48 protein-coding genes and 1 pseudogene (2 of these 49 running past the window's edge) are annotated in these 57,008 nt (G+C 72.8%); 18 read left to right on the top strand and 31 right to left on the bottom strand.

Annotated features, from left to right (window positions below; genetic code table 11):
* Positions 1–503, bottom strand: partial view of a sensor histidine kinase gene (locus FHX82_RS33050; RefSeq protein ID WP_145935196.1) — the start only. 829 nt of this gene lie to the left of the window's left edge; only the first 503 of its 1,332 coding nucleotides appear in the window; it begins with the start codon at positions 501–503; its stop codon lies beyond the left edge, outside the window.
* The gene (locus FHX82_RS33055; RefSeq protein WP_145935197.1) at positions 500–1,174 is read right to left on the bottom strand and encodes a response regulator transcription factor; all 675 of its coding nucleotides are present in this window, start codon (positions 1,172–1,174) and stop codon (positions 500–502) included. The genes FHX82_RS33050 and FHX82_RS33055 overlap by 4 nt, the downstream gene beginning before the upstream one ends.
* 20 nt (positions 1,175–1,194) lie before the next feature.
* Between FHX82_RS33055 and FHX82_RS33060 the strand changes: the two genes are divergently transcribed.
* Positions 1,195–1,689, top strand: a complete 495-nt coding sequence (locus tag FHX82_RS33060; protein WP_221216855.1) for a hypothetical protein — start codon at positions 1,195–1,197, stop codon at positions 1,687–1,689.
* 45 nt (positions 1,690–1,734) lie between these two features.
* Here FHX82_RS33060 and FHX82_RS33065 read toward each other — a convergent pair whose 3' ends face one another.
* The gene (locus tag FHX82_RS33065) at positions 1,735–2,952 is read right to left on the bottom strand and encodes a chitinase (protein ID WP_145935198.1); all 1,218 of its coding nucleotides are present in this window, start codon (positions 2,950–2,952) and stop codon (positions 1,735–1,737) included.
* Between the two features lie 241 nt (positions 2,953–3,193).
* Here FHX82_RS33065 and FHX82_RS33070 point away from each other — a divergent pair, with 241 nt between their 5' ends.
* Both FHX82_RS33070 and FHX82_RS33075 read left to right on the top strand, forming a co-directional pair.
* Positions 3,194–3,388, top strand: coding sequence for a PspC domain-containing protein (locus FHX82_RS33070; protein ID WP_145935199.1), 195 nt, complete (start codon positions 3,194–3,196; stop codon positions 3,386–3,388).
* A 19-nt stretch (positions 3,389–3,407) separates the two neighbouring features.
* On the top strand, positions 3,408–3,959 hold the full coding sequence (locus tag FHX82_RS33075) for a DNA-3-methyladenine glycosylase I (protein ID WP_145935200.1): 552 nt from the start codon (positions 3,408–3,410) through the stop codon (positions 3,957–3,959).
* A 4-nt stretch (positions 3,960–3,963) separates the two neighbouring features.
* On the opposite strand, the gene FHX82_RS33080 is transcribed toward FHX82_RS33075, so the two are convergent.
* Positions 3,964–4,734 (bottom strand): GNAT family N-acetyltransferase, encoded by a 771-nt coding sequence (locus FHX82_RS33080; RefSeq protein WP_145935201.1) that lies wholly within the window; start codon positions 4,732–4,734, stop codon positions 3,964–3,966.
* 25 nt (positions 4,735–4,759) lie between these two features.
* Positions 4,760–5,965, bottom strand: a complete 1,206-nt coding sequence (locus FHX82_RS33085) for a Glu/Leu/Phe/Val dehydrogenase dimerization domain-containing protein (RefSeq protein WP_145935202.1) — start codon at positions 5,963–5,965, stop codon at positions 4,760–4,762.
* Positions 5,966–6,187: 222 nt separating this feature from the next.
* Here FHX82_RS33085 and FHX82_RS33090 point away from each other — a divergent pair, with 222 nt between their 5' ends.
* The 5 genes from FHX82_RS33090 to FHX82_RS33110 all read left to right on the top strand — a co-directional run bounded on the left by FHX82_RS33090 (position 6,188) and on the right by FHX82_RS33110 (position 12,982).
* The gene (locus FHX82_RS33090) at positions 6,188–7,111 is read left to right on the top strand and encodes a LysR family transcriptional regulator (protein WP_145935203.1); all 924 of its coding nucleotides are present in this window, start codon (positions 6,188–6,190) and stop codon (positions 7,109–7,111) included.
* A gap of 52 nt (positions 7,112–7,163) precedes the next feature.
* A complete protein-coding gene (locus tag FHX82_RS33095; RefSeq protein WP_145935204.1) occupies positions 7,164–9,170 on the top strand; it encodes a S9 family peptidase in 2,007 nt (668 codons plus the stop codon).
* Between the two features lie 150 nt (positions 9,171–9,320).
* On the top strand, positions 9,321–10,484 hold the full coding sequence (locus FHX82_RS33100; protein ID WP_145935242.1) for a glycosyltransferase family 4 protein: 1,164 nt from the start codon (positions 9,321–9,323) through the stop codon (positions 10,482–10,484).
* A complete protein-coding gene (locus tag FHX82_RS33105; RefSeq protein WP_145935205.1) occupies positions 10,481–12,601 on the top strand; it encodes an amylo-alpha-1,6-glucosidase in 2,121 nt (706 codons plus the stop codon). The genes FHX82_RS33100 and FHX82_RS33105 overlap by 4 nt, the downstream gene beginning before the upstream one ends.
* A gap of 177 nt (positions 12,602–12,778) precedes the next feature.
* A complete protein-coding gene (locus FHX82_RS33110) occupies positions 12,779–12,982 on the top strand; it encodes a hypothetical protein (RefSeq protein WP_186382242.1) in 204 nt (67 codons plus the stop codon).
* A gap of 49 nt (positions 12,983–13,031) precedes the next feature.
* On the opposite strand, the gene FHX82_RS33115 is transcribed toward FHX82_RS33110, so the two are convergent.
* The 3 genes from FHX82_RS33115 to FHX82_RS33125 are packed head-to-tail and all read right to left on the bottom strand — an operon-like array spanning position 13,032 to position 16,053.
* Positions 13,032–13,844, bottom strand: a complete 813-nt coding sequence (locus FHX82_RS33115; RefSeq protein WP_145935207.1) for a sugar phosphate isomerase/epimerase family protein — start codon at positions 13,842–13,844, stop codon at positions 13,032–13,034.
* Positions 13,841–14,908, bottom strand: a complete 1,068-nt coding sequence (locus tag FHX82_RS33120; protein WP_183176984.1) for a dihydrodipicolinate synthase family protein — start codon at positions 14,906–14,908, stop codon at positions 13,841–13,843. Before FHX82_RS33120 ends, FHX82_RS33115 begins: the two co-directional genes overlap by 4 nt.
* Entirely contained in the window at positions 14,905–16,053 is a 1,149-nt protein-coding gene (locus FHX82_RS33125; protein WP_145935209.1) for a Gfo/Idh/MocA family protein, read from the bottom strand. Before FHX82_RS33125 ends, FHX82_RS33120 begins: the two co-directional genes overlap by 4 nt.
* Before the next feature lie 63 nt (positions 16,054–16,116).
* Here FHX82_RS33125 and FHX82_RS33130 point away from each other — a divergent pair, with 63 nt between their 5' ends.
* Positions 16,117–17,136 carry a LacI family DNA-binding transcriptional regulator gene (locus FHX82_RS33130; protein ID WP_229880307.1) on the top strand — a complete coding sequence of 340 codons (1,020 nt, stop codon included), beginning with the start codon at positions 16,117–16,119 and terminating at the stop codon, positions 17,134–17,136.
* Between the two features lie 66 nt (positions 17,137–17,202).
* Here the strand turns inward: FHX82_RS33130 and FHX82_RS38120 are convergent.
* From FHX82_RS38120 to FHX82_RS33160, 6 genes and pseudogenes are all read right to left on the bottom strand, one after another.
* Positions 17,203–17,859, bottom strand: a pseudogene (locus FHX82_RS38120) (DUF6807 family protein); the annotation flags it as partial.
* Complete coding sequence (locus tag FHX82_RS33140; RefSeq protein ID WP_145935210.1) at positions 17,856–18,944, bottom strand: Gfo/Idh/MocA family protein; 1,089 nt, start codon at positions 18,942–18,944, stop codon at positions 17,856–17,858. The gene FHX82_RS33140 and the pseudogene FHX82_RS38120, both read right to left, overlap by 4 nt.
* Complete coding sequence (locus tag FHX82_RS33145; protein WP_145935211.1) at positions 18,941–19,492, bottom strand: hypothetical protein; 552 nt, start codon at positions 19,490–19,492, stop codon at positions 18,941–18,943. The genes FHX82_RS33140 and FHX82_RS33145 overlap by 4 nt, the downstream gene beginning before the upstream one ends.
* Positions 19,489–20,322 carry a carbohydrate ABC transporter permease gene (locus FHX82_RS33150; RefSeq protein ID WP_145935212.1) on the bottom strand — a complete coding sequence of 278 codons (834 nt, stop codon included), beginning with the start codon at positions 20,320–20,322 and terminating at the stop codon, positions 19,489–19,491. The genes FHX82_RS33145 and FHX82_RS33150 overlap by 4 nt, the downstream gene beginning before the upstream one ends.
* A complete protein-coding gene (locus tag FHX82_RS33155) occupies positions 20,319–21,275 on the bottom strand; it encodes a carbohydrate ABC transporter permease (RefSeq protein ID WP_145935213.1) in 957 nt (318 codons plus the stop codon). Before FHX82_RS33155 ends, FHX82_RS33150 begins: the two co-directional genes overlap by 4 nt.
* Before the next feature lie 34 nt (positions 21,276–21,309).
* On the bottom strand, positions 21,310–22,602 hold the full coding sequence (locus FHX82_RS33160; protein WP_145935214.1) for an ABC transporter substrate-binding protein: 1,293 nt from the start codon (positions 22,600–22,602) through the stop codon (positions 21,310–21,312).
* Positions 22,603–22,869: 267 nt separating this feature from the next.
* Here FHX82_RS33160 and FHX82_RS33165 point away from each other — a divergent pair, with 267 nt between their 5' ends.
* Positions 22,870–25,512 (top strand): exo-rhamnogalacturonan lyase family protein, encoded by a 2,643-nt coding sequence (locus tag FHX82_RS33165; RefSeq protein WP_145935215.1) that lies wholly within the window; start codon positions 22,870–22,872, stop codon positions 25,510–25,512.
* Positions 25,509–28,418: a beta-galactosidase gene (locus FHX82_RS33170; RefSeq protein ID WP_145935216.1), complete on the top strand. Its 2,910-nt coding sequence runs from the start codon at positions 25,509–25,511 to the stop codon at positions 28,416–28,418. The genes FHX82_RS33165 and FHX82_RS33170 overlap by 4 nt, the downstream gene beginning before the upstream one ends.
* A gap of 60 nt (positions 28,419–28,478) precedes the next feature.
* Here the strand turns inward: FHX82_RS33170 and FHX82_RS33175 are convergent, their stop codons facing one another.
* From FHX82_RS33175 to FHX82_RS33200, 6 genes are all read right to left on the bottom strand, one after another.
* Positions 28,479–28,997: a hypothetical protein gene (locus FHX82_RS33175; RefSeq protein ID WP_145935217.1), complete on the bottom strand. Its 519-nt coding sequence runs from the start codon at positions 28,995–28,997 to the stop codon at positions 28,479–28,481.
* A gap of 119 nt (positions 28,998–29,116) precedes the next feature.
* Positions 29,117–31,594 (bottom strand): LamG-like jellyroll fold domain-containing protein, encoded by a 2,478-nt coding sequence (locus FHX82_RS33180; RefSeq protein ID WP_145935218.1) that lies wholly within the window; start codon positions 31,592–31,594, stop codon positions 29,117–29,119.
* A 36-nt stretch (positions 31,595–31,630) separates the two neighbouring features.
* On the bottom strand, positions 31,631–32,614 hold the full coding sequence (locus FHX82_RS33185) for an ABC transporter permease (RefSeq protein WP_145935219.1): 984 nt from the start codon (positions 32,612–32,614) through the stop codon (positions 31,631–31,633).
* The gene (locus FHX82_RS33190) at positions 32,611–33,570 is read right to left on the bottom strand and encodes an ABC transporter permease (protein WP_145935220.1); all 960 of its coding nucleotides are present in this window, start codon (positions 33,568–33,570) and stop codon (positions 32,611–32,613) included. The genes FHX82_RS33185 and FHX82_RS33190 overlap by 4 nt, the downstream gene beginning before the upstream one ends.
* Positions 33,563–35,110 carry a sugar ABC transporter ATP-binding protein gene (locus FHX82_RS33195; RefSeq protein WP_145935221.1) on the bottom strand — a complete coding sequence of 516 codons (1,548 nt, stop codon included), beginning with the start codon at positions 35,108–35,110 and terminating at the stop codon, positions 33,563–33,565. Before FHX82_RS33195 ends, FHX82_RS33190 begins: the two co-directional genes overlap by 8 nt.
* Entirely contained in the window at positions 35,110–36,186 is a 1,077-nt protein-coding gene (locus FHX82_RS33200) for an ABC transporter substrate-binding protein (protein WP_145935222.1), read from the bottom strand. The genes FHX82_RS33195 and FHX82_RS33200 overlap by 1 nt, the downstream gene beginning before the upstream one ends.
* 151 nt (positions 36,187–36,337) lie before the next feature.
* Here FHX82_RS33200 and FHX82_RS33205 point away from each other — a divergent pair, with 151 nt between their 5' ends.
* On the top strand, positions 36,338–37,339 hold the full coding sequence (locus FHX82_RS33205; protein ID WP_145935223.1) for a LacI family DNA-binding transcriptional regulator: 1,002 nt from the start codon (positions 36,338–36,340) through the stop codon (positions 37,337–37,339).
* A gap of 48 nt (positions 37,340–37,387) precedes the next feature.
* On the top strand, positions 37,388–38,626 hold the full coding sequence (locus FHX82_RS33210) for a cytochrome P450 (protein ID WP_145935224.1): 1,239 nt from the start codon (positions 37,388–37,390) through the stop codon (positions 38,624–38,626).
* Here the strand turns inward: FHX82_RS33210 and FHX82_RS33215 are convergent.
* From FHX82_RS33215 to FHX82_RS33225, 3 genes are all read right to left on the bottom strand, one after another.
* Complete coding sequence (locus tag FHX82_RS33215) at positions 38,529–41,366, bottom strand: glycosyl hydrolase (protein WP_145935225.1); 2,838 nt, start codon at positions 41,364–41,366, stop codon at positions 38,529–38,531. The genes FHX82_RS33210 and FHX82_RS33215 overlap by 98 nt on opposite strands.
* Before the next feature lie 215 nt (positions 41,367–41,581).
* Positions 41,582–41,908 carry a hypothetical protein gene (locus FHX82_RS33220; RefSeq protein WP_145935226.1) on the bottom strand — a complete coding sequence of 109 codons (327 nt, stop codon included), beginning with the start codon at positions 41,906–41,908 and terminating at the stop codon, positions 41,582–41,584.
* Positions 41,905–45,000: an ATP-binding protein gene (locus FHX82_RS33225; protein ID WP_145935227.1), complete on the bottom strand. Its 3,096-nt coding sequence runs from the start codon at positions 44,998–45,000 to the stop codon at positions 41,905–41,907. The genes FHX82_RS33220 and FHX82_RS33225 overlap by 4 nt, the downstream gene beginning before the upstream one ends.
* Positions 45,001–45,103: 103 nt before the next feature.
* On the opposite strand from FHX82_RS33225, the gene FHX82_RS33230 reads away from it, so the two are divergent.
* Positions 45,104–45,973 (top strand): alpha/beta fold hydrolase, encoded by an 870-nt coding sequence (locus FHX82_RS33230; protein WP_145935228.1) that lies wholly within the window; start codon positions 45,104–45,106, stop codon positions 45,971–45,973.
* Here FHX82_RS33230 and FHX82_RS33235 read toward each other — a convergent pair.
* Both FHX82_RS33235 and FHX82_RS33240 read right to left on the bottom strand, forming a co-directional pair.
* Positions 45,942–46,187, bottom strand: a complete 246-nt coding sequence (locus FHX82_RS33235; protein WP_221216857.1) for a hypothetical protein — start codon at positions 46,185–46,187, stop codon at positions 45,942–45,944. The genes FHX82_RS33230 and FHX82_RS33235 overlap by 32 nt on opposite strands.
* Before the next feature lie 77 nt (positions 46,188–46,264).
* Complete coding sequence (locus FHX82_RS33240; RefSeq protein ID WP_229880309.1) at positions 46,265–46,975, bottom strand: ArsR/SmtB family transcription factor; 711 nt, start codon at positions 46,973–46,975, stop codon at positions 46,265–46,267.
* Between the two features lie 46 nt (positions 46,976–47,021).
* On the opposite strand from FHX82_RS33240, the gene FHX82_RS33245 reads away from it, so the two are divergent.
* Complete coding sequence (locus FHX82_RS33245; RefSeq protein WP_183176985.1) at positions 47,022–48,248, top strand: MFS transporter; 1,227 nt, start codon at positions 47,022–47,024, stop codon at positions 48,246–48,248.
* Here FHX82_RS33245 and FHX82_RS33250 read toward each other — a convergent pair.
* The 3 genes from FHX82_RS33250 to FHX82_RS33260 are packed head-to-tail and all read right to left on the bottom strand — an operon-like array spanning position 48,178 to position 51,997.
* On the bottom strand, positions 48,178–48,519 hold the full coding sequence (locus FHX82_RS33250) for a MobA protein (protein ID WP_145935231.1): 342 nt from the start codon (positions 48,517–48,519) through the stop codon (positions 48,178–48,180). The genes FHX82_RS33245 and FHX82_RS33250 overlap by 71 nt on opposite strands.
* Positions 48,520–48,534: 15 nt before the next feature.
* A complete protein-coding gene (locus FHX82_RS33255; RefSeq protein WP_145935232.1) occupies positions 48,535–48,846 on the bottom strand; it encodes a hypothetical protein in 312 nt (103 codons plus the stop codon).
* A 16-nt stretch (positions 48,847–48,862) separates the two neighbouring features.
* Positions 48,863–51,997, bottom strand: coding sequence for a family 78 glycoside hydrolase catalytic domain (locus FHX82_RS33260; RefSeq protein WP_183176986.1), 3,135 nt, complete (start codon positions 51,995–51,997; stop codon positions 48,863–48,865).
* Positions 51,998–52,121: 124 nt separating this feature from the next.
* On the opposite strand from FHX82_RS33260, the gene FHX82_RS33265 reads away from it, so the two are divergent.
* Positions 52,122–52,559, top strand: a complete 438-nt coding sequence (locus FHX82_RS33265; RefSeq protein ID WP_145935234.1) for a MarR family winged helix-turn-helix transcriptional regulator — start codon at positions 52,122–52,124, stop codon at positions 52,557–52,559.
* Between the two features lie 3 nt (positions 52,560–52,562).
* Here FHX82_RS33265 and FHX82_RS33270 read toward each other — a convergent pair whose 3' ends face one another.
* Positions 52,563–53,234, bottom strand: a complete 672-nt coding sequence (locus FHX82_RS33270; protein ID WP_183176987.1) for a hypothetical protein — start codon at positions 53,232–53,234, stop codon at positions 52,563–52,565.
* Positions 53,235–53,326: 92 nt separating this feature from the next.
* On the opposite strand from FHX82_RS33270, the gene FHX82_RS33275 reads away from it, so the two are divergent.
* Complete coding sequence (locus FHX82_RS33275; RefSeq protein ID WP_145935235.1) at positions 53,327–54,346, top strand: LLM class flavin-dependent oxidoreductase; 1,020 nt, start codon at positions 53,327–53,329, stop codon at positions 54,344–54,346.
* Here the strand turns inward: FHX82_RS33275 and FHX82_RS33280 are convergent.
* Both FHX82_RS33280 and FHX82_RS33285 read right to left on the bottom strand, forming a co-directional pair.
* Entirely contained in the window at positions 54,343–55,614 is a 1,272-nt protein-coding gene (locus FHX82_RS33280) for a YeeE/YedE family protein (protein WP_145935236.1), read from the bottom strand. The genes FHX82_RS33275 and FHX82_RS33280 overlap by 4 nt on opposite strands.
* Positions 55,615–55,679: 65 nt before the next feature.
* The gene (locus tag FHX82_RS33285) at positions 55,680–56,903 is read right to left on the bottom strand and encodes an MFS transporter (protein WP_145935237.1); all 1,224 of its coding nucleotides are present in this window, start codon (positions 56,901–56,903) and stop codon (positions 55,680–55,682) included.
* A 77-nt stretch (positions 56,904–56,980) separates the two neighbouring features.
* Here FHX82_RS33285 and FHX82_RS33290 point away from each other — a divergent pair, with 77 nt between their 5' ends.
* On the top strand, positions 56,981–57,008 hold the 5' end (the start) of the coding sequence (locus tag FHX82_RS33290; RefSeq protein WP_145935238.1) for a TetR/AcrR family transcriptional regulator. 524 nt of this gene lie beyond the right edge of the window; 28 of the gene's 552 nt are visible here — the first part of the coding sequence; it begins with the start codon at positions 56,981–56,983; its stop codon lies beyond the right edge, outside the window.

Genomic DNA, 57,008 nt, shown 5'->3' on the forward strand with positions numbered 1-57,008 from the left:
GCGACCAGCACCGAGATCAGCACCAGCGCGGCCGCGACGCCGCTCAGCACCAGCCACGCCGTCGTCACGCCCGCGGACAACGCGGCCTCCGGCACGAACACCTCGACGAGCGCGATGCGGGCGTTGTCCACCGCGACCGGTTGCAGCAACGCGTATCCGCCGGGAACTTCGACGGTCGCGGACCGCCCGCTGGCCGTCGCCGCCGCGAGCTGCGCCGCGTCGGCCCGGCCGGTGCCGAGCACGCTGGTGCCGCCGCCGGCGTCGGGCACGTGCACCGCGACCAGCCCGTCCGTGCCCGCCTTCGTGCTGGCCAGCGCCCGTTGCAACGCCGCGTGGTCGGTGGTGATCGCCAGCGCGGGCCCCAGCTCCGCCGCCTGCCGCTCCGCCGCGCTGAACGCGCGGTCGTGCGCGGTTTCCTGCACCATCATGCCCAGCGGCACCAGGAAAGCCAGCGCCACCATGGTGGTCACCGCGACGGCGACCTTCGCCAGCGCCCACCTCATGGCGCCTCGATCTTCACACCGACTCCCCGGACCGTGTGCAGGTAACGGGGTTTCGCCGCGGTCTCCCCGAGTTTGCGGCGCAGCCACGACAGGTGCACGTCGATCGTCTGGTCCCCGCCGTACGCCTGCTGCCACACCGCGGCCAGCAGTTCCTTGCGCGGCACCACGACTCCCGGCCGGCCGGCGAGGAACGCCAGCAGGTCGAACTCCCGGCGCGTCAGCTCCAGCGGCCTGCCCTCCAGGGTCGCCTCGCGGCGGTGCGGGTCGACGACGAGCCCGCCGACGCGCAGCACCGGCGACGTGCCCGCGCCGCCTGCCCGCCGCAGCACGGCGGCGATGCGGGCGTTGAGGTGCTCGGGAGAAAACGGTTTCACCAGGTAGTCGTCGGCGCCGCTGTTGAGCAGCCGCACGATCCCGGTCTCGTCGTCGCGCGCCGTCGCGACCACCACCGGCACGTCGGTCACCCCGCGCAGCATCCGCAGCGCCTCGCCGCCGTCGAGGTCGGGCAGGCCCAGGTCGAGCACCACGAGATCACAGCCGACCTGCGTCACCTCGCGCAGCGCGTCCAGCGCCGCGCCCACGCTGCGCACCGCGTGCCCGGCGTCCGACAGGTGCCGGACGAGGGCGGCCCGCACGAACGCGTCGTCTTCGACCACGAGAACTGTCGCCATAGCGCGCTACCGTACGCACCGTGTTGAGTCGAGCGCTGCTCCGCGTCGCCGCCTGGGCGGCCGCCACCCTGCTGGCCATGGCGATGTCGTGGTTCGGTGTGCACAGCGTGCTGTCGTCGGACGCGTTCGGTGACGCGCCGCAGGCGATCCCGGTCGCCGCACCCACCCCGTCGCTCACGCCGACGCTCGCCCCGCCCACCAGCCTCACGCTGCCCCCCACCACGTCTTCGCCGTCCTCCCGCACCACGTCGTCCGCTCCGCCCTCGTCGTCCTCGCCGGCGAGCACCAGCCAGGCCGACGCGGACGTGCGCAGCTACCAGCTGACCGGCGGGCGCGTGGTGCTGGAACTCGGTGCCACGTCGGCGAAACTTGTGTCCGCGACACCGGAGACGGGCTGGCAGGTGCAGGCGTGGCAGGCCGACGGCTGGCTGCGCGTGGACTTCAGCCGCGACGGCACCACGTCGTCGTGCTTCGTCACCTGGAACGGCCACCCGCCGACGGTCCAGACCACGTGAAAGCGGGGCGGGAAAACGCTTCCCGCCCCGCTTCGCGCGCCTGCGTCAGCAGGTGCCGTTGTCGGTCCAGACGCCCGCCGCGCCGCCCGGGGTGTCCCCGTAGGTCCACCACTTCGCGGTCCAGCTGTGTCCGTTGTAGGAAACGACCGCGCCGCCGTTGTACGCGGTGGTGGCACTCCACGCGGCCGGGCAGCTGCCGTTGCCCGGCGGGGTGGTGGTCGGCGGCGTGCTCGTCGGCGGGGTGGTGGTCACCGGCGGCGTCGCGCCCGCGAACTTCGCGGTGTACTTCGTGAAGTCCCAGTCGTTCTGCGAGACGTTGCTGCACACGCCGTTGTCGGTGGTCGTGGTGCAGGGGCGGTCGCGGTTGACCGACCAGTACGTGAACCGGCCGAGGCCGTGGCTCGTGGCGTAGTCGAGCACGGTCTGGAAGTCGGACTGGTAGAAGTACTCGCCGGCGTCGCTCTTGCCGTTCATGCCCGAGAAGCCTTCGTGGGCGTAGGCGGTCGCGCTGTCCCAGCCGAGGTGGCTCATGAGCAGGGAGTGGAAGGCCTCCAGCGCGGAGGTCTGGCTGGCGGCGCCGTTGAACCCGCCGTCGAACGGCATGATCGAGAAGTTGTTCGGCGTGAAGCCGAGGTTCTTGGACTTGTCCAGCAGCTGCGTGCCGAACCAGCCGGTGCCCGCGGACGTGCCAGGCATGGTCACCGACACGAACAGCCCGGAGTTGTTGCGCTGCAGGATCTGGGCGGCGCCGAGCTCGTTGTTGATCGCGGCGTCGTTCTCGTACTCCGGCTCTTCGAGGTCGAAGTCGATCGCGTGCAGGCCGTACTTGTCGATGACCTGCTGGTAGGCGGCGGCGGTCGCGTCGGGGGTGCCGCAGGTCTGGCCGAGCTTGGTGCCGCCGTAGCCGCCGACGGACACCGAGACGTCGCCGCCGGCGCCACGGATCCTGCTGATCACCCCGGCGACGGCGGTGTCGGAGGACACCGCGGAGGTGCCGTCCCAGGTGGGGGTGCAGCCGCCGCCGTTGGGGGCGAGGATGAAGGCGAGCTGGAAGGCCTTCTGCCCGGTGGCGGCCATGACGGTCGTCGGGTCGGGCGGGTTGTTGCTCTGCGGCATCAGGTAGGGCGCGGAGGCGTACCAGTTGCTGGCAAGCGCGGCGGTGCCCACGGCGGCGGACGCGCCGGCGTGCGTGACGAGCGTGAGGGCGGTGCCGGCGACCACCGCCGCGGCGGCGAGGGTCGAGGCGAGTTTTCGGGGATGCACGGGGTCCTCCTCGGAATCGGAAGGCTTTCCCGTAATGTGGACTAGACCAATGGTTCCGGTCAATACTTTGGACTGGACCACCCGCCGCGGCCCGACTTTGGTCGGGATCCGGGCATTCCGGCGCTTCCTCGCGGGCGGCGTTTTCCGGCCCCGGCAAGCCGCGTGCCCCGAGGCGAAGATCCGGGGCGTCCTCCGGGGAGTTCCGGATGCGCCGTCGTCCGGCGGCCGGGATCGTGGAGTCATGCCGAACACGACGACACTCGCCCGTTCCCGCACCGACCGCGTCATCGCCGGCGTGTGCGCCGGGCTCGCCGAGCGCATCGGGTGGCGGCCCACGACCATGCGGCTGCTGTTCGTGGTCTCCTGCCTGCTGCCCGGGCCGCAGTTCCTCGTCTACCTGGTGTTGTGGGTGATCATGCCGAAGGCGCCGCGCTGAGTCCTGCTAACCTCGCCGGGTGAGCCGTTGCGCCTGGTCACTGGGCTCGGAGCTGATGACCGCCTACCACGACACCGAGTGGGGCCGCCCGAACCACGACGACCGGTACCTGTTCGAGCTGCTGCTGCTCGAAGGCGCCCAGGCCGGGCTGTCGTGGTCGACCGTGCTGAACAAGCGGGAGAACTACCGCCGCGCGCTCGACGGCTTCGACTTCCACCGGATCGCGGGCTACGGCCAGGCGAAGCTCGACGAGCTGCGCGCCGATCCGGGCATCGTGCGCAACCGGCTGAAGATCGAGTCGACGGTGAAGAACGCGCGGGCGTTCCTGGCCGTGCGCGAGGAGTTCGGGACGTTCGACGCCTACCTGTGGCAGTGGGTGGACGGCACCCCGGTGGTCACCCACCGGCCGCCGGCCGAACCCCTGCCGCCGAGCACCGAGCTGTCCGACCGCGTCTCGAAGGACCTCAAACGCCGCGGCTTCACGTTCGTCGGCACGACGATCGTGTACTCCTACCTCCAGGCGACGGGCGTGGTGGACGACCACGTCAAGGGCTGCCCGGCCATCGCCTGAGATCTCAGCAGCGCCAGATCCAGCTCGGCCGCTCGTAGCGCACCCGCAGGCCCGCACGCCGCAGGTTCCGCAGCGACCGGTTCCCGGGCTCAGCTCCGGTCTCCGCCACCAGGGAACGACTCCCGGACGCCGCGGCCCGCGCCGCCAGCAGGGCCGACTGCGCTCCGCGACCACGGTGACCCGGAAGTGTGGCGGCACCGGCCAGCTCGCCCATCTCGCCCGAGACGTGCAGGAGAGCACCGGCCACCAGCTCGCGCCCGTCCCAGGCCCCCAGTGCCACGAACCGCGGGTGTCCCGCCGCCGGAGCCCACAGCGGGGCGAGCACTTCCGGCAGCTCGTAGGCGGCGCACACCGCCGCCGACCAAGCGCCGGCCTCTCGCGGTGCGATCTCGGTGACGCGCAAGGCGGTCCTGGCCGGTGGCACGTCCTCGGCCCGCCCGGCCAGTTTCAACGCCACGGGCCCGGGTGCGAGCGCCTGCGCGGCGACGATCTCCGCCATGTCGTCCGGGACGACCTCGGGCGCCAGCTGGATCCTCCCTTGCGGAACGCCCTGAGCCCGCCAGAACGCGGTGATCTCTCCGACCACCGCGCGGGTGACCGGACCGGCGAAGCCGAGACCGACCGCCCTGCTCCAGTAACGCGTCGGGTCCGCTCGTACCGCCGTCACCACGCCGCCACCGAGGTGTGCCGTGGCGATGCCGAGTTCCCGGCGCACCCGGCGCGGCTGTGCCTCCAGCAGCTCCCCCGCCGCGGCGGCCTCCGCCAGTTCCAGCACGTGTCCAGCGTCTCATGGCACTGAACTACGGGATGACGACCTCCTGGTCGGTGCGCGCCACCGCCGCCAGCTCCCCCGCCGTCGAGCGCGGGGTCACGCCGGCGGTGATCCACCGCTCCAGCAGCAGCGCCACCTTCGCCCGCATCTCCGTGCGCAGCCGCCGGAACGAGTCCTCCGGGTCGGCGCCCACGTGTCCCAGCAGCAGCCACCACGCCCACGCCGCCGCGCCCGCGTTCGCCACGAAGTCCGGGATCACCGGAATCCCCCGCGCGGCGAGCATGGCCTCCGCCTCCGGGGTGGTGGCCGCGTTCGCCGCCTCCACGACGACCTTCGCCCGCACGTCGACCGTGTTGTCCGGCGTGATCGCGTACGAGATGGCCGCGGGCACGAGGATGTCCGCCTCGACCCCGATCACGGCACCCCGCGGCAGCCGCTCGACGCCCGCCGGCACGCGGGAGCGGTCGATCTCGCCGAACTCGTCGCGCAGCTCCAGCAGCGCCGGGACGTCGAGGCCCGCCGGGTCGTACAGGGTGCCCGCCGCGTCGGCGACCGCCACCACGCGCAGACCCGCCTCGTGCAGGTACCACGCGGCACCGCCGCCCATCGTGCCGATGCCCTGGATCGCGACCGTCGTCGCGCCCGGCACCCAGCCCCACGCGCTCGCCGCGCCGAAGCACGCCTGCGCGACGCCGTATCCGCCGATCACGTCGCCCAGCAGGCCGCCGGGGACGGGCGTGGCGAGCCCCGCGCGCACCCGGCGCAGCGTGCGCTCCGGGTCGGCGGCCCTGCTGATCGCCGCGTGGTAGGACTGCTGCAGGCCCAGCCGCGCGAAGACCTCGTCGATGAGGTGCTGCGGCACGCCGAGGTCCTCCGCCGTCACCCAGTGGTCGTCGAGCCACGGGCGCATCGCCGAGCAGAACCGTTCCAGGACGCCCACCGCGCGCGGGTCCTTCGGGTCGAAGTCGATGCCGCCCTTCGCGCCGCCCACGGGCAGGTCGAACGCCGCGGTCTTGGCGGCCATGCCGCGCGCGAGGTCCTCGACCTCGCCGATCGTGCAGCCGGCCCGCATCCGCGTGCCGCCGGTCGCGAGCCCGGAGACCAGGGTGTGCACGACGAGGTAGCCGTGTGCGCCCGTCACCGGGTCGGTCCAGGTCAGCCGCAGCAACGGCTCGGTCCGCCGCGGCGTGAGCTCACCGCTCGTGCTCTGCCCCGGGTCCTGCATCGTGGTCATCCGACCCCGCCTTCCCAGCCGCTCGCCCTGTTCGCCGGGCCGGGCGGGCGCAGCAGGGCAGCACGCGACAGCGCGCCACTCGACTGGGGAACCCCGGGCTGCCTCCGCCCGGCCGATGGCTCCAGAGTGCGGTCGGCGTGGGCCGGGCGTCCAGTTAGGGATCATGCACGGTTCCGTTCACGCTTCCTGCACAGCCGCGCGGGGCCACTTAACCTTGACGCCATGGAGCTTTCGCTGCACCGGTTGCGGATGCTTCGGGAGCTGCGGCGCCGCGGCACGGTCACCGCGGCCGCGGCCTCCCTGCACTACACCGCCTCCGCCGTCTCGCAACAGCTCGCGCAGCTCGAACGGGACGTCGGCGCGAAGCTCATCGAACGGCTCGGCAGGCGGGTGCAGCTGACCGAGCTGGGCATGGTGCTCACCGACCACGCCGAGGAGATCCTCAAGGCCGCCGAGCGCGCCACGATGGCACTGGAGGAGGCCCAGGGCGGGGTGACCGCGCGGCTGACCGCCGGGGTGTGGGCGTCGGTCGCGTCGGGCCTGCTGCCGTTCGCGCTCACGGCGCTCGCCGCCGAGCACCCGGGCATCGAGGTCCGCACCAAGGAGCTGGCGCCCGAGGACACCGCGGGCGCGGTCCGCGACGGCAGCCTCGACTTCTCCTTCGTCATCGAGTACTCCGACTACCCGATGCCGTGGGACCCGGCGCTGACGAAGGTCGTGATCGCGGTCGAACGCATGCACGCGGCGGTTCCGGCGGGCACGGTGCCCGCGAGCACCGTGCGGATGATCGAGCTCGCCGAGCACCCGTGGATCCTCGCCGGGCCCCGGTCGCACTTCGGCCGCGCCGTGCGGCTCGCGTGCCAGCGGCACGGGTTCGAGCCGCGGATCGTGCACGAGGTCGGCGAGCAGGCGACCGCGCTGGCGATGGTCGGCGCCGGGCTGGGCGTGACGCTGGTGTCGGACCTGGGGCTGACGCTGCGGCCGCCCGGCCTCGACGTCGTGGCGCTCACCGAGCCGGTGCTGCGGACGGTGTCGATCGCGCACCGCACGTCGAGCGCGAGCCGCCCGTCGTTGCAGCTGGTCATCGACGCGGTGCGGGCCGCCGCCGCGGCGAAGGGCCTCGGCGCGGGCGCGCCCCTGCCGTAAGCCCTGGGGAAAACCCGACGTGGCTGTCGGTGGTGGGTGGTAGGAAGACGGGGTGACTTCCGAAGATCCGTTCACCGACCTCGACGGCTACGTCGCGCTGCCCAGGGCGGCCGGGCTGGCCCTGTCCCCGGACGGGCGCCGCCTCGTCGTGGGCGTGTCCGCGCTCGACGCGGGGAAGACCAGGTACACCTCCGCCCTGTGGGAGGTCGACCCCGCGGGCGAGCGTCCCGCACGCAGGTTGACGCGCAGCAAGGAGGGCGAGTCCGGCGCGGCGTTCACCCGGGACGGTGACCTGTTGTTCGTGTCGTCGCGGCCGGTGCCCGACGCCGAGGAGGAGGGCGACGCGCCGCGCGCGTTGTGGCGTCAGCCCGCGGCGGGCGGGGACGCGGAGGTGCTCGCGGCGCCACCCGGCGGGGTGCACGGAGTCGTCGTGGCGCGTGAAGCGGGCACGGTGGTGTTCGCCTCGCCGATGCTGCCCTCGGCGGCCGACGCGGAGCGGGACCGCGAGCTGCGCCGGGAACGCAAGGACGGCAAGGTCTCCGCGATCCTGCACGAGGAGTACCCCGTCCGGTTCTGGGACCACGACCTCGGCCCGGCGCGCAACCGGTTGCTGGCCGGGAAACCGGGCGACGAGCCGCGTGACCTGACGGGGCACGCCGGGCGCGCGCTCGACGACGAGTCGACGTGGGACGTGTCGCCGGACGGCGGCACGGTCGCGGCGTCGTGGATGGTGGCGGAGCCGGGCGGTTCGCAGCGCTCCACGCTCGTCGCGATCGACGTCGCCACCGGTGAACGCCGCGTGCTGGCCGACGACGCCGGGCACGAGTACACCGAGCCGCGCTTCTCCCCCGACGGCAGCCGGATCGCGGTGGTCGTGCAGGCCAAGTCCACCCCGGCGAAGGCCGGTGACGCCTGGCTGGCCGTGCTGCCCGCCGACGGCGGTGAGCCGCAAGCGCTCACGGCGGGCTGGGACCGCTGGCCGCACGACGCGCGGTGGCTGCCGGACGGCAGTGCCCTGGTCGTGACGGCCGACGACCAGGGGAACGCGCCGCTGTGGCGGGTCGACGCCACCACGGGCGAGGTGACGCGCCTGACGGAGCGGGGCGCGTTCAGCGACGTGCAGGTCTCGCCGGACGGCCGGTGGGCGTACGCGTTGCGGTCCTTTGTGGACAGCCCGCCCGCGCCGTACCGGGTGGCGCTGGACGGGAGTGCCGTGGAGGCGCTGCCCGGGCCGGTGCCGGAGGTGACGGTGCCGGGCCGCGTCGAGGAGGTCACCACCACGGCCGCGGACGGCGCGAAACTGCGGGCGTGGCTGGCGCTGCCGCACGACGCGGGCCCCGGCTCGCCCGCGCCGCTGCTGCTGTGGATCCACGGTGGCCCGCTGGGGTCGTGGAACGCGTGGCAGTGGCGGTGGAACCCGTGGCTCGCGGTGGCCCAGGGCTACGCCGTGCTGCTGCCGGATCCGGCCATCTCGACCGGCTACGGCCTGGACTTCATCCAGCGCGGCTGGGGCGAGTGGGGCGGCGCGCCCTACACCGACCTGATGGCGATCACCGACGCGGCGGTCGAGCGGGCCGATGTGGACGAGACGCGCGCGGCCGCGATGGGCGGTTCTTTCGGCGGCTACATGGCCAACTGGGTGGCCGGGCACACCGGCCGCTTCCGGGCGATCGTCACGCACGCCTCGCTGTGGTCGATGGACCAGTTCGGCCCGACCACGGACGCCGCCTACTACTGGACGCGGGACATGACCCAGGAGGCGGCGGCGCGCAACTCGCCGAACGCCTTCGCGGACCGCATCACCACCCCGATGCTCGTCATCCACGGCGACAAGGACTACCGCGTGCCGATCGGCGAGGGCCTGCGCCTGTGGTGGGACCTGGTGTCCCGCTCGGCGGCCGAGGACGGCACCACGCCGCACAAGTTCCTGTACTTCCCGGACGAGAACCACTGGATCCTCACGCCGAACCACGTGAAGGTCTGGTACTCGACGGTGCTCGCGTTCCTGGCACACCACGTGCTCGGGCAGGAGTGGCAGCGCCCGGAGCTCCTCGGCTGAGGAGGCCGGGCACCCGATCTTGACACCGGCCCGCCTCCTGGGTTAGCACTCTAAAGGGGAGAGTGCTAACTGAACACAGTCGGCTGAGGAGGCAGCTTGAGCAGCACGCACCGTCCTGCGTGGAACGCCCGGCCTGTTCCGCACACCGCCGTGCGACCGGCAGACGACACCGGCCCGTTGCGCGTGGCCCTCGTCGTCCCGCCCTACTTCGACATCCCACCCCACGCCTACGGCGGGGTCGAGGCCGTGGTGGCCGACCTCGCCGACGCGCTCGTCGCCCGCGGGCACTCGGTCACCCTCGTCGGGGCCGGCCGGCCCGGCACCCGCGCCCGCTTCGTCCCCGTGTGGGACCGCACGGTCCCCGAGCTGCTGGGCGAGCCCTACCCGGAGGTCATGCACGCCATCGCCGCGCGCCGGGCCGTGCAGCGGCTCGCCGCGACCGAGGGGCTCGACGTCGTCCACGACCACACGCTGGCCGGGCCGCTCAACGCGCCCGCGTACGGCGTGCCCACCGTCGTCACCGTGCACGGGCCGGTCGGCCCCGACATGGAGCGCTACTACCGCGAGCTGGGCGACGACGTGCACCTGGTGGCGATCAGCGACCGGCAGCGCGAGCTGGCGCCGGGTCTGAACTGGACCGCGACCGTCCACAACGGACTGCGGCTCGCGGACTGGCCGTTCCGGGCCGAGAAGGACGACTACGCGCTGTTCCTCGGCCGCTTCCACCCGGACAAGGCGCCGCATCTGGCGCTGGAGGCCGCGCACGCCGCCGGGCTGCGGCTCGTGCTCGCGGGCAAGTGCGCGGAGCCCGTCGAGAAGGAGTACTTCGAGCGCGAGGTCAAGCCCCGCCTCACCGCGACCGACCACGTGTTCGGCGTCGCCGACGCCGACGCCAAGCGGGAGCTGCTCGCGAACGCCCGCTGCCTGCTGTTCCCCATCCAGTGGGAGGAGCCGTTCGGCATGGTCATGATCGAAGCGATGGCCTGTGGCACCCCCGTGGTGGCGCTGCGCTCGGGCGCGGTGCCCGAGGTGGTCGTCGACGGGGTCACCGGGCTGGTCCTCGACGACCCGGCCGGGCTGCCGCGAGCGCTGCACGACGTGCGCGACCTCGACCCCGCCGCGTGCCGGGCGCACGTCGCCGCCCACTTCGACGTGCGCGGCCTCGGCGCGGGCTACGAGCGGGCCTACCGGCGGGCCGTCGAGGTGAGCACGCTGCGGCGCGACTACGCCGGGCTCGACTCGGCGCTCGACCGCGCCTACAACCGGTTCGACTCGGGCGGTTCGCAGCTGCAGGCGTCGGGAGAGCGGGCGTGACCCCCGCGGCCTTGAACGCCGGGGAACCGGTGCCGGTCACCGCCGCGGGCGGCACGGCCACGCTCGTCGAGGGCAGCACGTTCTGCCTGTCCGACACCAGCGGGGACATCCGCCCCGGCACCTCGCACGGGTTGTTCTTCCGCGACGCGCGGCTGATCTCGCGGTGGGAGCTGCGGCTCGACGGGCAGCCCCCGCACCCGCTGTCGGTGCTGTCGTCCGAGGCGTTCGCGGCGCGGTTCGTGCTGCGCCGCAACCCGAAGCCGGGCCAGGCGGACAGCACGCTGCTGCTCGTGCGGGAACGGCTCGTCGGCGACGGGCTGCGGGAGACGATCACGCTGCGGAACCTGGGTCGCGAGAACACCGTCGCGACACTCACCCTGCACGTCGACGCGGATTTCTCCGACCTGTTCGCGGTCAAGGAGGGCCGTCCGGCGCACGGTGGCGCGGACGCGACGGTCGCCGGGTCGGAACTGCTGCTGCGGGACCGGTCCGACGGTTCGCGCGGCCTGTCGGTCAGCGCGAGCGCGGAACCGCTCGCGGGACCGGGCGTGCTGAACTGGCGCGTCGTCGTGCCCGCGCGCGGCGAGTGGTCCACCGAGATCGTCGTGCAGCCCACGGTCGGAAACCGCCGGGTGCGGCCGCAGTTCGACCGCGGTGAGGAGGTGGACCGCAGCGGCCCGGCCCGCAAGATCCGGGCCTGGCGGGACGTGAGCACGGCCGTCACGGCGGAGGACCCGGTGCTCACGCAGGTGCTGCACCGGACCGAGAGCGACCTGGGAGCGTTGCAGATCCACGACAGCAGCCAGGACGGCAGGCCGTTCGTCGCGGCGGGCGCGCCGTGGTTCATGACGTTGTTCGGCCGGGACAGCCTGCTCACGGCGTGGATGGCGCTCCCGCTCGACGTGGGTCTCGCGCTCGGCACGCTCGAAACACTCGCCGCGTTGCAGGGCAAGCGGGTCGACCCGCTGACCGAGGAGGAGCCGGGACGGATCCTGCACGAGCTGCGGCTGGGCCCGGACAGCGACCAGGTGCTCGGCGGCAGCCACTACTACGGCACGGTGGACGCGACGCCGCTGTTCGTGATGCTGCTGGCGGAGTGCTGGCGCTGGGGTGCCGACGAGGCCGGGGTGCGGGCGCTGCTGCCGGCCGCTGACGCGGCCCTGGCCTGGCTGGAGGAGTACGGCGACCGCGACGGGGACGGGTTCGTCGAGTACCGGCGGGCCACCGACCGGGGACTGCTCAACCAGGGCTGGAAGGACAGCTTCGACGGCATCAACGACGCGGCCGGGCGGCTCGCGACCACCCCGGTAGCGCTGTGCGAGGTGCAGGGCTACGCCTACGCGGCCTACGTCGCGCGGGCGGAGCTGGCGGAGGCGTTCAATGACCCGGCGACCGCGGCGCGGTGCCGCGAACGGGCGGAGACGCTGCGCGCGCGGTTCGCCGAGACGTTCTGGCTGCCCGAACAGGGCTGGTACGCGGTGGCGCTCGACGGGCGCAAGCAGCCGCTCGACGCGCTGACCAGCAACACCGCGCACTGCCTCTGGTCGGGCATCGCGACCGACGAGCACGCGGCGGTGCTCGTCGAACGGCTTTCGGGCCAGGAGATGGACAGCGGGTTCGGGCTGCGGACGCTGTCGTCGGCGATGGGCGCGTACAACCCGATGAGCTACCACAACGGTTCGGTGTGGCCGCATGACACGGCGATCGCGGTGGCCGGGCTGCTGCGCTACGCGCACCTGCCGGGTGCGGTGGACCTCGCGCAGCGCCTGGCGACGGGGCTGCTGGACGCGGCGGCGTCGTTCGGCGGCCGCCTGCCGGAGTTGTTCTGCGGGTTCTCCCGCGACGAGTTCAGCCCGCCGGTCCCCTACCCCACCTCGTGCTCACCGCAGGCGTGGGCCAGCGCGGCACCGCTGCTGCTGGTGCGTGCGTTCCTGGGGCTCGAACCACACGTGCCGCGGCGGAGCCTGACGGTGCGGCCGCACCTGCCCGGCCGCTGGGGCCGGCTGAGCCTGACGGACCTGCGGCTGGGCGGGGTGACGGTGCACGTGGAGGCCGACCGCGAGGTGGCGAAGGTCCGCGGGCTGCCCGAAGGGTGGGAGCTGCACGGCGTGGAGTGACCGCGGAGCCCGGAACCGCTTGGCACGGCGGGAAAATCCCCGTGGTCTGGACCCTGCCGGGGCTGCTGTGGCTCCGGTGGGGGTCACCCGACGTGGTGGACCCGAGTTGCACCGGTTTTCCGCTGCCGGTAGGCCCGGGTATTCCCTTGCCACCGGAAAGCAAGGGAGGAAAGGGAAATGCGACGGATTACCACAGCGGTGGCTGCTTTCGCCCTGGCCACGGGAACTCTGCTGGGCGTGACCGGGACGGCGTCGGCCGCCCCCACGTCGGTGTCGGTGGACATGTGCGTCGGCGGCGGGGGGACGCTCCTGTACAACGGCGAAGGCGCGGCGCTGTCCTGCTGGGGCGGCTGGTTCAACGGCATGCCGGTCAACGTCTGACCGGGTCGTGCGGCACTGCTCCCGGAACGGGCGCGGTGCCGCACCCCGGTCACACCACCAGTTCCGCGAACCGCCGCTTCATCGTGGCCAGCACCTCGTCGCCGGGGGTGGCCCACACGTCGGCGTTGAACAGTTCCACCTCGATGTCCCCGCGGTACCCGGCCGCGTGCACCGCCTCGGTGAACGGGCGGAAGTCCACGTGGCCGTCGCCCATCATGCCGCGGCCGAGCAGCACGTCGGCGGGCAGCGGGGTCAGGAAGTCGCACACCTGGTAGGCCGCGATCCGCTCGCCCGCCCGCCCGATCTGGGCGAAGACCTCCGGGTCCCACCAGAGGTGGAAGGTGTCCACCACCACCCCGACCTGAGCGGCGGGAAACCGCTCCGCCCAGTCCAGCGCCTGGCGCAGGGTCGAGAGCACCGCGCGGTCGGCGCAGTACATCGGGTGCAGCGCCTCCAGCCCCAGCCGCACCCCGCGTTCACCCGCGTACGGGGCCAGCTCGGCGAGGGCGTCGAGCACCCGCTGCCGGGCGCCGGGCAGGTCCTTCGAGCCGGGCGGCAGGCCGCCGACCACCAGCACCAGGCACGGCGCGCCGAGCGTGGCGGCTTCGTCGATCGCGCGGCGGTTGTCGTCGAGCGCCGCGGGCTCGCCGGTGGTGAGGAAGCCGCCGCGGCACAGCGAGGACACGCGCAGACCGGCGTCGGCGACCAGTTTCGCCACCGCCGCGAGCCCGGTTTCGGCGACCGGCTCGCGCCACAGCCCGATCGCGGGCACGCCCGCGCGCACGCAGCCGTCCACCGCCTCGGCGACGGACCAGTTCTTCGTCGTCATCTGGTTGAGGGAAAGTCGTTCCAGTCCCGTCATCGCGCCAGTCCCGTCACGGTCCGGAAGGCCGCCATCCGGGCGGCGGCCAGGTCGGGGTCGGGCAGCAGCCCCAGCTCGCCGGCCAGCCGGTAGGCCTGGTCGAGGTGGACCGCGGACCGGCCGCTCTGCAGCCCGCCGACCATCGTGAACCCCCGCTGGTGCCCGGAAAGCCAGGCCAGGAAGGCGATCCCGGTCTTGTAGTAGTACGTCGGCGCGGCGAACAGGTGCCGTGCGAGGGGAACCGTGGGTGCCAGGATCCGGTCGTACCCCGCCACGTCACCGGCGTCGAGCCGCTCCAGCGCCGCCGACGCCGCCGGGGCGATCGCGGCGAACACCCCGAGCAGTGCGTCGCTGTGGCCTGTCTCGTCGCCGCGGATCAGCTCCGGGTAGTGGAAATCGTCGCCGGTGTACAGCCGCACGCCCGGTGGCAGCGCGCGGCGGAACCGGACTTCGTGCCCGGCGTCCAGCAGCGACACCTTCACCCCGTCCACTTTGGCCGGATGTGCGCGGATCAGCGCGAGGAGCGACTCCGTGGCCCGGTCAAGGTCTTTCGCGCCCCAGTAGCCCGCGAGCGCCGGGTCGAACATCGGGCCGAGCCAGTGCAGGATCACCGGCTCCGCGACCTGGCCGAGCACCTTCCCGTACACCTCGTGGTAGTCCTCCGGACCGGACGCCACCCGCGCGAGCTGCCTGCTGGCCATGAGGATCACCCGCGCACCCGCGGTCTCCACCACCTCCACCTGGTCGAGGTAGGCGCGGGTCACCTCGTCCACAGTGGACGCCTCCGGAGCGTGGTCGGTTCCGGCGCCGGCGGCGATCAGACCGCCGCAGGAGGCGGCTTCGGCCGCGGAACGGCGGATCAGCTCGCGGGTGGCCGCCCAGTCCAGGCCCATCCCCCGCTGCGCGGTGTCCATCGCCTCGGCGACGCCGAGCCCGCAGGACCACAGGTGCCGCCGGAACGCGAGCGTCGAGTCCCAGTCGACCACGGCGGGCGCACCGGGAGCGTTGTCCGCCTGCGGATCGGCGGCGACGTGCGCGGCGGCGTAGGCGATGCGTGATTTCACAGCGTCAGCTCCTCCAGTTCGACCCGGCGGCCCGTCTCCGACGAGCGCAGCCCCGCCTCCGCCAGCCGGATGCCGCGGGCCCCGGCCAGGAAGTCGTAGGAGTACGGCGCGCCCTCCACCACGTGGCGCACGAACTCCTCCCACTGCACCTTGAACCCGTTGCCGAACTCCTCGTTGTCCGGAACCTCCTGCCACAGTGAGCGGAAGTCGTACGCGGCGGGCAGATCCGGGTTCCACACCGGTTTCGGCGTCGCGGACCGGTGCTGCACGCGGCAGTGGCGCAGCCCGGCCACCGCGCTGCCCTCGGTGCCGTCCACCTGGAACTCGACGAGCTCGTCCCGGTCGACCCGCACGCACCAGGAGGAGTTGATCTGCGCGACGATCCCGCCCGCGAGCTCGAAGATGCCGTACGCCGCGTCGTCCGCGGTCGCCCGGTACGGCCTGCCCTGTTCGTCCCAGCGGGTGCCGACGTGCGTGACGGCCTTGGCGGTGACCGCCTCCACGGGCGCGAACAGGTTCTCCAGCACGTAGTTCCAGTGGCAGAACATGTCCGTCACGATGCCGCCGCCGTCCTCGGCGCGGTAGTTCCACGACGGACGCTGGGCCGGCTGCCAGTCCCCTTCGAACACCCAGTAGCCGAACTCCCCGCGCACGGACAGGATCCGGCCGAAGAACCCGCCGTCGACGAGGCGTTTGAGCTTGCGCAGCCCGGGCAGGTACAGCTTGTCGTGCACGACCCCGTTCCTGATCCCGGCCGCGGTCGCGCGCCGGGACAGTTCGAGCGCGCCGGAAACGCTTTCGGAAAGCGGTTTCTCGGTGTAGACGTGCTTGCCCGCCTCGATCGCGGCCAGGACGGACTTCTGGCGGACCTGAGTGAGCTGGGCGTCGAAGTACACGTCGATGCCGGGATCGGCGAGCGTGGCCGCCAGGTCCGTGGACCAGCGGGAAATCCCGTGCCGTCGCGCGATGTCGGCGAGCTTGGTCTCGTCACGGCCCACCAGTACCGGTTCGAGCTGGACCGTGCGGCCGTCGGAGAGGCGCACCCCGCCCTGCTCCCGGATGGCGAGCACCGACCGCAGCAGGTGCTGGAAATACCCCATCCGGCCGGTCACTCCGTTCATCGCGACACCGAGCCGTTCGCTCATGACATCCTCTCCGAGGGGGAAAGCGTTTTCCGGGAGGCCCCGGGAATCACGTACGCTGCCAGGGTGACCACTGACGTGACGCTCTTCGACGTGGCCAGAGCGGCGGGAGTCTCCCCCGCCACCGCATCCCGGGTGCTCAACGGCAGCACACGCGTCGTCGGGGCGGAGCTGCGGGAGCGCGTGCTGAGCACCGCGGCCGAGCTGAACTACACGCCGAACGCCGCCGCGCAGGCGATGGTGCGCGGGCGGCTGAACGTGGTGGGCGTGGTGGTGCACGACATCGCCGACCCGTACTTCTCGACGGTCGCGTCCGGGGTGATGAGCGAGGCGGAGAAGGCCGGGCTCGTGGTGGCCGTGTCCAGCACCCGGCACCGGCCGGACCGCGAGGCCGAGTACGTCGCGGCCTTCCGCCGGCAGCGGGCGCGGGCGGTGGTCCTGATCGGCAGCAGGACGACGGACCGCGGCTCACGGGACCGGCTCCGCGAGGAGATCGAGCGGTTCGAGGCGGGCGGCGGCCGGGTGGCGGCCGTGACCCAGCGCAGGCTCGGCGTGGACACCGTGGTGGTGGAGAACCGGGCCGGGGCGCACGCGCTCGCGGAGTCGCTGGTGGGGCTGCGGTACCGGCGCTTCGCGGTGCTCGCCGGACCGTCCACTTTGGTCACCGCGCAGGACAGGCTGGCCGGGTTCCGCGCCGGGCTCGCGAAGCACCGGGTGACGCTCGCCGAACGGAACGTAGTGCACGGGGAGTTCACCCGCGACGGCGGCTACCGCGCGATGGAGGAGCTGCTGGCCGCGAAGCGGGACGTGCAGTGCGTGTTCGCGGTGAACGACGTGATGGCGGTCGGGGCGATGGCGGCGCTGCACGACCACGGCATCGCGTTGCCGGACGGGATGGCGGTGGCCGGGTTCGACGACATCGCGACCCTGCGCGACGTCGTACCCCGGCTCACCACGGTCCGCATCGACCTGGCCGGTATCGGCGAGACCGCGCTGAACCTCGTGCTCGGCGAGCCCGGCACCCCGCCCCGGGTGCGGCGGGCGCGCGGCGAGGTGGTCCTGCGGGAGAGCACCCCCGCCCGGTAGGTCGCGCACGTCGGCACGCAGGTGCACGACGAGGGGCCGCCCGGGCGTGAGCGGCAGCGGACGGTCCCAGGCCAGGGCGGAGCCGACGCCGAAGTACTCGCTCGTGCGCACGAACCACGGGTCCGCCGTGACCTGGGACAGGGTCACCGACCATTCCGGACCGATCGCGGCCAGCCGGTCCGCCCTGGCGCCGTTGGGCACGGACACCACCGGCCGCGGCACGGCGGGGAAGCGCCAGAAGAACCCGCCGTAGCCCGCACCCGCCCGGCCGTTGCTGCCGGGGCTCGCCAGCCGCAGGGGCCGGGTGGCGGTGAGCACGCTGCGCCAGTCCAGCGTCCAGCCGCCGTCGGACGGCAGGGCGCGCACCGTGCGTTCCTCGGTCAGCAGGACGCCGCCCCGCGCGTCGCACCAGGTGAGCCCGTCCCGGATTCCGCCGCATTCCAGGCGTGCTTCACCCCGCACCACACCGAGTTCGCCGGGGACGTAGCCGCGACCGGCCACATAGGTCGGTCCGCCCCACAGGTTCACACCGTCCACATCGGGCAGTGCCAGCCCGGCGCCGCGGTGCCACGGGTGGTCGGCGGGGTGCTCGTCGGTCAGCACCGCCCCGCCCAGGGTGCGGACGGGGTGGAGCGCGGGCCTGCCGACGATGCCCCGCGCCGGGTCGTCGGCGTCCTCGCCGTAGCGGGCGACCTCGATGCCGTGCACGAACAGGGCCGTCATCGCAGCTCCCGGAAGGTCGCCAGCCGCTCGGCGGCCTGCGTCACCAGCGCCTCGACCCCGGGCAGCACCACCCGCTCTCCCTCCCGCCGCAGGTACGCGTCGGGCACGCGGGACGGCTCGGGCGCGGTCCGCACGGCCTCCAGCACCCGCATGAACCCACCCGTGGAGTCCACATCGGACTGTAATCCCACAGACGGGTCGTCCAGGTGTGCCAGCAGGTTCCGCAGCGGGGACACCCGCTCGTACCGCCGCGTGTGGCCGTCCATGGTGAGCAGGTCCTCGGTGTAGACCAGTTCCGCGCGGCCACGGCTGCCGTGCACCACCAGCACCGGCTCGGACTCCCGCTCGGCACACAGGGTCACCGCGACCACGACCGTGGTGCCGCGGGCGGTCCGCAGGCGCAGGCACGAGGTGTCGTCGGCCTCGATGTCCCGGCAGCGCCACAGCTCGACCTCGCACGAGACCACGTCGTCCACGCCGGTGCTGCCGTCCACCGCGAGCGCGGTGGCGACGGCGTGGGCGAAGGGGTTGGTCAGCGCCCCGTCGACGACCGGGTGGCCGTCGAGCACCCGCCGTCCCGCCCACGGCGCCCGCCGGTAGTACTCGTCGGTCCTCGACCAGGCGCCGGAGACGCCGATCCCGCGCACCGAACCCAGCTCCCCGTCGCGGACCGCGGCCGCGAGCCTCGTCACCGCGGCCGAACCCAGGCTCTGGAACCCGATCTGGCAGGCCAGCCCGCGGTCGGCGACCGCCTTCCGCAACGCGTGCCAGCTGCTCAGCAGCGGCCCGGGCGGCTTTTCGAGCATCAGGTGCGCTCCGGCGTCGAGCACGGCGGCGGCCAGCTCGGCGTGCGTGTGGATCGGCGTGGCCACGACGCCGAGGTCCGGCCGGGTCGCGGCCAGCAGCGCGGGCAGATCCGCGGCGACCGGCCGGTTTCCGATCAGGCGCCGGGCCTCCTCGTCCAGCTCGGCGATCTCGCACACCCCGGCGAGCTCCACCAGCCCCGCCCGCTCCAGCTCCGCGATCTCCCGCAGGTACGAACGGCCGTAGCCGCCCGCCCCGGCGAGCACCACCCGCCGGGTCATCCGAGCCGCCGGGGCACGGCGACCGCCGCGAGCAGGAGCAGGCCCGGAGCGATCACGACGAACGCCGGTGCCTGCGTGACGACGACGGCGAGCACGACCACGGCCACCGCGAGCATCGCGCTGCCCAGCGGGTCCCGCACCGTCAGCTCGCCGCCCCGCGCGGCCGCTTCCCGCCACGACCGGTCCGGCGCCCAGGACACCACCGTCCGCAGGCCCGCGACGATCACGGTGGCCAGCACGGCGCCCAGCAGCCAGCCGAACGGGCGGCCGCCCGGCACACGGGCGAGCACCGCGAGCACGTCCAGCCCGCCGACGACCAGCAGCCCGAGCGGGGCGAGCGCCGCGAGCGGGTTCCGCACCGCCGCCCCGAACAACCGCAGGTACCGGGCGACCGACGGGGTCCGGTCGGCGCGGACGAGGTCGGTCAGCAGCACCGCGCCCGCCGCACCGGCGGCCGGGGCGGTGAGCAGGGGCAGCGACGTCACCGTCACGAGGACGCCGATCAGCAGCACCTCGGACAGCAGCACCAGTGGGCGGACGGTGTTCATCCGCGCAACCCCGTCGTGGCGGCGCCGTCCACCAGGAACCGCTGGAAGGCCAGGAAGAACAGCCCGATCGGCACCAGCGCGAGCACCGACATCGCGAACATCGGCCCGAACGCGGACTGGGTGGTCTGGTCCACGAAGGTCTGCAGCGCGAGCGGCAGGGTGAACGTGGACGGGTCGTTGAGGTAGATCAGCTGCGTGAAGAAGTCGTTCCAGGTCCAGATGAACGTGAAGATCGCGGTGGTGATCATCGCGGGCCGCAGCAGCGGGGCGATCACGTACCGGAACGTCCGAAGTGGACCGCAGCCGTCGATGGTGGCGGCCTCGTCCAGCTCGCGCGGCAGCGTCCGGACGAACTGCACCATGAGGAACACGAAGAACGCGTCGGTGGCCAGGAACTTCGGCAGCACCAGCGGCCAGAACGTGTTGACCATCCCCAGCTGCTGGAAGATGACGTACTGCGGGATCAGCACGACGTGCTGGGGCAGCATGATCGTGGAGATCATGAACGCGAACAGCGGGCCGCGGCCCCGGAAGTGCAGCCGCCCGAAGGCGTAGCCGGCGAGCGCGCAGGACACCACGTTGCCGAGCACCGCGCCGCCGGAGACCAGCAGCGAGTTGCCGAAGTAGTGCCACACGCCGTAGCCCGCGACACCGTTGAACACCTCGGCGTAGTTGCCGCCCGTGGGGTGCGACGGCAGCAGCGCCAGCGTCGAGACCACTTCCTCCGCGGGCTTGAACGACGTGGACACCAGCCAGATGACCGGGTACAGCAGCACGACCAGGATGAGGACCATCAGCACGTGCCACAGCAGCGGTTTCGTCCGGTTCATCGCGCCTCCTCCCCCGCGTAGAACACGAACCTGCGGGCGCCGCGGAAGAGCAGGGCGGTGATGATCGCGACGGCCACGAGCAGCACCCACGCCATCGCCGACGCGTAGCCCATCCGGAAGTCGGTGAACCCGCGCTGGTAGAGGTAGATGGTGTAGAGCAGCGTCGAGTCGCTGGGCCCGCCGCGGCCGCTGCTCACCACGAACGCGCCGGTGAACGCCTGGAACGCGTGGATGGTCTCCAGCACCAGGTTGAACAGCAGCACCGGCGAGAGCATCGGCAGCGTCACCGAGCGGAACCGCCGCATCGCACCGGCCCCGTCGAGCTCCGCCGCCTCGTACAGCTCCCGCGGCACCTGCTTGAGCCCGGCGAGGAAGATCACCATCGGCGCGCCGAACTGCCACACCGCCAGCGCCACCACGGTCAGCAGCGCGTACTGCGGCTGGTCCACCCAGCCGCCGGTGTGGATGCCGAACGCGGCGAGAACGCGGTCCATCGTGCCGTCGGTGGCGAACATCGCGCGCCAGACGAGTGCCACGCTCACGCTCGCGCCGAGCAGCGACGGGGCGTAGAACGCCGAACGGTAGAGCCCGGTGCCGCGCCGGGCACGGTTCAGCAGCAGCGCCACCGCGAGCGCCAGCACCAGCTTGAGCGGCACCGACAGCAGCACGTAGCGCGCCGTGACGCCGACCGCGTGCCAGAACCGGTCGTCGGCGGTGAACATGGTGACGTAGTTGCCGAAGCCGACCCACCGCGGCGGGTCGAACAGGTCGTAGTCGGTGAACGACAGGTACAGCGACGCGACCATCGGCCCGAGGGTCAGCAGCAGCACCCCGGCGAACCACGGGGTCAGGAACAGGTAGGCCGCGCCCTGCCGCTCACGGCGCGGCCGCCGGGCGGGGGCCACGGCCCGGTCGCCGGGCGGCGCGGGCGGGCTGAGCACCGAGTGGGTCATGGTCACCTCCCTTCCCGCGGCGCGGCCGGTACGGTCACTTGTTCAGCGACTGCTGGGCCGACTGGACCACGCGCGCGGCGCCGTCGGCCACGCTGATCCGGCCGAAGATCACGTCGTCGTAGGTGCGCTGGAAGTCGCGCTTCACCGCGGCCGAGCCGCTGGGCCACAGGCCGGTGGCCGAGCGCGCCCGGTCGGCGACGGAGGCCTCGTAGTCGCAGACCGCCTTGTCACCGCCCTGCGCCGCGGCGCACACGCGCCGCCGGATCTGCTGGTTGGCCGGCAGGCCGCGGGTGGTGCCGAGCACCTGCCCGGCACCCGGGTCGTTGATCAGGAAGTTCAGCAGCCGCACCGCCGCGTCCTTGTGCGCGGAGCGCTGCGTGACCGCGAACGTCACCGGCGGCATGGCGGCCATCCCAGACTCGGCGCTGTCCGTGGGCAGCGGCGCGGCCTTGATCGTGGGACCGTAGGAGGACAGGTACGCGGTGAGGCTGGAGTCGTAGTTGATCTCCGACGCGGACTTCTTCGTCACCAGGCCGGAGTTCTGCATTGAACCGTCCATTTTGGTCGTCACCGTGGCCGGGGTGACCGCGGCGCGCTGGCGCAGCCCGCCGGTGAGGTTCCAGAACTGCGCCAGGTCGGCGGCGGTGAAACCGAGCCCGCCGTCGTCGGTGTAGAGCTGCTTGCCGTGCTGGTGCAGCCAGGACTCGAACCAGTCGACCGCCCAGCCGAAGTCGGTGGTGCCCGCCGTGCCGCTGGTGCCGATCCTGGCCATCGCGTCACCGAACTGCTCCCAGGTCCAGTTCTGCCCCGGGCCGGTGGGCGGGGTGACCCCGGCGCGGGCGAACACCGCGGGGTCGTAGGCGACCATCTGGGTGGTCTGCCCGCCGGGGATCGAGTACTGGGCGCCGTCGATCTTGCCGCCGGCGAGCAGTTCCGGCGCCACCTGGCTGACGTCGAGCTCCTTGCCGACCGACGAGGTGAGGTCCGCGAGCGCGTGCCGGTGCTGGTACTCGCCGAGCGTCGCGCGGTCGAGCTGGATCAGATCCGGCGCGGCACCGCCGGCGACCTGCGTGGACAGCTTCTGCAGGTACGCGTCGTAGGCGCCGTACTCGGTCTCCACCTTGATGCCGGGGTTGGCGGCCATGAACTTCTGCACCGCGGCGTTGGTGGCCTTGGCCCGGTCCTCGTTGCCCCACCAGACGAACCGGATCGTGGTCTGCCCGCCGCTGCCGGCACCACCGCCGCACGCGGCGAGCGGACCGGCCAGCGCCAGCACGAGCGCCGCGGCCAGCCCCCTGCTCCCCAGCCGGAAACCCCGTCCGCCCATCGCAGTGCTCCCTTCGGCGGCCGTGTGCCGGCCGGCTACCGGTCGTCGTCGAATCGGTGTGGCCGAACGGTAGGGCGGCCGCTTCGACGACGTCAACCCTGTGTCCACGCATAACGCGCTGACCTGCTGGAACGCGTTTTCCCGGTAGGCCGTACGGCGGAATCGGGATAGCGCTTTCCCGCGAGCCTTGACAACGCCTCCCGGCCGGAGCTTGAATCGTTTCGGTCCGCGTCCGGCCCGCGCACCTCTGGAGAGCGGAGGCCAAGGATGTCCTCGAAGTTCCCGGTCAGCCGACGTGGTTTTCTCGGTGGCGTGGCCGCCACCGCGGTGTTGTCGCAGCTGGACCTTCCGGCCGGCGCGGCGGAAAGCGCTTCCGTGGATCTGCACTGGCTCGACGGGCCGCCCGCGGCGAGCACGGGCAGCGCGTTCGGCGTGCCGTGGCCGCGCGGGGTGCTCGCGAAGGACACCGCGCTGGCGCTGACCGCGGGCGACGGCACGCCCGTTCCGGTGCAGTCCTGGCCGCTGGCGTGCTGGCCCGACGGGACGGTCAAGTGGTCCGGGCACGCGGTGTCCGAAGGCGCCCGTGCGGCCACTTTCCGCCTCACCGCGGGAAAACCGGCAGCGCCCGCGGCGCCCGTCACGGTGCGCCGCGCGGGTCAGGACGTCGTGCTCGCCAACGGCACCGTCGAGGTCCGGGTCGCGACCGGTGGTACCACGGTTCTGCGGTCGCTGCGGCGGGGAACTCGCGTCACCGCGCAGGACGGGACGCTCGTGCTGCGCCTGCAGGACCAGCCGGACGACGGCCGCCCCGAGGACTGGACTGGGGTGGTGGAGCACGTCGAGGTCGAGCAGTCCGGACCGGTGCGGGCGGTGGTGAAGGCGACCGGCCGCTACCGCCACGGTGGCCGCGCGATCCTGCCGTGGACGCTGCGGATCTATCTCGGTGAGGGTGCCGAATCGATTCGCCTGGTGCACAGCTTCCTCTGGGACGCCGACGAGAACCGGGACTTCGTGCGCGGGCTCGGGCTGCGGCTCTCGGTGCCGATGACCGACGAGCCGCACAACCGGCACATCCGTTTCGGCACCGTCTCGGGTGGAGTGTGGGGCGAGCCGGTCCGGGTGCTCACCGGGCTGCGGCGCGACCCCGGTGCGGCCGTGCGCAAGGCGCAGGTCGACGGCACCGCCACCCCGCCCGTCGCCGAATGGAGCCAGCAGGTCCGCGACGGCTACCAGCAGCTGGCGCTGTGGAACGACTTCACGCTGTTCCAGGAGTCGTCCCGGCACTACGCGGTGTGGAAGCGCACCAGCGGGCGGAGCAGCTGGCTCAAGCACGCCGGCCGCGGGGATCGCGCGTCCGGTTTCGGGTACGCGGGCGGCGTGAGCGGTGGGCTGGGCTTCGGGATGCGCGACTTCTGGCAGCGCTTTCCGCGGTCGCTGGACGTCCGGGACGCGGCGAGTGGCACCGCCACCGTCACGCTCTGGTCGTACTCGCCGCTGGCCCCGGCCATGGACCTGCGGACCTACGACACCGTCGCGCACGGGCTCGATCTGTCTTATGAGGACGTCCAAGCGGGATTCGCCACCCCGCAGGGCATGGTCCGCTCCACGGAGATGACCCTGTGGGCGCTGGCGGCGACCCCGGCCCGTGCCACCATCGCCGCACTGTCGACCACGCAGACCGCTCCCCCGCAGCTCGTGGCGGCACCGGAGACCTACCACGCCGCCGGGGTGTTCGGCCGCTGGAGTCTGCGCGACCGCAGCACCCCGGCGCGGGCCGCGCTGGAGGACTCGATCGACCGCGACGTCGCCTTCTACGCTGGGCAGGCCGACCAGCGGGAGTGGTACGGCTTCTGGCACTACGGCGACGTGATGCACACCTACGACGCCGACCGTCACGAGTGGCGTTACGACGTCGGCGGCTACGCGTGGGACAACGCGGAGCTCGGCACCGACGCGCTGCTGTGGTACGCGTTCCTGCGCTCCGGTGACCCGCGGACGTTCCGGCTCGCCCGCGCCATGACGCAGCACGTGTCCGAAGTGGACACCCACCACAGTGGCCGGTTCGCCGGGCTGGGTTCGCGGCACGCGGTGGTGCACTGGGGCGACGGCGCGAAGGAGGCCCGCGTCGGCGAATCCTTCACCAAACGGTTCTGCTACTACCTCACCGCGGACGAGCTGCTGGGCGACCTGATCCGCGCGTCGCTGCAGGCCGACGAGACACTGCGCACAGTGGACCCGCTGCGCGAGGTACTCCCGCCCCAGACGGCGGCCCCGGCCCGCGTCCGCATCGGGCCGGACTGGTACGCGCTCGTGAGCAACTGGCTCACCGAGTGGGAACGCACCGGTGACGTGCGCTGGCGCGACCGGATCGTCACCGGGATGCGGGACATCGCGACCTTCCCGGCCGGGCTGTTCACCGGCGAGGCCGGCGGTGCCGTGGGCTTCGACCCCGCGACCGGGCACCTGGTGAACCTGGGCAAGGGCGACTTCGACGGCGGCTACAACCTGGCGATGGCGTTCCTCGGCGAGCAGATCCTGTGGGAGGCGCTGGACCTGGTCGACGTGCCCGAGTTCCGGCGGACCTACCTGGACTTCGCCCGCTACGTGCAGGCGCCGTCGGCGGAGAAGATTGCCCGCTACGGCCGGGACTTCAATCCGCAGGTGTTCAAGACGATCTACTCCCGCGTCACCGCCTGGGCGGGTGAGCAGCTCGGCGACCCGGCGCTGCGCAAGCGCGGCTGGGACCAGTTCACCTCGGATCCGGCCGGGCAGCCGTGGCCCGCGCCCGTTCCCGTGGCGGGCACCGGCATCGAGGAGATCCCCAAGGGCGACTTCGCCACCAACGACGCCGCCCAGCGCGGCCTCGCGATCATCTCGCTGCTCGCCGTCGCGCCCCAGGAGGCACCGTGAGGTTCCGACGCCTGCTCGCGCTCCTGCTCGCCGCGCTCACCACGGTCGCGCTCGCCGTGGCACCGGCACCGGCCGCACACGCGGCCCGGCCACCGCGGCACCAGGTGAGCTTCGACCAGTACTCGGTCCTGCTGGACGGGCACCGGCAGTTCCTCTGGTCCGGCGAGTTCCACCCCTACCGGCTGCCGAGCCCGGACCTGTGGCTGGACGTGCTGCAGAAGATGAAGGCCAGCGGCTACAACGCGGTCTCGATCTACTTCGACTGGAACTACCACTCCCCCGCGCCCGGCGTCTACGACTTCACCGGCGTGCGGGACATGGACCGCGTGCTCGACCTCGCGCAGCAGGCAGGTCTCTACGTGATCGCGCGGCCCGGACCGTACATCAACGCGGAGGTCACCGGGGGCGGCTTCCCCGGCTGGCTGTCCACACAGGACGGTCGGGCCCGCAGCGACGCGCCGGACTACCTGGCGGCCGCCGACGAGTGGCTCGGGCACATCGATGAGATCCTGGCGCGGCACCAGTTCACCGACGGCACCGGGCCGGTGATCCTGTACCAGATCGAGAACGAGCTGGCCGCCACCGGCACCTCGCAGCAGAACTACCTCGCCCACCTCTACGACAAGGTGCGGGCCGACGGGATCAGCGTCCCGATCTTCCACAACGACAAGGGCCGCAACGGGATCTGGGTGCCCGCGAACTCCGGGGTGCCGGGAACCGTGCCGGGCAAGGTGGACCTGTACGCCTTCGACGGCTACCCCGGCGGCACCTGCCACACGGACGCGACGCCGGGCAGCCCGAGCGTCGCGCCGGACTGGGGCATCTACGGCCCCGGCGGGGCGAAGGGCGGCGCGAGCGCGTCGCCGAACACGCCGGGTTTCGCGGCCGAGTTCGGCGGCGGCTGGTTCGACTACTGGGGCAGCAACGGGACGTACCCGTGCACCGCCGTGCGGCAGGGCCCGGGCTACGAGCGGGTGTTCTACGGCACGAACATCGCGAACCGGCTGACGGTGCAGAACTTCTACATGACCTTCGGCGGCACGTCGTGGGGCTGGCTGCCCGCGCCCGTGGTGTACAGCTCCTACGACTACGGCGCCGCGATCGACGAGGCGAGGCAGCTGCGGCCCAAGGCGGCGACGATGAAGGAGCTGGGCTACTTCCTGCAGGCCGTGCCGCCGGTGACCAAAGTGGACAAAGGCGACCCGGTCACGCCGTCCTCGCCCGCGGTGAAGGTGTACCACAACGTCAACCCGGACACGGGAACGCACTTCTACATCCCCGTGCACAACCCGTCGAACCTGACGACGGACGACACGTTCACGTTCCCGGTGTCCACAAGCGACGGAAACTACACGGTCTCGTCGCGGCTGAACGGGCAGGACGCCAAGCAGCTCGTGGCGGACTTCGACCTCGCGGGCCAGCACCTGGTGTACTCGACGTCGGAGATCATGACCGCCGTGGACGGAACGGTGCTGCTGCACGGGCGGCCGGGCGAGTCCGGCGAGACCGTCCTGCGGTACGCGCAGCGTCCGCGCGTCGACGTGCTGTCCGGGAACGTGCAGGTGACGTGGAACGGCGGCGACCTGCGGCTCGACTACGTCCACCAGGGTCTCGCGCGGGTGCGGATCAGCGGGGGCGGGCGGGCACCGGTCACGCTGCTCCTGGCGGACGACGCGACCGCGGACACGTTCTGGCGCCAGGACACCTCGGCCGGGCCGGTGCTGGTCCGCGGGCCCGAACTGGTGCGGACCGCGTCGTCCCAGGGCCCGGTGCTGGCGTTGACCGGCGACACGCGCGAGGCCAGTGGCCTGGAGGTGTTCGGGCCCGGCGCGATCGTGCTGTGGAACGGGCGGTGGGTGCCGACCGTGCCCACGCCGTCCGGCAGCAGGCAGGCCCTCGTGCGGTTGCCCGGGGCGCAGCCGGTCTCGCTGCCCGCGCTGACCGGCTGGAAGTCGGCGCCCGGCTCACCCGAGTCGGCGCCCGCGTACGACGACAGCGCGTGGCAGGTGGCCGATCACACCAGCACGAACAGCACCACGCCGCCGCCGTCCGGGCAGCCGGTCCTCACCGCGGACGACTACGGCTTCCACACCGGCGACGTCTGGTACCGCGGGCGCTACACGGGCACGACGGGTGAGCAGGTGTCGCTCACGTACGGCGGTGGGGGCGCCGGGATGGTGCAGGCCTGGCTGGACGGGCGGTACCTGGGGCAGAACGTGCTGCCCACCGGGGTCTCGTCGCCGCCGACGACGGGCACGGCGACGTTCGCGGTGCCGCCGGAGCTGCGTGGCGACGGCCCGCACGTGCTGTCGGTGATGGTGCGCGACGACTCGCACAACGAGGACGGCGGGGTGAACGACGCCCACAAGGAGGGGCGCGGGCTGATCTCCGCTTCGGTCGCCGCGACGTGGCGCATCCAGGGCGGGGTCCCGGATCCCGTGCGCGGGCCGCTGAACAACGGCGGCCTGGCGGGCGAACGCGAAGGCTGGACGCTGCCCGGCTATCCGGACGCGTCGTGGGCGGACGCGACGGTGCCCACTGCCTCGGCCGCGCCGGGCACCACGTGGTACCGCACGACGTTCGACCTCGGCGTGCCCCGCGGCGAGGACGCCTCGCTGGGGCTGACGATCGGCGACCCGTCGGTGCCGCGTTCGGGAGGACATTACCGGGTGCTGGTGTTCCTCAACGGGTGGAACCTGGGCCAGTACGTCGCGGACGTCGGGCCGCAACACACTTTCGTGCTCCCCACGGGGATCCTCGACCCGTCCGGCCGCAATACGCTCGCACTGGCGGTGACGAGCGACGGCGGCGCGGGGAACGGCCTGGAGCAGGTGACGCTGACGAACCTGGGTACGGTCCGCGGTGGGGTCGAGGTGCGGCCGGTGGCATCGCCGGGCTACCACTGACGGCGGCCGGTGGGGCACAACCCTTGCGCCCCACCGGAACCCGCCGAAGCGGCAGTCCCGTCAGAACTGCCCCGTCGAGTACGGGCCCCGCTGTTCGAGGTTCGGGCTCACCTTCGGCTGGCGGCCCTCCTGTCCCGGCACCGGCGTGGTCGTCGGCTCGCGGAGTTCCGCGTCCACCTCCGACTCCCGCGCCCGCGGGTCGGGCACCGCCGCCGCGCCGTTGATCAGCGCCGTGCGGGCGTTGAGGTCCTCGACCACCCGCTCCTCCCGGCGCCGCGCGAACACGCCCAGCGTGATGGCGTGCGCGACCGCCAGCGTGAGCAGGTACACGCCGAGCCGCCCCATGATCGCGGGCATCGAGTCGCCGCCCGGGAAGTGCACCGTGGAGATCAGCGCCAGCGCCCCGAGCACGACGAGGTGGAACAGCGCCGTGATGAGCACCGTCATCGCCGACGCCGCCCCCGGGTCCTCGCGCTCCTGGTCGAGGTAGCCGCGCCCGCTGCGGTAGATGATCTGGCCGTCGACCGCGGCCATGAGGATGCCGACCACCAGGAAAACCGTGTAGCTGTCCGTACCCATGCCGGACCTCCCTCCCGTACTCCTGGCGTACCCGCCCCCGCACCTCCTCGCGCCCCACCTCCGGGTGAAAAAGGGACGGAGGCCGCGCCCCGCAGGGCACGGCCTCCGTCTCTACTGGACTACTTGCCGCTGCTGTACAACGCGGCCACGTCCGCGTCGGACAGTGCGCGGTCGTACAGGTGCACCTGGTCCACCGCCCCGTCGAGGTAGTCGACCGGGTTGCCGCCGTACTGCCCGCGGCCGATCACGGTGTGCCCGGTGGACGCCTCGCCGAGGCACACGCTCTTCGTCGCCGCCTGCTGGCCGTCGACGTACAGCTTGAGCGTGCCCGACGCCGCGTCCCGCACGCCGACGAGGTGGTACCAGCGGTTCGGCTCCGGCGTGACGGACGCCAGCGCCCGCGTGCCCACGAAGCTGAACGCCAGCTTGTGGTCCGCGCCCGAGTACTGCAGGTAGAACGCGCTGTGGTCCCCGCCGTCCTGGCTCACCACGGTCTGGAAGCCGTCGCCGACGGAGTTGAACTTCACCCACGCCGCCACGCTGTAGCTGCCCTCGGTGTTGAGCAGCGCCGCGCCGGTGTCGGCGTACTGGCCGGAACCGTTGGTGGCCAAGGCGGAACCGCTCTTGCCCGCGGTCCACGACGCCCCGCCGACGAGCGTCGCGTCGTGGTCGCCGACGGCGTCCTGCGCGACCGTGCCGGTGTTCTCGTCGAACGGGTACGCCGCGATGCCGTCGATGCCCGGCGTTCCGGCGGGCACCTGCGGACCGGCCGCCGGCTGCCCCGTCGCGCCCTTGATCACCGCGAGGTTCGCCGCCCGCACGGCCGCGAAGTCCATCTTCTTCACCTGCCGGTCGTAGGTGAGGAAGCCGTTGACCTCCTTTTCGACGTCGGTCGTCTGCGTGTACACCCCGGCGGACACGCCACACTGCTGGGCGACGAGCAACAACCGTTGCTGCAGCTGGGCGTAACGCGCGGTGAGCGTGGCGCTGTCCGGTTCCATCTCGTAGGCGAAGCTGCCCGACGGGTCGAACTGGTGGCCGTCGACCTTCAGCCCGAGCCCGCCGTACTCGCCGTCGACCGCGGCCCGCGTACCGGTCTGCATCGGGGTGCCGGGACCGGTGTAGGTGTGGTCGTCGTAGATGTCACCGCGCCCGCTGTCCGGTTCGGACCGGCAGCAGTTCACGCCGGACTCGGCGTCCACGAGCCGCGTCGGGTCCCAGGACTTGACCTCGTCGGCGATGCGGCCCACGTCGTAGTCGCCCCAGCCCTCGTTGAACGGCACCCACGTGACGATCGACGGGAAGCTCGAGTGCTGATCGATCATCCGGTGCAGCTCCGACTCGAAGTTGACCTGCGAGGCCGGGGACGGCTCGATGTCGTCCTTCATCGCCGGCATGTCCTGCCACACCAGCAGCCCGAGCTTGTCGGCGTAGTAGTACCAGCGGTCCGGCTCCACCTTGATGTGCTTGCGCACCATGTTGAAGCCGAGCGCCTTCTCCTGCTCCAGGTCGTACTTCAGCGCCGCGTCGGTGGGCGCGGTGTAGATGCCGTCGGGCCAGAAACCCTGGTCCAGCGGGCCGATCTGCATCACGAACTTGCCGTTGAGCAGCATCCGTTCCTTGCCGTCGGCGGTCTTGCCCACGCTGATCGAGCGCATGCCGAAGTAGGAGCCGACCTCGTCGCCGCCGGACAGCTTCACCTTGATGTCGTAGAGGAACGGGTCGTCCGGTGACCACAGGTGCGGGTTGCGCAGCGTCAGCTTCAACGGCTGGTTCGCGTCGCCGCTGACGTGCCCGACGACGCGCCCGTGGTCGTACGCCGTGGCTTCCACGCGCTGGCGCACCGGTCCGCCGACCACCGCGTTGACGGTGACCGAGCTGGTGGCCAGGTCCGGGGTGAGGTCGAGCCGGTCGATGTGCGCGGAGGCCACCGGCTCCATCCACACGGTCTGCCAGATGCCGGAGGTGGGCGTGTAGAAGATGCCGTCACCGGGGGTGCGCTGCTTGCCCAGCGGCTGGCCGCCCTGGTCGTTCGGGTCGGTGACGCCGACGACGATCTCCTGGTCACGGTTCGTGGTCAGCGCGTCGGTGACGTCCACGGTGAACGCGTCGTAACCGCCGGTGTGGTGGGCGACGGTGCGGCCGTTGACGATGATCGTCGCGTCGTAGTCCACGGCCTGGAAGTGCAGCAGCAGGCGCTGGCCGCGGCCGACCTGCCAGTCACGCGGCACCTGGAACGTGCGCCGGTACCACATCTGCGTCTCGTGCCGCATGATGCCCGACAGCGCGGACTCCACGGGATACGGCACGAGGATGCGTTCGGGCAGGCTCTTCCCGACGGGTGCCGCCTGGCCGGGGTCGGCCTTGGCGAACTCCCAGACGCCGTTGAGGTTCTGCCAGCGGTCCCGCGTCAGCTGCGGGCGCGGGTACTCCGGCAGCGCGTTGGTCGGCGAGACCTGGTTGGTCCAGGGTGTGGTCAGTGGGGGTGTGAGTCGTTGCCATTGCGGGGTGGGCGCGGCACTCGCGGCGGGGACCGCGAGCCCGAGCACGGCGGCGGCGATCGCGGCCACCAGCGCCGCCCAGCGGGGACGGGACATTACGGGGTTACCTCCTCCAATTGACGTGCAGGAGATTCAGGAGCGACGGCGTGCGAGCAGTCGCTGGACGATGACCACGACGAGCAGGAACGCGCCGCTCACCACGGTCTGGTAGTTGGAGTCCAGGGTGCCGACCTGGTTGATCACGTTCTGGATCAGCGTGCGCAGCAGCACCCCGACCAGCGTGCCCACGACGGTGCCGGCCCCGCCGGTCAGCAGGGTGCCGCCGATGACGACCACCGAGATCGCGTCCAGCTCGGTGCCGACGCCGAGCACGGTCACGCCCGACTGCAGGTACGCGGCGGTGAGCAGGCCGGCCACCCCGGCGAGCGCGCCGCTGAGCGTGTAGAGCGTGATCTTCGTGCGGGCCACCGGCAGTCCCATGAGGACGGCCGACTGCTCCGCGCCGCCGAGGGCGAACACCGCCTGCCCGAACCGGGTCCGCCGCAGCAGGACCCCGCCGAGCGCGAACAGCACCAGCGCGATCCACACCGGCACGCCGATCCCGAGGATCGTGCCCTGTCCCAGTTGCAGGAACGCCGAGCCACCGTCCACTTTGTACGTCGTCGAGCCCTCGCTGGTGATCGCGAGCAGCAGGCCGCGGGCGAACAGCAGCGAGGCGAGCGTGACGATGAACGGCGCCATGCCGGTGCGCGCGATGAGCAACCCGTTGACGAGCCCGATCAGCGAGCACACCACGAGCGGCAGCAGGATCGCCACGACGAGCCCGTACCGGCTGCCGTACGCGGCCAGCACGCCGCCGAGCGCGTACACCGACCCGACCGACAGGTCGATACCGCCGGAGATGATCACGAACGTCATGCCGAGCGCGATCACCGCGAGGAACGAGCTCTGCAGCGCGAGGTCACGCAGGTTGTCCGCGGACCCGAAGCGGGGGAACGCGAACCACGCCACGACGATCCCGAGGACGAGCACCACGGCGGCGCCCTGGCGCTGCAACACCCCGGCGAACGCCGCGTTACGGGCGGAGGGGGCGGACAGTGCGGACGGTGCGGTCATCGGCTGCTCCGCTCTCGCGCGACGTAGACCGCGACGACGATGATGGCCGCCTGGACCATCTGCGCGGTCGAGTCCGGCAGGTCGTGCTTGATCAGGGTGGCGTGCACGAGCTGCATGAGCAGCGCCCCGAACACCGTGCCGAGCACCCGCACCCGGCCGCCGGTCAGCGGCGTGCCGCCGACGACCACCGCGGTGATCGCGGACAGCTCCATCAGCAGGCCCAGGTCGTTGGGGTCGCTCGCGCCGAGGCGCGCCGTGGACAGCACGCCGGCGAGCGCGGCCAGCGCCCCGGACACGACGTAGACCCCGACCAGCACGCGCCGCACCGGCAACCCGGCCAGCGTGCTCGCCGCCCGGTTGCCGCCGATCGCGACCAGCTGCCTGCCGAACGTCGTGCGCTGCACGAGCAGCCCGGCGAGCACGGCGACGACGGCGGCCACGAGGACCATGGTGGGGATGCCGAGCACGTCGCCCGTGCCCAGCGCGAGGAAGTCCTGGTTGTGCAGCTGGACCAGCTGGCCGTGGGCGATCACCAGCGCCAGGCCGCGGCCGCCGACCAGCAGCGCGAGCGTGGCGATGATCGGCTGGATGCCCAGGTACGCCACGAGCACCCCGCTGAACAGCCCCGACACGATGCCCGCGAGCACGGCGACCAGGAGGGCCGTGAAGGGTCCCGCCCCGAGGTAGAGCGGGATCAGCGCGGCCGCGATCGACATGACCGAGCCGACCGACAGGTCGATCCCCTCGGTGCCGATCACCAGTGCCATGCCGAGCGCGACGATGCACACCGGCGCGGCCTGCACCAGCTGCGTGCGGAAGTTGGCGGCGGACACGAAGTTGTCGGTGAACACGACGTTGAACAGCAGCAGGACGACCACCGCGAGGTACACGCCGTAGTTCTGCAGCCAGGCTGCCGTCCGGGCGCGGTTCGGCGCGGTGAGGGTGGCGCTAGCCATCGGAACCGCCCTCCGCGATCGAGGCCAGGACGTTGTCCTCCGAGATGGCGTCCCCGGTCAGCTCGTCGACCACCTTGCCGTCGCGCAGTACGACGACCCGGTCGGCGCCGTCGACCAGCTCGTCCAGCTCGGACGAGATCAGCAGCACGCCCAGTCCCTCCTGTGCGAGTTCGTCGATGAGGGCCTGCACCTCGGCCTTCGCCCCGACGTCGATGCCGCGGGTCGGCTCGTCCAGCAGCAGCACGCGCGGGCCGGTGGCGAGCCACCGGGCGAGCAGCACCTTCTGCTGGTTGCCGCCCGACAGCTCGGCGACCTTCTGGTCAGGGCTGGACGCCTTGATGCGCAGGCGTTCCATGAACGTGCGGACGATCCGGTCCTGTTTGGACTTCGACACGAGCCCGAACGGTGACAGGCGCGGCAGCGCGGCGAGCGCGATGTTCTCCCGCACGGACAGGTTCGGAATGATGCCGTCGGTCTTGCGGTCCTCGGCGAGCAGCGCCACGCCGGCCCGCATCGCCGCCGCGACCCGGCCGCGCCGCAGCGGCTTTCCCGCCACCACCACGGTCCCGCCGTCGAGCGGGAACGCGCCGACCAGGGCTCGCGCGGTCTCGCTGCGGCCGGAGCCGAGCAGCCCGGCCAGCCCCACGACCTCGCCCGGCCGGATGCTCAGCGAGACGTCCCGCAGCTTGCGCATCCCGCGCAGGTTCTCCGCGCGCAGCACGGGTTCCCGCTCGACGTCGTGCTCCTCACCGAACGCCGTGACGCCCTCTTCCCTGATCCTGCTGACCTCCCGGCCGAGCATGAGCGAGACCAGTTCCAGCCGCGGCAGCTCCGCCAGTGGTCCACTGTGGACGACCCGGCCGTCGCGCAGCACGGTGACCCGCTCGCACACCCGGTACAGCTCGTCCATGCGGTGGCTGACGTAGAGGATCGCGATGCCCTGCTCGTGCAGCCGGGCGAGCACCTCGAACAGCTTCTCGACCTCGCGCGGCTCCAGCGACGACGTCGGCTCGTCCATGATGACGACCTTCGCCTCCGTGGACACCGCCCGGGCCAGCGCGACCATCTGCTGCGCGCCGACGCCGAGCGTGTGCAGCGGGCGCCGGACGTCCTCGGTGATGCCGTAGTCCACGAGCAGTGCCCTGGCCTCGGCGTTCATCCGCCGCCAGTCGACCAGCCCCGCCCGCGTGCGCGGCTCGCGGCCGAGGAACACGTTGCCCGCGATGCTCATCAGCGGAACGAGGTTGACCTCCTGGTAGATCGTGGAGATCCCGGCCCGCTGGGCCTCGGCGGGCCGGCGGAACACCACCGGCTCGCCGAGGTGGCGCACCTCGCCCGCGTCCGGCCGGTGCACGCCGGTGAGCACCTTGATCAGCGTGGACTTGCCCGCGCCGTTCTCGCCCACCAGCGCGTGCACCTCGCCGGGCCGCAGCGCGAAGCTGACGTCGTCGAGCGCGAGGGTGCCGGGGAACCGCTTGGTCACCCCGGCCACCTCCAGCACCGGTGCCGTCGTCTTCTGCACGTCGGTGGCCGCCGTCATCAGTACGCGTTCCCGACCTTCTGGGCCGCGTTCGTCTCGTCGTAGGAGTCGTCACTGATCACGATGCTCGCCGGGATCGGCTGGCCGTCCTCGAACTGCTGCAGCGTCTGGAACGCGAGCGGGCCGAACCGCGGGTTGGACTCGATGACCGCGTTGTAGCTGCCGTCGGCGATGAGCTGCACCGCGTTGCGGGTGCCGTCGACGGAGACCACCTTGACGTCCTTGCCCGGGGTCTTGCCCGCGGTGCGCAGCGCGTTGACGGCGCCGATGCCCATCTCGTCGTTCTCCGCGTACACCGCGGTGAGGTCGGGGTGGCTCTGGATCAGCTGCTCCATCACCGCCTGGCCCTTCGAGCGGTCGAAGTCGCCGGTCTGCTCGGCCACCACGCTGAGCCCGGACGTCTTGGCCAGCTCGTCCTTGAAGCCCTGCGTGCGGTCGGTGGTCACGTTGTTGCCCGACGAGCCGAGCAGGATCGCGACCTTGCCGCTGCCGCCGGTGACGCGGGCCATCTCCTGCGCGGCACGCTGGCCCTGCTTCACGAAGTCGGAGCCGATGAAGGTCAGGTAGTCGGTGCACGGCTGCGAGGTCACCTTGCGGTCGACGGTGACCACCGGCACCTTCTTCGCCTTCGCCGCGTCGAGCGCGGGCTGCAGCCCGTCGGAGTTCAGCGGCGCGACGACGAGCAGCTGGGCGCCGCGGTCGAGCAGCGACTTGATGTCGCTGATCTGCTTGTTCAGGTCGCTCTGGGCGTTGGTGGTGAGCAGGTGGTCGGCGGGGATGCCGAGCTTGGCGGCCTCGTCGCGGATCGACTGCGTCTCGGCGATCCGGAACGGGTTGGCCTCCTTCTCCGACTGGGAGAAGCCGATGATCGCGGTCTTCGGGTCGATCTTGGGATAGCCGGTCTGGGTCAGCGTGCAGCCCCCGCTCGTCGGCGCCGTCGAGGCCGCGGACGCGGCGGGGCCGCTGCCGGAGGACTGCGCGGCGGGGGTCTCTTCGCGGCTGGTGCAGGCGGCGAGGGTGAGCGCGGCGGCGGCCGCGGTGACCAGGACCAGTCGGGGACTGCGGGACAGGGACACGGGTACTCCTCGGGCAGCTTCGTCGGGGCCCGCTCCATTCGGGTGACTTGGATCACCCGGGGAGCCTGCGCTAGTTTTACATCGTTGGAACAACGTTGTAAACCGGCCGGACGACTACTGTTCGGACGTCGGCGACGCGAAGGGACCGCCCGTGGCCGTGACACTCAAGGACGTCGCCCGGCTCGCCGGAGTGTCGGTGAAGACGGTGTCGAACGTCGTCAACGGCTACGCGTTCGTCAAGCCGGAGAACCGCCGCCGCGTGGAGGAGGCGCTGGCCGCCACCGGGTACCGGCCCAACCTCGGGGCGCGGAACCTGCGCCGCGGCCGCACCGGGTTCCTGGCGCTGATGGTGCCGGAGCTGAACATCCCGTACTTCGGCGAGCTGGCGGGTCTCGTGCTGACCGCGGCGCAGAAGCTCGGCTGGAGTGTCCTCATCGAACAGACACAAGGGACTCGCGAGCGGGAACGGGAGACGCTCGCGTCCCTCGGCCCGCACCTCGTGGACGGCGCTCTGGTGCATCCCGAGGCGTTGCGCGCGGGTGACTTCCGGGACGCCGCGGGCGGAATTCCCCTGGTACTGCTGGGTGAGCACGCGGTGGACGTGCCCATCGACCGGGTGGCCATCGACAACGTGCTGGCCGCGCGGACGGCGGTGGCGCACCTGGCGGGGCTCGGGCGGCGGCGCATCGCCGCGATCGGCCGCAACCCCGCGCGTGGCACGAGCGAGCAGCGCATGGCGGGCTACCGGGAAGCGCTTTCCGATGCCCATCTGTCCTATGTGGAGGAGCTGGTGGCCCCGGCGGAGAAGTACCACCGGGCGTACGGCGCGGCGGCCATGCAGGCACTGCTGGACCTGCCCGAGCCGCCGGACGCGGTGTTCTGCTTCAACGACCTCCTGGCGATCGGGGCCCTGCGCGCGGTGGCGGAGCGCGGGCTGCGGGTGCCCGGCGACGTGGCCATCGTGGGTTTCGACAACAACGAGGAAAGCGCTTTCAGCGTGCCCGCGCTGACCACGATCGCCCCGGACAAGGCGGCGCTCGCCGAGGCCGCGATCGACCTCGTGTGCCGCCGCATCACCGGCGAGACCGCCACGCCGCCACAGACCGTGCAGACACCGTTCGCACTGGAGGTCCGGGAGAGCACGACGGGCTGACCCGTTCGGCGGTGTCCTGCCCTCCCCCGCCTTGAGGACCCTGGCCCGATGGGCACACGCAAGCTCGACCGCGGCACCCCGGCCTCGACCTGCCCGGTCACCCGCGCGCACGACGGCACGTGGCAGGTCCGCGGCTACGACGAGGCCCGCGAACTGCTGCGCAGCACCGAAACCCGGCAGGCGGGCCTCGGCGTGGAGACCGTCTCGAAACTGCCCCGGCGGGTCCGCCGCCCGGTGCTCTACCGCGACGGGCCGGAGCACCGCGAGGACCGGCGGCAGACCGCGCGGTTCTTCACGCCCCGTCGCGTCGACGAGCACTACCGGCCGATCATGGTCGAGATCGCCGAGCGGGAGGTGGCCGGGCTGCGCGCGGCGGGCCGCGCCGAGCTGTCCGACCTGAGCTTCGCCCTGGCGATCGACGTCGTCCGCGCGGTCCTCGGCCTCACCGCGAGCAGGCCGGGCATCCGGCGGCGGCTGGAGCGGTTCTTCCCCGAGAAGTTCGGCCGCCCGGGATTCACCAGCCTGCACGGGCTGTACTGGACGTTCCGCCAGAACGCCAACTGGCTGCGCATCTACCTCGCCGACGTGCGCCCGGCGCTGCGCGCGCGGCGCCGGGAGCCGCGGGACGACCTGATCTCGCACCTGCTCGCCCAGGGCTGCACCGCGGCCGAGGTCCTCGGCGAGTGCCTGACGTTCGCCGCCGCCGGCATGGTCACCACGCGTGAGTTCGTCTGCGTCGCCGCGTGGCACCTCACGAGCGACCCCGCGCTCCTCGCCCGCTACCGCGCCGCCGGCGAGCCCGAGCGGCTGGCGATCCTGCACGAGATCCTCCGCCTGGAGCCGGTGATCGCCCGGATCACCCGCCGCACCACGGCCCCGCTGACGCTCGGCGACGTGGCCGTGCCCCCGGGTGAGCGGGTGGAGGTGCTCGTCGACGAGGCGAACACCGACCCGGCCGCCGTCGGCGAGCAGCCCCTCACCCTGCGCCCGGACCGCACCGTCCCGAACCCCGCCGGACTGTCCTTCGGGGACGGGCCGCATCGGTGCCCGGGCGCGCCGATCGCGATCCTGGAGACCGACGTCCTGCTCACCCGGCTGTTCGCGCTCGACGGGTTCCGGCTCGAAGGCGAACCGCGCGTGACCCACCGGGAGGAGATCAGCGGCTACGAAATCCGCGGCCTGGCCGCCGTCACCGGTCCCGCACCTCCAGCAGCCGCACCGGGCCCAGCAGCCCGGACGCCACCGGCTGCCAGTTCTGCGGAGCCGCCCCCGACCGCCAGCTCATGAAGAAGTTCGTCTTGAGCTGGCCTCGCTGAGCCAGGTCACGCACCTTGTTCGCGGCGAGGTTGGTGACGTCGAGCTCCAGCACGTTGCGGCCCTCCCGCAGCGCCCGGCCGACGGGTAGCCGGAACGGCAGCGACCAGGCGGTGCCCAGGTCGCGGCCGTTGAGCCGGACCCGTGCGCTCTCCCGCACGTCCCCGAGGTCGAGCAGCCAGTCGCGCCCGGCGTCGGCACGGGTGACGGGAAACTCCAGGCGGTAGTTCCCGGTGCCGGAGAAAGCGCTTTCACCCAAGTCCGGCCATGACTTCAGGTCGGTCAGCTCGTGCGTGGCGCCGGCCAGCCGAAGCGTCCACGTCCCCTGCACGGGCACCTCGCGCCCGGTCGGCACCACCGCGGACAGCACGGGCGCGGTGATCCGGCGGCGGTCGAAGGTGCGCAGAATGATCGACTCGCCGGGTTCGAGGTTCACCCGGACCTGCTGCTGCCCGCGGACCCGCCGGACGGGCGCGAGGCCGTTCGTGTCGTGCAGCGGGTCGAGTGCACCGACCGATACGGCGTCGGCGCCGAGCGGGAACCAGCCGTCCACGCGGTTCGCGGTGGCGTTGACGAGGAAGTAGTGCCGTCCCTCGTCGTGCCGCCGCCGCAGCACGCGCAACCCGGTGTCGGCAAGGGGTTCACGCACCGCTCCGGCGTGGGTGAGCGCCTTGTCGAGGTTCGCGTCATCGGTCACGACCGCCGCGCGACGACGCAGCACGGACTTCAGCGACGCCAGCGTCCGGCGGCGCTCGTCGAGCGAGGCGAGGCCGGGCACGTCGGCGGGCAGGTCCCCGGCGAACACCACGGCGGCGCCCGCGGCGGCCAGGTCGCGCAGCTTGCGCACGGTGTCCAGCGGCATCAGCCGGGCACCGGGCACGACGACGACCGAGTACCGGCTCTGTCCATTGCGGACTCCGGAGCGGTCGGCGCGGAACTCCGCGAGCTGCCGGTCGGACACCCAGTCGAACTGCCAGCCGCGGGTTTCCAGCCCCTCGGCCACCTTTCCGGCGCCCGTCGGATGGTTGTAGATCCACGCGCCCTGCCACGTGAAGTCCGGCGTCAGCTCGGGGTTCTCGGCGCCCGAGCCGAGGCCCGCGTCCGGCTGCGCCCACAGGTCGTGCTGCGGCCAGTAGACGAGCACGTCGTTGTCGTGCGCCCCGTCCTGCAGCACCGACTGGCAGCGCGTGATGTAGCCGGTCAGCTCGCTCACGTCGGACCAGATCGTGTTGGCGGGCTTGAGTTCCGTGGCCGCGTAGAACGAGAAGCCCGGCCACGGCGCGTCTTCGGGCGAGTAGGCGGTGCCGTGGAAGACGACGTGGTTGACCCCGGCGGCGAACAGCAGGTCCACGGTGGGCTTCGCCTGCGACAGCGACACGTGGTAGTGCTCGTCGCGCCAGGTCAGGGTTTCCGCACCGACCAGCGGTTTTCCACGCAGATGCGCCGGGGACGCGGCGAACCGCCAGGACAGCGAGCGCGGCGGCAGACCGGTGCCCGCGCCCTGCCGCAGCCCCGGGATCGGGACGATCTCGCCGCCGGTGTACTCGGTTTCCGGGATGTCCGCGGCGCCGTAGATGTCGAGCAGGTTCGCCGGGGAGCCGTGGGCCTGGTTGCGGGTGAGCCAGCCGCGTTGCGCGCTCCACCGCGCCCACGGCTGGGCGAAGCGGCCGAGGAACAGGTCGGAGAACGTCTCGCGCACGTCCGACAGCACGCGGGCGCGCGTGTCGGCGTCCCCGGCGCCACTGAAGATCTCGGGCAGGTGCGGGACGAGGTCGTAGCCGCGCAGCTTCGCGAAGTCCTCGATCGCGGTGCTGGTCCAGTCCATTCGCTCCAGCTCGAACGAGTCGTGGAACAGCGCACGGATTCCCTTCCGGGCGCCGATCGCGCCGCCGAAGTGGTCGAGGTGGTGCTGGATCGCGCCGGCGGCGAAGTAGTCGGCCAGCAGCCCCTTGCCGCCCGGCCCGGCCCGTTCGACGCGCTTGAGCACGAGGCCGCTGAACACCGCGGTCAGCTGCCAGTTCCCGGCGGGCGCGGTCCAGTCGAGGGTGCCGTCGGCCCGGACGGCGGCGGTGAGGTCGAGTGTGTTGCCGCTGCCGGTTTCCCTCGCCACGAGTGCGGCCAGTGGCGGGTCCGGCACGGGGTCCATCGGGGGGCGCAGGTCGGGGCGGGACAGCTTCTCCTCGTCGACGAGCCCGGGGTGCGGCGGCTGGACCGTGCGCACCGGTTCGGCCAGTCGCTGCCCGCCGCTCAGTGCCCACTGCCCGACCAGCGCGCGCCCGGCGCTGAGCTGCGGGGAGATCCAGGGGCCGCCGAACGTCCAGCCCGAGCCGGTGGTCAGGTCGACGCCGAGGCCGTGCTCGCGGGCGTGCCGGATAGTGGCGTCGAGCGCGGCGAGCCACTGCGGGCTCAGGTAGGGCAGGACCCGGTCCTCGTAGCCCTGCGCCTCGTAGATGGGCTGGACCTCGACGCCGCCGAAGCCTGCGTTCGCGAACTCGCTCAGGTGCCGGGCCAGTCCTTCGTCGGTGACCGCACTGCCGAGCCACCACCAGCGGGTCCACGGCCGCGTCTGGGCGCTGACGGCACCCCACCCGAGCGCGGCTGCTTCGGCTGCTTCGGAGGCCGCGGCCTCCGGGACGGTCCCGAAGAGCCGCCCGCCCGCCGCGGCCACCGCCACCACCATCGAACCGCGCAGCACATCCCGCCGGCGCATCATCGCAGCACTCCTCGTCGAGTCGGTCAGCTTTCCGTCCGACGTTTTCAAGAAGTCGGCGCGATGGGCAACGAATTGACCGGAACCGGCCAGGACCCGGCCGCCGAACGCGGCGGGGCGGTCCCGGTGGCAGCGGCGGCGATCGCGGCGGCGATGGCGGGATCACGACCAAGCCGCCGGTCACCGCCAGACCACCGGTCACCGCCGGGCGGCCGCCGTCACCGCTCCTCCGGCCAGTCCGCCAGCTGGTCACTGATCTCGCGGTCGTCGGCCACCCGGTCCCGCTCGTCCGCCCTGCGGTCGCGGTCATCCGCCACGCGGTCGCGGTCGTCGGCCACCCGGTCGCGTTCGTCGGCCGTCTCTTCGCGGTCGTCGGCCACCTGCTCGCGCTCGTCCATCGCGCTCTCCCGCCGGTCGGCCGCCGCTTCGCGGTGGCCAGCCCGCCGCTCCACCGCCTCCGTGTGCTCGACCCGGCGGAATTCCTCCTCCGAAGCGGCCATCTCCGCATCGATCCGGGCCTGGTCGTCACCGGCCGAGTGGGTCATGTGCCCAGCTTGGCACGGCGCCTCACCTCACGCGCCTGCCGATGATGCGCCACGGCCTCATCCGCCAGCCCCAGCGCCGCGGCGAGGTCACCGAGGTAGTGCGCCACCGGCCGGAGCGTCAGCAGCCCGCTTCCGGCCCCGGCCAGTTCGTTCGCGGCCGGCAGGAGTTCGCGGTAGAGCCGGGCCATCGCGTCGCGGTCCCCGAGCTCGACGGCGGCGACTGCGTGCAGGCACGTGCGGGCCTCGTAGAGCAGGTCCCGCGGCGAGTCCGGGATCTCCACCGCACGAGCCTCCGCACGCCGCCCCGCGCCGAGCAGCACGAGCGGACGGCACCACGGCTCGTACGCCCCGAAGTCGCCGTCCTCAGGCAACCGTCCTTGCGCGACCTCCTGGCACAGTAAGGCGAACGGCCCGATCCCATTGTCCACACCGGACATTCCTGTGCCGGAAAGCCGTGCCGCCGCGGCCCGGTACGCGGCCTCGGCGGGCTGCCCGGCCGCCGAGGCGCGCAACGCGCGGTACCACTGCACGAACGGCGCCACGAGCGGAATGCCGTAGTCCTCACCCAGCCGCGCCACCGCGGCCGCGTGCTCGTCGGCCGCGGTGAACGCGGCGAGCGCCGAGTGCGCCTGCACCAGCACGAGCCGCGCGAGCACCTCGAACGTCACCAGCCCGTGCCGCGTGGCCAGCGCGAGCAGCTCCTCGCCGAGCCGCTGCCTTTCCGGAGCGAGACCCGCGGTCTCGAACGACTGCATGAACCGCGCGTTGAGCGCGAACGCCAGCACCGAAGGGTCGCCCAGTTCCCGCGCCAGTTCCTCGGCCTGCCGGGCGGCGTCGCGCGCCCGCGCTCCCCCGGCGTTGCGCAGTTCCAGCGCGATCGTCGCCAGCAACCTGCTGCGGGCGGCGGTTTCGGTGTCCGGCAACGCTTCGAGGGTCCGCCCGGCGACCTCCGCGATTCGCCGGGCCAGCTCCGGGTCGTCGGGCTCGGTCCAGACCGCGGGCACGTCGAACGCGGCGAGCACCCGGGCGGTGAGCGCGGGATCGCCGAGCCGCTCGGCTTGTGTGAGGGCCTCCGCCCGGTACCGGCGTGCTTCGGCGAGCCCGCCCGCCACGGCGAGCGCGCGGACCAGGCCGGTGACGAGGTCCAGCCGCGTGCGCACGTCGCCGTCGCCGTGGGCGTCCAGCGCGGCCCGCCACCACCGGGCCGCCTCGTGCGGCGCGAACCGCGCCTCCGCCTGCTCGGCCGCGGCCTTGGCGTAGCGGACGGCGCGGGAATCCCCGGCGAGCAGGAAGTGGTGCGCGAGCGCTTCGACGTCCCGAGGCCGCAGCCGCTCGATCGCCGCCCCCAGCTCGGCGTGCCACCGGACGCGGCGGACGGGTGAGACGTCCTGGTACAGCGTGTCGCGCACCAGGTCGTGGGCGAACCGGGCACCGTCGACGAGAAACCCTTGCCGCGTCGCGGTTTCCACGGCGTCCAGCACGTCCTCGCCGGTGACGGCCGTGAGCACCGGCAGGTCGACGTCACCGGCGACGGCGGCCAGCCGCAGCACCCGTTGCGCGGCGTCGGGCAGCTTCGCGACGCGGTAGCGCACGAGGTCACGCACGCCGGGCGGGACCGCCGCGAGCCCGGCCGGGCCTTCGGCCTCGAACAGCCGGGCCAGCTCCCGGACGAAGAACGGGTTGCCGCCGCTGCGGCGGTGGATTCCCGCGGCGGTGTCCGCGTCGACACCGCGTCCCGTCGCCAGGCGGACGACTCCGGCCACCGCCTCGCGCGACAGCCCGCCGAGGTAGATCCGCGTGGGCTCGATCCGGGCAGCACGGCCCAGAAACGCCGTCAGGTTCGCCGACACGTCCGTGGTGCGGTACGTCGCGACCACCAGAACCGGCACCGGCTCCGCGACCACCGACGTGAGCAACGCGAGCGTCTCCTCCCCCGCCCAGTGCAGGTCGTCGAGCACCAGCGCCAGCGGCGCCCGCCGGGCGACGCGCGCGAGGTGCGCGGCGACCGCGCGGTGCCAGGAGAACCGCGCCGCGACCGGATCACCGCCCGGCGCGGGTTCGGGCGCGCCGAGGGTGTCCAGGATCCGCGTCCACGGCCACGCGGCCGGCACGCCTTCGTGCTCGGGACTGCCGCCCCACGCGGTGGTCCAGCCCTGCGCGGCCAGGCGCGCCGTCACGGTCTCGGCGAGCGCCGTCTTGCCCGCTCCGGCTTCGCCACTGACGAGTACCAGCCCGAGCCGCCGCCGCGCGGCCACCGCCGCGGCCGCGTCGAGGACCTGCGCCAACTCCTCCTCGCGGCCGACCAGCGCAGGCACGGCGGGCCGGGCCGGGGACAGCCGGGGCGCCTGCGTGAGGATGTCGGACTCCAGTTCGCGCAGGTTCGTCCCCGGGTCCACGCCCAGTTCCTCCGCCAGCACCCGCCGGGCCCGGCGCAACGCGGCCAGCGCGTCGCCCTGCCGCCCGGCGCGGTACAGCGCGAGGGCCAGCAGCCGCCACGCGTCCTCGCGCCAGGGTTGCGTGCTGGTGTGGTTTTCCAGGTCCGGCACGGCTTCCGCGGCCCGCCCCAGCGCGAGCAACGCCTCCGCGCGGCGCTCCCGCGCGAGCAGCCGCAGCTCGTCCAGGCGCGAGATCTCACCCCACGCCCACGGCTCGTCGGCGACGTCGGCGTACGCGGGACCGCGCCACAGAGCGAGCGCTTCGTCCGCCCGGGTCAGTGCGTCGTCGGCCCGGCCGGCGGCGAGCAGGTCCGCCAGCTCCCCCACCGCCGCCTCGAACTGCCAGGCGTCCACCGACTCCGGCATCAGCGCGTAGCCCGGGCCTTCGGTGACGAGCAGCCGCGCGGGCGTGCGCGGGGCGCGGCCGGGTTCGAGCGCCCGGCGCAGCGCGGACACGAACGTCTGCAGCGCCGCCGTCGCGCCGTCCGGCGGGGATTCCCACAGGTCGTCGACGAGCCGGGCGGACGGCACCACGCGGCCACGCGCGACCAGCAGCCGGGCCAGCACTGCGCGATGCCGCGGCCCCTTGAGGTCGACCGGGCCGTGCTCGTCCTCGGCTCGCAAGGGGCCGAGCACCCCGAACCGCACCGACGGCATCTCCCCTCCTCGCCGGGCACTGTACGCGGCCGCTCAGCGCGTGCTCAGTGAGCGCTCAGTGGGCCGCGCGACGCTGGGGGCAGCCAAGGAGAAAGGTTCTGACATGCGCATTCCCGGTTTCGACTACCAGCGGGTTCCCGTCGCCGACGGCGTGGCGCTGAACGTGGCGGTCGCGGGTTCCGGCTCGCCCGTCGTGCTCCTGCACGGGTTTCCGCAGACCCACCTGATGTGGCGGCACGTCGCCGCCGACCTCGCCGTCGACCACACCGTGCTGTGCCCCGACCTGCGTGGCTACGGCGACAGCGACAAGCCGGCCGATACCGGCGAGACGTACTCGAAGCGCACCATGGCCGCCGACGTCGTGGCGCTCGCCCGCGCGTTCGGGCACGACCGGTTCGCCCTCGCCGGGCACGACCGCGGTGCGCTCGTCGCGATCCGAGCGGGGCTTGATCACCCGGACGTGGTCACCCACCTGGCGTCGCTCGACGTGCTGCCGACGCTCGACACGTGGGACGTGATGCACGGCGTGGGCGGGGCGGTCGGGTTCCACCTGTACCTCATGGCGCAGCCGCCCGGGCTGCCGGAGCGGATGATCGGCGCGGTGCCGGACGAGTTCTTCGGCTACTTCCTCGACGCGTGGATCCAGCGGCCGGAGGCCATTCCCGCGGACGTGCGCGCGGCCTACCTGGCGGCTTCGCGCGATGCCGTGCCGTCGATCGTCGCGGACTACCGCGCTTCGTCCACAGTGGACGTCGAACACGACACAGCAGACCGCCGGGCGGGGAACGTGCTGCGCATGCCCGTCACGGTGCTGCAGCAGGACTGGGGTGCGACGCTGGGTTTCGACGCCGCGGCGCGGTGGCGGGCGTGGGCCCCGGACCTGGCGCACGAGACGGTGACCGCCGGGCACTTCATGGCGGAGGAGGCGCCCGCCGAGGTGATCAAGACGCTGCGCGACCTGCTGACCCGCTGAACGCGGGGACGGCGCGCCGGGCACACCGGTCGCACACCGGATCCGGCTGCCAGGCACGAGCCTGGGCCCGCAGGTTCCGCCGGACGACCCGGCGGGGCAGGCGGGCGCCGCTCGCGTCGTGGCGCGGCGTGCCGAACACCCGCAGCCGCCGCTGGACGCGTCCGCAGGCGCAGACCGTCCGGCGGTAGCTCCGGTACACCACGATCGCCTTCATCCCCGGCCCCCTTCTGGTCGCCGTCCGCAGTCGGGATACCCGTTCCGGCGGCGGTCAAGATCACCAGGACGGCTGGTTCAGGCGCCGGGGGACAAACCCGGCAGCAACTCCGCCAGCCGGGCCGCCTCCGGACCCAGCGTCAGCGTCCGTCCGTCGGCGTCCACCGCCACTACGCCGTCCGCGCGCAGCCGTGCCAGGATCGCGTGGCCCAGTGCGCCGCCGAGATGTGGACGGCGCAGTGTGCGGTCGAGGCAGCTCGTGGCGAGCTTCCGCCGCGAGCCCGCCACCTCCGCGACCTCGACGCCGAACCGGGCCAGCACCGCACCCGCCGCGGGGCCGGGTGCCAGCACGTCGCTGTCGGCCTCGCGGCGCAGCGCGCCCTCGGCCAGCAGGTGGTCGAGCAGCGCGACGCCGAGCCTGCCCGCCGCGTGGTCGTAGCAGAGCCGTTCCGGCGGGGCGGCCGGGCTCGGCAGCGGCAGGGCGCCTCCGGCGTAGTCGGCCAGCGCGTCCAGGACCGCGGTGACCGCCGGGTCCTTGAGCCGGTACGTCACGTGGCGGCCCGCCTGCTCGCCGGCCACCAACCCGGCCTGGCGCAGCTTCGCGAGGTGGTTGCCGAGACGGGCGGGCGTGACCCCGAGGACGTCGGCGAGCTGTGTCATGCCGTGCGGCCCCTCGTGCGCGAGCAGCTGCAGCACCGTCAGGCGGATCGGGTCGGCCAGCTCACGGGCGAGCGCGGTCACCGTGGCGACCACCGGCTGCTCGGCGCTGGTCCATCCGGGCGAGTTCACAACAACGACCTTACACCTTTCACGAATACGTGATAGATGTCGGTGGATGCTCCGCCGCTACTGGCACGACCAGATCCCGCCACCCGGCCCGTTCCGGGCGCTGGCGCTCGGCGTGCTCGTCACGACCGCGGGCAAGGGCGCCTGGTTCACCACGTGGGCGGTCTACTTCACGACCGCCGCCGGGCTGCCCGTGCCGGTGGTCGGGCTGGGGCTGATGCTCGCGGGCGGCGCCGGGCTCCTCGCCGCGACGCCGGTCGGTGCGCTGGCCGACCGCCTCGGGCCGCGGACCCTGCTGATCACACTGGTCGCCGTCGAAGGCGTCTCCATGGCGGCGTTCGTGTTCGCGTCGCACCTCGCGGTGTTCCTGGTGGCCGCGCTGGTGAACACGACGGCCGACCGCGCCGTCACGGGCCTGAGCACCGCCTACGTCGCCCAGCTCGCGGACGAGCGGAGCAGGCTCGGGCATCTGGCGCGGCAACGGGTCGCGAGCCACCTCGGCTACACGCTCGGCGCGGCGGCGGGCGCGGTGTGCCTCACCCTGCACACGGCCGCGGCTTTCCACGTCCTGATCGCCGTCAACACCGCGACCTCACTGGGGTACGCCGTCCTGCTCACGCGCGTGCCGTCCGTCCGCCCCGCCCCAGCGCCCGCGCAGAAGCTCGCCCGCGACCCGGCGTTCCTCGCCGTCGCCGTCACCACCGGGCTGCTGTCGCTCTGCTGGGGCCTGGTCTCGACCGCGTTGCCGCTGTGGCTCGTGCGCGGGACGGACCTGCCCGCCGGGCTCGCGGGCGTGGTGGTGATGGTCAACTCGTTCGGCGTGGCGCTGCTGCAGGTCCCCGCCGGGCGCGGGTGCACGAGCCCCCGCCGCTCGGCGGCGCGCGCCGTCTGGTCGGGCGCGGCGCTGGCCGTGGCGTGCCTGCTGTTCGCGGCGACGGCGGGCGGCAGCGGCGCGGTCGCGATCGGTCTCGTGCTGCTCGCCGCGGCCGCGCACCTGGCGGGTGAGCTGTGGTTCATCGCCGCCCGCTGGGCGCTCACGCTCGACCTCACCCCGCCCGGCGCGACCGGGCGCTACCAGGGGCTCACCACGAGCGCGGAGGCCGGCGCGCAGATGCTCAGCCCGGCGGTGATGGCCCTGCTCGTCGGCACGTGGGGTCTGCCGGGCTGGTTCGCCCTCGCCGCGCTGTTCCTCGCCGCGGGCACGCTCACGGTTCCGGCCACGCGCTGGGCGCTGCGGACGCGGCCCACCGATCGAGCAGGATCGGCAGCCCCGTGAACTTCCAGAAGTGCAGGGAGACGTGCCCGTCGCTCATCCCGGACCCGACGCGGAACTGCGGCAGGTACACGCTCGCCGACTCCGCCACCGGCCCGTCCAGGCTCGCCCCCGTCACCTCGGTGAAGGTCCGCTCGAACAGCGTCCGCGCGGCGAACTGGTTTCCCGGCGGTTCCTGACCCCGCAACCGGTCCCGCATCGCTTCCCACACGTGGGGGTCGCCCCGCAGCCCCCAGCGCAGGGGCGGGCGGGCGAACAGCTCGTCCAGGCTCACGCGGGGAACGGTAGCTCAGCCGGCGCCGAAGTTCTGGTCCACCTCGTCGGCCAGTGCGTCCAGCGCCCGCCGCGCCAGGTCCTCGTCGCCCGCGCAGTCCAGCCGCAGCGTGGCGGTGCTCGCGCCCGCGCCTCCGGCGTCGACGTGCAGCTCGCCGCTGCCGCCGGACCAGGTGAACCGCAGCCGCGGCGGTTCGGTGTCGAGCCGGACGTCCCCGGCGCCCAGCACGTCGGTCAGCCAGGCCTTGGCCCGCGCGGGATCGGCCGCGGTGTTCAGGACGATGTCGGGTTCGGCGTCGAGGCCGCGGTTCGCTTCGTAGACGGTCACGCGCCAGGCGTACCCCTCAGGCGTGCGCGGTGAACGTCCAGTCGCCGGACCCGACCTCGCGCACCTCGCCCGACAGCGGTACGACGACCCTCGCGGTCGTGTTCGCGGGCACGGTCACGTCCAGGCGCAGGGAGTCGCCGTGGCGCTGCCAGTGCGTGCGGACCTCGCCCTGCGGAGTGCGGTAGCTCGCGGACACGTCGGTCAGCGTGCCCACCACCGCGGGCGCGATCTCCAGGTGCCGGTAGCCGACGTCGCCGTCCGCCTGCCGGATCCCGCCGAGCCCCGCGGTGAACCACTCGTCGATCGCGCCGAGCATGAAGTGGTTCTGCGACGCGTTGCCCGCCAGGCCGTCCCACGCCTCGCCCAGCGACGTCGACCCGCTCAGCACCTGGGCGCCGTAGCTGGGCGCGGTCCGCTGGGTGGCGATGTCGTACACCACGTCGTCACGCCCGGCGGCGGACAGCACGTCGATCACCGCGGGGAGCCCGATCTCGCCGACGTCGAGGTGGTTGCCCTTCGCGCGGATGTTCGCGATCAGGTGGGCGAGCACGGCGTCGTGCTGGTCCGCGGGCACCACGCCGAGGTCGAGGGCGAGCGCGTCGCCGGTCTGGTTGCCCGAGGCGTAGGTGTGGTTCGCCGCGTCGAGGTACTTCGCGTTGAACGCTTTCGTGATCTCGCCGGCGCGCTGCCGGTAGGCGGCCGCGTCCGCGGGTTCGCCGAGCACGTCGGCGATCTGCGCCATGGTCCGGGTCAGCCGGAGGTAGCCGTAGGTGGCGGTGTACCCGCGGGGCGTGCTGGTGTCGATCCCGATCCAGTCGCCGAGCCCGCCGTCCAGCAGCCCGCCGCTCGCCTTACCGTCCAGATAGGACAGATAACGGCGCATGTTCGGGTAGTAGGTCGACAGCACGCCCTGGTCGGCGTACGTCCGGTACAGCAGCCACGGCGCGAGGACGAGCGTGCCGCCCCAGTTCGCGTCGTCGCGATACCCGGCGTCCCACTCGGTGAACTCGGTGTACTCCGGGGCGATGTCGGGCACCAGACCGCTCGGTGTCTGCGCGTCCGCCATGTCCCGCAACAGCTTCCGGTAGTACGCCTGCACGTCGTAGCCGCGGGAGACGGTGCCGAACACGAGGCTGTCCTGCTCCAGCCAGCCCAGCTTCTCGCGGTGCGGGCAGTCGGTGAGGATCGAGTACATGTTGCTCTGCACCGAGCGGTCGATGATCCGGTGGATGCCGTCGAGCAGGTCGTCGGAGGAGTCGAACGACCCCACGGCGTGGTTGGTGGTGCGCAGCACGATCGCGCTCGCCGCCGGTGGCGCCGGCAGGCCGGTGACCTCCAGGTAGCGGAAGCCGTGGTAGGTGTACCGCGGGTGCCAGGTAAGCGCTTTCCCGGCCAGCGTCACGCTGTCCCACACGGGTCCGCGGAACCCGCTCTGCGTGATCGTGCCGTCGGCGTTGAGCTTCTCGGCCGGGCGCAGCTCCACGCGCGTCCCGGCGGCGCCGTCGAGCCGCAGCTGCGGCCAGCCCGCGACGTTGGTGCCGAAGTCCAGCACGTACTCACCCGGCCGCGGCTGGGTCACCGCGACGACGGGCAGGGTGTCCACCGGCTCGACCGGCGGCGCGGTGCGGCCCACGATCTTCGCCGTGGGCAACGGGTTTCCAGTGACCACGACGGGCTGCCAGGTGCCGGCGCCCGCGCGTGCCCAGTCCGGCGTCTCGCGGCGCGCGTCGTAGTCCTCCCCGCCGTACCAGTTGGAGAACGTGGTGGCCCCCAGACCGGTCTGCCAGCTGCCGTCGGTCGCGATTGTCTCGGTGCGCCCGTCGGTGTAGCGGACTTGCAGCTGCGCCAGCAGTCGCGGGTTGGCGTAGTGGTTGTTCACGTACTGGTAGCGGCTGGGCGCGTCCGGCGTGTCGTGCACGTCGAAGTCGCCCGGCCCCAGCTCGACGGCGATCCGGTTGCGGCCGTTGTCCAGCAACGAGGTCACGTCGTACGTGGACGCCACCACCTGTTCCCGGAAGTCGGTGTTCGGCGGCTCCAGCACGGCCTTGCTCACCGCGGCGCCGTTGACCTCCGCGTCGTACAGGCCGGAACCGGTGATGAACAGCCGGGCGCTCGCGACCCGGCCACGCAGCGCGAAGTCCTTGACGAACCGGGGCAGCGCGGCGGGCTGGCTGCGCAGCGCCGACGGCGGCGCCTGCCTGCTCACCTTCTTGACGGTGGTGAACGAGGAGTCCGTGGCGACGGAGACCTGGTAGTCCCGCGGGTAGTCCGCGGTGCGGGCGAACTGGTCGGTCACGTCGGTACGCGGGTACAGGCGCAGCTGGTCGAACGTGCGGACGGCGCCGAGGTCGAGCTGCAGCCGGATCGGGTGCGCGGTGACGTCGATGCCCGGGTGCGCGGGGCTGCGGTAACCGCGTGGCGCCTGGTCGGACAGCTCCTGGCCGTCGGTGAGGAAGCCCGGGTCCCACTCCCCCGCCGCGGGATCGGACTCGGAGGTGGTGACGGTGGCGCCGCGCGCGAGGTTCACCGCCGGATCGGTCCTGGTGCCGACCTCGATCTCCGCGAGCGCCAGGCGGGCCTGCCGGTCCGCGGCGGCCGGGTCGGTGGTGGCGCCTTCGAGGAACGACACGTCGATCCGCACGTACCGGCCGGTCTGCGAGCCGAGGTCGACGGTGATCGGGTGCGCGGCGGCCCGCTCCCAGTCGGGGTTGCCGATCCACTGCGCCTGCCAGTCGCGCAGGCCGGGCTCGAAGAACGCCGGAGCGCTCCACGCGGACGCCCTGCCGCGTTCGTCCCACACCCGGACCTGCCACGTCACGCGGCTGCCCGCGGCGACGGGCTTTCCGGCGTAGTCGACGCCGGTGTTGGCCGACGAGGCGACCTTGCCGGTGTCCCACAGGTCCGGACTGCCGAGCCGCCGCGGGTCGGAGGCGGCGCGGATCTCGTACGCGGTCTGGGCAGCGTCACGGCCCTGCGAGGCGAACTGCCAGCTCAGGTCCGGGGTGGTGTCCTCCAGCCCGATGGGGTCGGTCATGCCCGCGGCCCGCAACAGCCGCGCGGACAGCGAACCGGGCGTGGCTGCCGCGGGCGCGGCGAGCGAGAGAACGAGCGCGGCGGCGAGTGCCAGTACCGCGGTGTGACGTCCGGACACCGTTGTCCCCTCCTGTCGGAACTGGCCTGGACCATGACAGTTCTTCACGAGGAGGCGCAAGAAAGGTGTCCGGAACCGGCCAGCCTCACCGGCATCGAACCCGCCTGGCGGGAGGATGCCGGGCATGGCTCCGCTTCCGCAGCTCGCCGACCGGCTCGGCGCGCGCCTGTACGTGTCCGTCGGCAGGCTCAGCAAGGCTTTGCGCAGACAGGAGCCGGGCTGCCTGCCGCAGGGCGAGGTGTCGGCGCTGGCGACGCTGGAGCGGGAGGGCCCGATGCGGCTGGGCGAGCTGGCGACGCGGGAGGCGGTGAGCGCGCCGAGCATGTCGCGGATCGTGGCGGCCCTCGTCGACAGCGGTCACGCCCGGCGCGAACGCGACCCGCAGGACGGCCGTGCGGCGCTGGTCGCGATCACCCCCCAGGGCACCGCGGTGGTGCGGGAGGCGTGGCTGACCAAGGCGGCGGAGCTGCGGCGCCGGATCGAGCGGCTCGCCCCCGAGGACCGGGCCGCGCTGCGGAAGATGATCCCGGCCCTGGAGGCGTTGTCCTCCTGCGCGGAGTGAGCCTCACTTCCGCCAGGTGACGGCCTTCGAGCTCGCCGAGTCGTAGGGCTTCTGCGTGTACGTCAGCGACGTCACCGGGTCCGAGGAGGTGCCGAAGTACAGCCGGCACCCCTCGAAGGTCGCGCCCTTCGCGGCGAACTCCTCCGGGGCGAAGGCCAGATCCTCGCAGCCGCTGACGCTGTGGTCGGCCATCCCGAGCAGCGTGCCGGGGAAACCGCCGCTGCGGGTGCTCACGTTGAGGATCGGCGCGTAGACGCCCGTGAAGTTGGCGCCGTCGAGGTTCGTCAGCGTCTCGTGCACGAAGAAGAACATCTTCCCGCGCAGCTTCGCCTTGTCCTCGTCCTTCAGCGGCAGCTGGTCGATGTCGGCGTCCGGCGCGGGCTTGGTCTCGACCGTCACGCTCAGCCCCAGCAGCCCCTTGTCGTACTGGCTGTAGAACGGGACCACCGCCTGCTCGCCGAACTTCAGCTTCGTGCCGGGCTTCGTGGTGCGGTCGGTCAGCTCCAGTACGGGCGTCACCGTCGCGTACGGCCGCGCCGTGGTGGTCGGCGCGGTGCTCGGCGGCGGCGTGGTCACACCCGGCGCCGGGGTGGCACCCTCGGTGGTCGCGGTGCAGCCGGCGACCGCGAAAACCGCGGCCAGGACGGCGAAACGTCTGAACGGGCGCGTGCCCATGCTGGTCCCCCAGGTGTGATGTGATCGACTGCGGGAATAGTAGAAGGCGCCGGGTGGCTTGTCCCCACCGACCGCCACCACCGGAGGACCCCATGCCGAAGCCCTCGGAACCGTTGCGGAAGCTGGGCTTCCTCACGATCGGCTTGTTCGACCCCGGCGACCCGCGGCGCGGGCACGAGTCCACGCTGGAGGTCATCCAGCTGGGTGAGCGGCTGGGGTTCGACAGCGCGTGGGTCCGCCACCGGCACCTGCAGTACGGGATCTCGTCGCCGGTCGCGGTGCTCGCAGCGGCGTCGCAGCGCACGAGCCGGATCGAGCTGGGTACCGCGGTGATCCCGCTCGGCTGGGAGAACCCGCTGCGGCTGGCCGAGGACCTGGCGACGGTGGACCTGCTCTCCGGTGGCCGCCTCAACCCCGGTCTCAGCGTCGGGCCGCCCATGCACTACGACCGCGTGCGCCCCGCGCTGTACCCGGACACCGGTGACGCCGAGGACTTCGGCTACGAACGGATGCGGCGGCTGCTCGGCTTCGTGCGCGGCGAGCCCGCCACGGACTTCAGCGGCACCGAGGGGTTCGAGGTGTTCTCCGACCGCGTGCAGCCGCACTCCCCCGGCCTCGGGCGGCGGCTGTGGTACGGCGGGGGCAGCCTGCGCTCGGCCCGGTGGGCGGGTGAGCAGGGGATGAACTTCCTCACCAGCAGCGTGGTCAAGGCCGAGGAGTCCGAGGACTTCGAGGAGATCCAGCTCTCGCACGTGCGCGCGTTCCGCGCCGCCCACCCGGACGGCGAGCGGGCGCGGGTCTCGCAGGGCCTCGTGGTGATCCCGACGGACTCGGCGTCACCCGGGCAGCGGGCGAAGTACGAGGCGTACGTCGACAAGCGCACGCCCCGCACGGCGTCGCCGCAGGGCCCGGCGCGGATGCTGTTCGCGCGGGACCTGGTGGGCACGTCGGAGGAGATCGCCGAGCGGCTCTACGCGCACGCCGCGTTCCGCGAGATCGACGAGGTCGCGTTCGCGCTCCCGTTCACCTTCGAGCACGACGACTACGTGCAGATCCTGACCGACCTGGCCACCCGTCTCGGCCCGGCGCTCGGCTGGCAGCCGCGGGGTTAGCAGACGCTGTCGGTCGGCTGGGGGTTGGTGAGCCCGAACAGCGGCCGCAGCTTCAGCCCGATCCAGGTGCCGCCCAGGGCGAACGCGCCCCACAGCCACCCGTGCAGGCTGCCCGTCGAGATGCCCGCCAGGTAGGCCCCGATGTTGCAGCCGCCGGACAGGCGGGCGCCGATGCCCATCAGGATTCCGCCCAGCACGGCCGCGATCGCGGTCCGCCACGGGATCTCCGCCCGGATCTTCCACGCTCCCGCCGCCGCGGCGGCCACCGCTGCCCCGAGGATGATCCCGAGGTCGGTGAGGCTGGTCTTGTCCGTCCACACCGGACCGGCGAGGGACCTGGCGTTGCTCGTGCTCTGCCAGAACTCCCACGTCTCCGGGTGCAGCCCGAACAGCTGCAGCAGCTTGGCGCCCCACAGCGCGAACGCGAACGTCACGCCCCAGGTGCCGCCGGACACCAGCACCACCGCCGCCGCCAGCACCGCCAGCACGACCGCGCCCACCAGCAGCGGCCACGAACCACGCAGCACCCGGGCGGCGCCGTGCGCCGTCGGCACCGCGTCGACCGGCGGCGGGGTGCGCCGCTTCTGCACCACCCGCGTCACCGCGGCCACCAGGACCAGCACGGCGATCGTGACCGCCCACGAACCCCACCAGCCCACGTGGTCGGCGAGCAGGAACCCCGAAACCTGCGGCCAGCCGGTGAAGACCGGGTACGCCCACGTGTAGAACACCGAGCCCACGACGAACCCGCCCAGCGTGAGCACGATCGTCGACTGCCCGGCGCCCACCGCGAACAACGTGCCCGAGGCGCATGCCCCGCCCAGCTGCATGCCGACCCCGAACAGGGCCGCGCCCGCGAACAGCGCCAGCCCGATCGGGCCCGCCGAGATCTTCGGCGTGGCACCGAAAAGCCCCGTGCCGGTGCCCGCGATCAACGCGATGAGCGTGGCCGCGGTGCCCAGCAGCACGGTGTGGGCTCGCAGGCCGGCGCCGTTGCCGACCGCGATCAACTGCCGCCACGCGGAGGTGAACCCGAACCGCGAGTGGAACAGCGCCAGCCCCACGAACAGCCCGAGCACCAGGAGGATGCCGTACTTCCCGCCGTAGGACGCCCACACGTACGCGCTCAGCCCGGTCCCGAGCACCGCGGCGATCACCAGCGGCACGACCTTCACCGGCTCCTCGGGCCGCGGCACGGGAGCGGCGCACGAGGTCGGGGACGGGGACAGGAACCCACCGGCGGGCTGCCGGTCGGCGACAGCGGACATGGACACTCCAGACGAGACGGGGGAAGATCACCTACCAGGTTAAGGTCCGGCCGGCACCTGTCCCACTATCTGGTCACGCGCAGCCGCTGGACGACGAGCGCGGTCGCCGCCAGCACCCCGAGCACGGCCGCGTACACCAGCGCGGTCGGCCGTAGCCCGAACGCGGTCGCGGCGAACCCGGCGACCACGGCGGGCACGCTGAACGCGAGGTACGAGATCACGTACGCGACGGCGAACAGCTCGCCACGCTCGGCGGGAGCGGAAATCCGCGCCAGAGTCCCGAAACTCGCCAGCGCGGAGGCGCCGAACCCGACCCCCGCCACGACGGTGCCGACGATGCCCAGCGCGACGAGGCCCGCCGCGATCCCCGCGAAGGTGAGCACGAGCCCGGCGGTGAGCAGCGCCGCGCCGACGCCGAGCGTCCACTGGACGGGACGGGTGCGCAGCAGGAACGTGGCGAGCGCGCCGGTGCCGCACAGCAGGGTGACGACGAGTCCGCCGATGAGGTGGTTCGTCAGCCCGAACAACCCCGAGGCGATCGACGGGCCGAGCGACAGGTACAGCCCGCCCAGCGACCAGCTCGCGAGCAGGATCGGGACCAGCGCGAAGAAGTCGGCCCGCAGCCGCTGCGGCACGCCGAGCCGGGGCTGCAGGGACCGCAGGCCACCGGGACGGCGGCCGGACGTCTCGGGCATCGCGGCGACGATGAGGGCCGCGAGGACCATGCCGGCCAGCAGCACCACGTACACCAGGTGCGTCGGCGCGGGCGCGAACTGCACGAGCGCGCCGCAGCCGAGCGCGCCGAGCGCGAGGCCGGTGGTGGGCGCGATGCCGTTCACCACCCCGGCGCGGCCGGGCGCGTGCGGCGGGTCGAGGTCCACGAGCGTGGCGGCCATCGCCGTCATCGCGGCGCCGGTCGCGATGCCCTGCACCAGCCGGGCGGCGAACAGCACCGGAACGTCCCCGGCGACGAGGAACAACACGAGCGATGTCGCTTCGAGTGCGATCGCCGCGCCGAGCACGGGACGGCGGCCGACGTGGTCGGAAAGCGCGCCGAGCACCAGCAGTGACGCGATCAGCCCCACCACGTACACCGCGAAGACCGCGGTGAGCGTGGTGGCGGAGAAGTGCCAGTTCTGCTGGTAGACGACGTAGAGCGGGGACGGCGCGCTGGACGCGGCCATGAACAGCACGAAGATCGCCGCGACGGCGGCGAAGGCGAAGCCGCGGGGCAGGCGTCTGGGCAGGACGTCGGCCACGGGTGCCGCGACGGCGACGGATTCGGACACGTTCCCTCCTCAAAAGCAACGATCAATGCGTTAGACCACCATAGCGTAAACGCAACGATCGGTGCGATACTGGTTTCATGCCCGCTTCTCCCCCTGCGACCCGGC

Origin of the sequence: Amycolatopsis bartoniae (assembly GCF_014191255.1) — a bacterium.
GTDB lineage: Bacteria > Actinomycetota > Actinomycetes > Mycobacteriales > Pseudonocardiaceae > Amycolatopsis_E > Amycolatopsis_E bartoniae.

Excerpts from the sequence above, each read along its gene's own strand:
- FHX82_RS33180 (WP_145935218.1), bottom strand. The coding sequence starts at position 31,594 with ATGTCCCGTCCCCGCTGGGCGGCGCTGGTGGCCGCGATCGCCGCCGCC.
- FHX82_RS33190 (WP_145935220.1), bottom strand. The coding sequence starts at position 33,570 with ATGGCTAGCGCCACCCTCACCGCGCCGAACCGCGCCCGGACGGCAGCC.
- FHX82_RS33145 (WP_145935211.1), bottom strand. The coding sequence starts at position 19,492 with ATGAACACCGTCCGCCCACTGGTGCTGCTGTCCGAGGTGCTGCTGATC.
- FHX82_RS33110 (WP_186382242.1), top strand. The coding sequence starts at position 12,779 with ATGCGACGGATTACCACAGCGGTGGCTGCTTTCGCCCTGGCCACGGGA.
- FHX82_RS33070 (WP_145935199.1), top strand. The coding sequence starts at position 3,194 with ATGCCGAACACGACGACACTCGCCCGTTCCCGCACCGACCGCGTCATC.
- FHX82_RS33210 (WP_145935224.1), top strand. The coding sequence starts at position 37,388 with ATGGGCACACGCAAGCTCGACCGCGGCACCCCGGCCTCGACCTGCCCG.
- FHX82_RS33155 (WP_145935213.1), bottom strand. The coding sequence starts at position 21,275 with ATGACCCACTCGGTGCTCAGCCCGCCCGCGCCGCCCGGCGACCGGGCC.
- FHX82_RS33140 (WP_145935210.1), bottom strand. The coding sequence starts at position 18,944 with ATGACCCGGCGGGTGGTGCTCGCCGGGGCGGGCGGCTACGGCCGTTCG.
- FHX82_RS33275 (WP_145935235.1), top strand. The coding sequence starts at position 53,327 with ATGCCGAAGCCCTCGGAACCGTTGCGGAAGCTGGGCTTCCTCACGATC.
- FHX82_RS33085 (WP_145935202.1), bottom strand. The coding sequence starts at position 5,965 with ATGACCACGATGCAGGACCCGGGGCAGAGCACGAGCGGTGAGCTCACG.
- FHX82_RS33055 (WP_145935197.1), bottom strand. The coding sequence starts at position 1,174 with ATGGCGACAGTTCTCGTGGTCGAAGACGACGCGTTCGTGCGGGCCGCC.
- FHX82_RS33280 (WP_145935236.1), bottom strand. The coding sequence starts at position 55,614 with ATGTCCGCTGTCGCCGACCGGCAGCCCGCCGGTGGGTTCCTGTCCCCG.
- FHX82_RS33115 (WP_145935207.1), bottom strand. The coding sequence starts at position 13,844 with ATGACGGGACTGGAACGACTTTCCCTCAACCAGATGACGACGAAGAAC.
- FHX82_RS33220 (WP_145935226.1), bottom strand. The coding sequence starts at position 41,908 with ATGACCCACTCGGCCGGTGACGACCAGGCCCGGATCGATGCGGAGATG.
- FHX82_RS33230 (WP_145935228.1), top strand. The coding sequence starts at position 45,104 with ATGCGCATTCCCGGTTTCGACTACCAGCGGGTTCCCGTCGCCGACGGC.
- FHX82_RS33165 (WP_145935215.1), top strand. The coding sequence starts at position 22,870 with ATGTCCTCGAAGTTCCCGGTCAGCCGACGTGGTTTTCTCGGTGGCGTG.
- FHX82_RS33125 (WP_145935209.1), bottom strand. The coding sequence starts at position 16,053 with ATGAGCGAACGGCTCGGTGTCGCGATGAACGGAGTGACCGGCCGGATG.
- FHX82_RS33215 (WP_145935225.1), bottom strand. The coding sequence starts at position 41,366 with ATGATGCGCCGGCGGGATGTGCTGCGCGGTTCGATGGTGGTGGCGGTG.
- FHX82_RS33175 (WP_145935217.1), bottom strand. The coding sequence starts at position 28,997 with ATGGGTACGGACAGCTACACGGTTTTCCTGGTGGTCGGCATCCTCATG.
- FHX82_RS33160 (WP_145935214.1), bottom strand. The coding sequence starts at position 22,602 with ATGGGCGGACGGGGTTTCCGGCTGGGGAGCAGGGGGCTGGCCGCGGCG.
- FHX82_RS33150 (WP_145935212.1), bottom strand. The coding sequence starts at position 20,322 with ATGAACCGGACGAAACCGCTGCTGTGGCACGTGCTGATGGTCCTCATC.
- FHX82_RS33265 (WP_145935234.1), top strand. The coding sequence starts at position 52,122 with ATGGCTCCGCTTCCGCAGCTCGCCGACCGGCTCGGCGCGCGCCTGTAC.
- FHX82_RS33090 (WP_145935203.1), top strand. The coding sequence starts at position 6,188 with ATGGAGCTTTCGCTGCACCGGTTGCGGATGCTTCGGGAGCTGCGGCGC.
- FHX82_RS33185 (WP_145935219.1), bottom strand. The coding sequence starts at position 32,614 with ATGACCGCACCGTCCGCACTGTCCGCCCCCTCCGCCCGTAACGCGGCG.
- FHX82_RS33195 (WP_145935221.1), bottom strand. The coding sequence starts at position 35,110 with ATGACGGCGGCCACCGACGTGCAGAAGACGACGGCACCGGTGCTGGAG.
- FHX82_RS33225 (WP_145935227.1), bottom strand. The coding sequence starts at position 45,000 with ATGCCGTCGGTGCGGTTCGGGGTGCTCGGCCCCTTGCGAGCCGAGGAC.
- FHX82_RS33235 (WP_221216857.1), bottom strand. The coding sequence starts at position 46,187 with ATGAAGGCGATCGTGGTGTACCGGAGCTACCGCCGGACGGTCTGCGCC.
- FHX82_RS33270 (WP_183176987.1), bottom strand. The coding sequence starts at position 53,234 with ATGGGCACGCGCCCGTTCAGACGTTTCGCCGTCCTGGCCGCGGTTTTC.
- FHX82_RS33245 (WP_183176985.1), top strand. The coding sequence starts at position 47,022 with ATGCTCCGCCGCTACTGGCACGACCAGATCCCGCCACCCGGCCCGTTC.